The sequence below is a fragment of the Amycolatopsis rifamycinica genome (assembly GCF_000695625.1).
Lineage (GTDB): Bacteria > Actinomycetota > Actinomycetes > Mycobacteriales > Pseudonocardiaceae > Amycolatopsis > Amycolatopsis rifamycinica.
In genome coordinates, this window is the sequence record NZ_JMQI01000076.1 from 1 (window position 1) to 55,188 (window position 55,188).

General features: G+C 72.8%; 58 protein-coding genes (1 of these 58 only partly in view). 18 read left to right on the forward strand and 40 right to left on the reverse strand.

Annotated features, from left to right (window positions below; translation table 11 throughout):
• Positions 1-398: 398 nt before the first annotated feature.
• From DV20_RS36775 to DV20_RS36805, 7 genes are all read right to left on the reverse strand, one after another.
• A complete protein-coding gene (locus DV20_RS36775; RefSeq protein ID WP_043788003.1) occupies positions 399-608 on the reverse strand; it encodes a hypothetical protein in 210 nt (69 codons plus the stop codon).
• Between the two features lie 109 nt (positions 609-717).
• Positions 718-1,596, reverse strand: coding sequence for a non-homologous end joining protein Ku (gene ku, locus DV20_RS36780; RefSeq protein ID WP_043788005.1), 879 nt, complete (start codon positions 1,594-1,596; stop codon positions 718-720).
• A gap of 86 nt (positions 1,597-1,682) precedes the next feature.
• Positions 1,683-2,909 (reverse strand): styrene monooxygenase/indole monooxygenase family protein, encoded by a 1,227-nt coding sequence (locus DV20_RS36785; RefSeq protein WP_043788006.1) that lies wholly within the window; start codon positions 2,907-2,909, stop codon positions 1,683-1,685.
• Between the two features lie 19 nt (positions 2,910-2,928).
• Positions 2,929-3,555, reverse strand: coding sequence for a GTP-binding protein (locus DV20_RS36790; RefSeq protein WP_043788007.1), 627 nt, complete (start codon positions 3,553-3,555; stop codon positions 2,929-2,931).
• Positions 3,530-3,916 (reverse strand): DUF742 domain-containing protein, encoded by a 387-nt coding sequence (locus tag DV20_RS36795; RefSeq protein WP_152603805.1) that lies wholly within the window; start codon positions 3,914-3,916, stop codon positions 3,530-3,532. The genes DV20_RS36790 and DV20_RS36795 overlap by 26 nt, the downstream gene beginning before the upstream one ends.
• A gap of 22 nt (positions 3,917-3,938) precedes the next feature.
• On the reverse strand, positions 3,939-4,376 hold the full coding sequence (locus tag DV20_RS36800) for a roadblock/LC7 domain-containing protein (RefSeq protein ID WP_043788010.1): 438 nt from the start codon (positions 4,374-4,376) through the stop codon (positions 3,939-3,941).
• Entirely contained in the window at positions 4,373-5,632 is a 1,260-nt protein-coding gene (locus DV20_RS36805; RefSeq protein WP_043788013.1) for a sensor histidine kinase, read from the reverse strand. Before DV20_RS36805 ends, DV20_RS36800 begins: the two co-directional genes overlap by 4 nt.
• A 362-nt stretch (positions 5,633-5,994) precedes the next feature.
• On the opposite strand from DV20_RS36805, the gene DV20_RS36810 reads away from it, so the two are divergent.
• From DV20_RS36810 to DV20_RS36830, 5 genes are all read left to right on the forward strand, one after another.
• On the forward strand, positions 5,995-6,663 hold the full coding sequence (locus DV20_RS36810) for a TetR/AcrR family transcriptional regulator (protein WP_043788014.1): 669 nt from the start codon (positions 5,995-5,997) through the stop codon (positions 6,661-6,663).
• Entirely contained in the window at positions 6,657-8,390 is a 1,734-nt protein-coding gene (locus DV20_RS36815) for an ABC transporter ATP-binding protein (protein WP_043788016.1), read from the forward strand. Before DV20_RS36810 ends, DV20_RS36815 begins: the two co-directional genes overlap by 7 nt.
• Positions 8,387-10,399, forward strand: coding sequence for an ABC transporter ATP-binding protein (locus DV20_RS36820; RefSeq protein WP_043788018.1), 2,013 nt, complete (start codon positions 8,387-8,389; stop codon positions 10,397-10,399). The genes DV20_RS36815 and DV20_RS36820 overlap by 4 nt, the downstream gene beginning before the upstream one ends.
• 102 nt (positions 10,400-10,501) lie before the next feature.
• Positions 10,502-11,578, forward strand: a complete 1,077-nt coding sequence (locus DV20_RS36825; protein ID WP_043788019.1) for a DNA polymerase ligase N-terminal domain-containing protein — start codon at positions 10,502-10,504, stop codon at positions 11,576-11,578.
• Between the two features lie 142 nt (positions 11,579-11,720).
• Positions 11,721-13,187: an MFS transporter gene (locus DV20_RS36830; protein ID WP_043788020.1), complete on the forward strand. Its 1,467-nt coding sequence runs from the start codon at positions 11,721-11,723 to the stop codon at positions 13,185-13,187.
• Between the two features lie 67 nt (positions 13,188-13,254).
• On the opposite strand, the gene DV20_RS36835 is transcribed toward DV20_RS36830, so the two are convergent.
• From DV20_RS36835 to DV20_RS36850, 4 genes are all read right to left on the reverse strand, one after another.
• Positions 13,255-13,632: an SPW repeat protein gene (locus tag DV20_RS36835; RefSeq protein WP_043788021.1), complete on the reverse strand. Its 378-nt coding sequence runs from the start codon at positions 13,630-13,632 to the stop codon at positions 13,255-13,257.
• Between the two features lie 91 nt (positions 13,633-13,723).
• On the reverse strand, positions 13,724-14,233 hold the full coding sequence (locus DV20_RS36840) for a hypothetical protein (RefSeq protein WP_084093850.1): 510 nt from the start codon (positions 14,231-14,233) through the stop codon (positions 13,724-13,726).
• 103 nt (positions 14,234-14,336) lie between these two features.
• Complete coding sequence (locus tag DV20_RS36845) at positions 14,337-17,237, reverse strand: AfsR/SARP family transcriptional regulator (RefSeq protein WP_043788025.1); 2,901 nt, start codon at positions 17,235-17,237, stop codon at positions 14,337-14,339.
• A gap of 104 nt (positions 17,238-17,341) precedes the next feature.
• A complete protein-coding gene (locus tag DV20_RS36850) occupies positions 17,342-18,046 on the reverse strand; it encodes a DJ-1/PfpI family protein (RefSeq protein WP_043788026.1) in 705 nt (234 codons plus the stop codon).
• 98 nt (positions 18,047-18,144) lie between these two features.
• On the opposite strand from DV20_RS36850, the gene DV20_RS36855 reads away from it, so the two are divergent.
• Both DV20_RS36855 and DV20_RS43490 read left to right on the forward strand, forming a co-directional pair.
• The gene (locus DV20_RS36855) at positions 18,145-19,122 is read left to right on the forward strand and encodes a GlxA family transcriptional regulator (protein ID WP_043788027.1); all 978 of its coding nucleotides are present in this window, start codon (positions 18,145-18,147) and stop codon (positions 19,120-19,122) included.
• A gap of 441 nt (positions 19,123-19,563) precedes the next feature.
• The gene (locus tag DV20_RS43490; RefSeq protein WP_326938520.1) at positions 19,564-21,192 is read left to right on the forward strand and encodes a YibE/F family protein; all 1,629 of its coding nucleotides are present in this window, start codon (positions 19,564-19,566) and stop codon (positions 21,190-21,192) included.
• Here the strand turns inward: DV20_RS43490 and DV20_RS36865 are convergent.
• Complete coding sequence (locus tag DV20_RS36865; protein ID WP_043788030.1) at positions 21,179-21,808, reverse strand: hypothetical protein; 630 nt, start codon at positions 21,806-21,808, stop codon at positions 21,179-21,181. The genes DV20_RS43490 and DV20_RS36865 overlap by 14 nt on opposite strands.
• Entirely contained in the window at positions 21,805-22,377 is a 573-nt protein-coding gene (locus DV20_RS36870; protein ID WP_043788031.1) for an MBL fold metallo-hydrolase, read from the reverse strand. Before DV20_RS36870 ends, DV20_RS36865 begins: the two co-directional genes overlap by 4 nt.
• A gap of 148 nt (positions 22,378-22,525) precedes the next feature.
• Here DV20_RS36870 and DV20_RS36875 point away from each other — a divergent pair, with 148 nt between their 5' ends.
• From DV20_RS36875 to DV20_RS36885, 3 genes are all read left to right on the forward strand, one after another.
• Positions 22,526-23,398, forward strand: a complete 873-nt coding sequence (locus DV20_RS36875) for a peptidylprolyl isomerase (protein WP_043788032.1) — start codon at positions 22,526-22,528, stop codon at positions 23,396-23,398.
• A 151-nt stretch (positions 23,399-23,549) separates the two neighbouring features.
• The gene (locus DV20_RS36880; protein ID WP_043788090.1) at positions 23,550-24,359 is read left to right on the forward strand and encodes a LysM peptidoglycan-binding domain-containing protein; all 810 of its coding nucleotides are present in this window, start codon (positions 23,550-23,552) and stop codon (positions 24,357-24,359) included.
• A 95-nt stretch (positions 24,360-24,454) separates the two neighbouring features.
• On the forward strand, positions 24,455-25,033 hold the full coding sequence (locus DV20_RS36885; RefSeq protein ID WP_043788033.1) for a cytidylate kinase family protein: 579 nt from the start codon (positions 24,455-24,457) through the stop codon (positions 25,031-25,033).
• On the opposite strand, the gene DV20_RS36890 is transcribed toward DV20_RS36885, so the two are convergent.
• Positions 25,020-25,799 (reverse strand): enoyl-CoA hydratase/isomerase family protein, encoded by a 780-nt coding sequence (locus DV20_RS36890; RefSeq protein WP_043788092.1) that lies wholly within the window; start codon positions 25,797-25,799, stop codon positions 25,020-25,022. The genes DV20_RS36885 and DV20_RS36890 overlap by 14 nt on opposite strands.
• 73 nt (positions 25,800-25,872) lie before the next feature.
• Here DV20_RS36890 and DV20_RS36895 point away from each other — a divergent pair, with 73 nt between their 5' ends.
• The gene (locus tag DV20_RS36895) at positions 25,873-26,748 is read left to right on the forward strand and encodes an alpha/beta fold hydrolase (protein ID WP_051736285.1); all 876 of its coding nucleotides are present in this window, start codon (positions 25,873-25,875) and stop codon (positions 26,746-26,748) included.
• 25 nt (positions 26,749-26,773) lie between these two features.
• Here the strand turns inward: DV20_RS36895 and DV20_RS36900 are convergent, their stop codons facing one another.
• Positions 26,774-27,796: a helix-turn-helix transcriptional regulator gene (locus DV20_RS36900; RefSeq protein ID WP_043788034.1), complete on the reverse strand. Its 1,023-nt coding sequence runs from the start codon at positions 27,794-27,796 to the stop codon at positions 26,774-26,776.
• An 88-nt stretch (positions 27,797-27,884) separates the two neighbouring features.
• Here DV20_RS36900 and DV20_RS36905 point away from each other — a divergent pair, with 88 nt between their 5' ends.
• The gene (locus DV20_RS36905; protein WP_043788036.1) at positions 27,885-28,298 is read left to right on the forward strand and encodes a cupin domain-containing protein; all 414 of its coding nucleotides are present in this window, start codon (positions 27,885-27,887) and stop codon (positions 28,296-28,298) included.
• Complete coding sequence (locus tag DV20_RS36910; RefSeq protein WP_043788037.1) at positions 28,295-28,696, forward strand: DUF1304 domain-containing protein; 402 nt, start codon at positions 28,295-28,297, stop codon at positions 28,694-28,696. The genes DV20_RS36905 and DV20_RS36910 overlap by 4 nt, the downstream gene beginning before the upstream one ends.
• On the opposite strand, the gene DV20_RS36915 is transcribed toward DV20_RS36910, so the two are convergent.
• Complete coding sequence (locus tag DV20_RS36915) at positions 28,693-29,115, reverse strand: MarR family winged helix-turn-helix transcriptional regulator (protein ID WP_043788038.1); 423 nt, start codon at positions 29,113-29,115, stop codon at positions 28,693-28,695. The genes DV20_RS36910 and DV20_RS36915 overlap by 4 nt on opposite strands.
• Positions 29,116-29,160: 45 nt before the next feature.
• On the opposite strand from DV20_RS36915, the gene DV20_RS36920 reads away from it, so the two are divergent.
• Positions 29,161-30,408: an amidohydrolase family protein gene (locus tag DV20_RS36920; protein WP_043788039.1), complete on the forward strand. Its 1,248-nt coding sequence runs from the start codon at positions 29,161-29,163 to the stop codon at positions 30,406-30,408.
• Here the strand turns inward: DV20_RS36920 and DV20_RS36925 are convergent.
• The 8 genes from DV20_RS36925 to ruvC all read right to left on the reverse strand — a co-directional run bounded on the left by DV20_RS36925 (position 30,405) and on the right by ruvC (position 39,506).
• Positions 30,405-32,759, reverse strand: a complete 2,355-nt coding sequence (locus tag DV20_RS36925) for a RelA/SpoT family protein (RefSeq protein WP_043788040.1) — start codon at positions 32,757-32,759, stop codon at positions 30,405-30,407. The genes DV20_RS36920 and DV20_RS36925 overlap by 4 nt on opposite strands.
• A gap of 178 nt (positions 32,760-32,937) precedes the next feature.
• Entirely contained in the window at positions 32,938-33,456 is a 519-nt protein-coding gene (locus DV20_RS36930; RefSeq protein ID WP_043788042.1) for an adenine phosphoribosyltransferase, read from the reverse strand.
• A gap of 1 nt (position 33,457) precedes the next feature.
• Entirely contained in the window at positions 33,458-34,684 is a 1,227-nt protein-coding gene (gene secF / locus DV20_RS36935) for a protein translocase subunit SecF (RefSeq protein ID WP_043788043.1), read from the reverse strand.
• 1 nt (position 34,685) lies between these two features.
• Entirely contained in the window at positions 34,686-36,491 is a 1,806-nt protein-coding gene (secD, locus tag DV20_RS36940) for a protein translocase subunit SecD (RefSeq protein WP_043788044.1), read from the reverse strand.
• A 218-nt stretch (positions 36,492-36,709) separates the two neighbouring features.
• Positions 36,710-37,117: a preprotein translocase subunit YajC gene (gene yajC / locus DV20_RS36945; RefSeq protein ID WP_043788045.1), complete on the reverse strand. Its 408-nt coding sequence runs from the start codon at positions 37,115-37,117 to the stop codon at positions 36,710-36,712.
• A gap of 135 nt (positions 37,118-37,252) precedes the next feature.
• Entirely contained in the window at positions 37,253-38,320 is a 1,068-nt protein-coding gene (gene ruvB / locus DV20_RS36950; protein ID WP_043788047.1) for a Holliday junction branch migration DNA helicase RuvB, read from the reverse strand.
• Between the two features lie 8 nt (positions 38,321-38,328).
• Positions 38,329-38,925 (reverse strand): Holliday junction branch migration protein RuvA, encoded by a 597-nt coding sequence (gene ruvA, locus DV20_RS36955; RefSeq protein WP_043788049.1) that lies wholly within the window; start codon positions 38,923-38,925, stop codon positions 38,329-38,331.
• Positions 38,922-39,506 carry a crossover junction endodeoxyribonuclease RuvC gene (ruvC, locus tag DV20_RS36960; RefSeq protein WP_003077321.1) on the reverse strand — a complete coding sequence of 195 codons (585 nt, stop codon included), beginning with the start codon at positions 39,504-39,506 and terminating at the stop codon, positions 38,922-38,924. Before ruvC ends, ruvA begins: the two co-directional genes overlap by 4 nt.
• A gap of 74 nt (positions 39,507-39,580) precedes the next feature.
• Between ruvC and DV20_RS36965 the strand changes: the two genes are divergently transcribed.
• Positions 39,581-40,033, forward strand: a complete 453-nt coding sequence (locus DV20_RS36965) for a cupin domain-containing protein (RefSeq protein ID WP_043788050.1) — start codon at positions 39,581-39,583, stop codon at positions 40,031-40,033.
• On the opposite strand, the gene DV20_RS36970 is transcribed toward DV20_RS36965, so the two are convergent.
• The 5 genes from DV20_RS36970 to DV20_RS36990 form a co-directional block, all read right to left on the reverse strand.
• A complete protein-coding gene (locus DV20_RS36970; RefSeq protein WP_051736286.1) occupies positions 40,030-40,581 on the reverse strand; it encodes a DUF4262 domain-containing protein in 552 nt (183 codons plus the stop codon). The two genes, DV20_RS36965 and DV20_RS36970, sit on opposite strands and share 4 nt — an antisense overlap.
• Positions 40,582-40,667: 86 nt before the next feature.
• Entirely contained in the window at positions 40,668-41,423 is a 756-nt protein-coding gene (locus tag DV20_RS36975) for a YebC/PmpR family DNA-binding transcriptional regulator (protein WP_043788051.1), read from the reverse strand.
• Between the two features lie 41 nt (positions 41,424-41,464).
• Positions 41,465-42,082: a pyridoxal 5'-phosphate synthase glutaminase subunit PdxT gene (gene pdxT, locus DV20_RS36980; protein WP_043788052.1), complete on the reverse strand. Its 618-nt coding sequence runs from the start codon at positions 42,080-42,082 to the stop codon at positions 41,465-41,467.
• A gap of 247 nt (positions 42,083-42,329) precedes the next feature.
• Positions 42,330-42,650: an AzlD domain-containing protein gene (locus DV20_RS36985; RefSeq protein ID WP_043788053.1), complete on the reverse strand. Its 321-nt coding sequence runs from the start codon at positions 42,648-42,650 to the stop codon at positions 42,330-42,332.
• Positions 42,650-43,342 (reverse strand): AzlC family ABC transporter permease, encoded by a 693-nt coding sequence (locus DV20_RS36990; protein ID WP_043788055.1) that lies wholly within the window; start codon positions 43,340-43,342, stop codon positions 42,650-42,652. Before DV20_RS36990 ends, DV20_RS36985 begins: the two co-directional genes overlap by 1 nt.
• A gap of 68 nt (positions 43,343-43,410) precedes the next feature.
• On the opposite strand from DV20_RS36990, the gene DV20_RS36995 reads away from it, so the two are divergent.
• Positions 43,411-43,974: a helix-turn-helix domain-containing protein gene (locus DV20_RS36995; protein WP_043788056.1), complete on the forward strand. Its 564-nt coding sequence runs from the start codon at positions 43,411-43,413 to the stop codon at positions 43,972-43,974.
• Here the strand turns inward: DV20_RS36995 and DV20_RS37000 are convergent.
• Complete coding sequence (locus DV20_RS37000; protein ID WP_043788057.1) at positions 43,971-44,906, reverse strand: helix-turn-helix domain-containing protein; 936 nt, start codon at positions 44,904-44,906, stop codon at positions 43,971-43,973. The two genes, DV20_RS36995 and DV20_RS37000, sit on opposite strands and share 4 nt — an antisense overlap.
• Before the next feature lie 70 nt (positions 44,907-44,976).
• Here DV20_RS37000 and DV20_RS37005 point away from each other — a divergent pair, with 70 nt between their 5' ends.
• Positions 44,977-45,312, forward strand: coding sequence for a cupin domain-containing protein (locus DV20_RS37005; protein ID WP_043788058.1), 336 nt, complete (start codon positions 44,977-44,979; stop codon positions 45,310-45,312).
• A 4-nt stretch (positions 45,313-45,316) separates the two neighbouring features.
• Here DV20_RS37005 and pdxS read toward each other — a convergent pair whose 3' ends face one another.
• From pdxS to DV20_RS37020, 3 genes are all read right to left on the reverse strand, one after another.
• Entirely contained in the window at positions 45,317-46,240 is a 924-nt protein-coding gene (gene pdxS / locus DV20_RS37010) for a pyridoxal 5'-phosphate synthase lyase subunit PdxS (protein WP_200876576.1), read from the reverse strand.
• 87 nt (positions 46,241-46,327) lie between these two features.
• Positions 46,328-47,311, reverse strand: a complete 984-nt coding sequence (locus tag DV20_RS37015; protein WP_043788065.1) for a DUF5937 family protein — start codon at positions 47,309-47,311, stop codon at positions 46,328-46,330.
• 33 nt (positions 47,312-47,344) lie between these two features.
• Positions 47,345-48,787, reverse strand: coding sequence for an FAD-binding oxidoreductase (locus DV20_RS37020; RefSeq protein ID WP_043788066.1), 1,443 nt, complete (start codon positions 48,785-48,787; stop codon positions 47,345-47,347).
• A 133-nt stretch (positions 48,788-48,920) separates the two neighbouring features.
• Here DV20_RS37020 and DV20_RS37025 point away from each other — a divergent pair, with 133 nt between their 5' ends.
• Positions 48,921-51,029 carry an elongation factor G-like protein EF-G2 gene (locus tag DV20_RS37025; RefSeq protein WP_043788067.1) on the forward strand — a complete coding sequence of 703 codons (2,109 nt, stop codon included), beginning with the start codon at positions 48,921-48,923 and terminating at the stop codon, positions 51,027-51,029.
• A gap of 60 nt (positions 51,030-51,089) precedes the next feature.
• Here the strand turns inward: DV20_RS37025 and DV20_RS37030 are convergent, their stop codons facing one another.
• The 7 genes in view from DV20_RS37030 to pgsA are tightly spaced (at most 33 nt apart) and all read right to left on the reverse strand, a layout consistent with a single transcriptional unit that may run on beyond the window.
• Positions 51,090-51,593 carry an XdhC family protein gene (locus tag DV20_RS37030; RefSeq protein WP_043788068.1) on the reverse strand — a complete coding sequence of 168 codons (504 nt, stop codon included), beginning with the start codon at positions 51,591-51,593 and terminating at the stop codon, positions 51,090-51,092.
• A gap of 13 nt (positions 51,594-51,606) precedes the next feature.
• Entirely contained in the window at positions 51,607-51,876 is a 270-nt protein-coding gene (locus tag DV20_RS37035; protein WP_235191104.1) for a hypothetical protein, read from the reverse strand.
• 33 nt (positions 51,877-51,909) lie between these two features.
• Positions 51,910-52,164 carry a hypothetical protein gene (locus DV20_RS37040; RefSeq protein WP_043788070.1) on the reverse strand — a complete coding sequence of 85 codons (255 nt, stop codon included), beginning with the start codon at positions 52,162-52,164 and terminating at the stop codon, positions 51,910-51,912.
• A 1-nt stretch (position 52,165) separates the two neighbouring features.
• Positions 52,166-52,648 (reverse strand): hypothetical protein, encoded by a 483-nt coding sequence (locus tag DV20_RS37045; RefSeq protein WP_043788071.1) that lies wholly within the window; start codon positions 52,646-52,648, stop codon positions 52,166-52,168.
• The gene (locus DV20_RS37050; RefSeq protein ID WP_043788095.1) at positions 52,645-53,790 is read right to left on the reverse strand and encodes a glycosyltransferase family 4 protein; all 1,146 of its coding nucleotides are present in this window, start codon (positions 53,788-53,790) and stop codon (positions 52,645-52,647) included. The genes DV20_RS37045 and DV20_RS37050 overlap by 4 nt, the downstream gene beginning before the upstream one ends.
• Before the next feature lie 18 nt (positions 53,791-53,808).
• Positions 53,809-54,726 (reverse strand): phosphatidylinositol mannoside acyltransferase, encoded by a 918-nt coding sequence (locus DV20_RS37055; protein ID WP_043788072.1) that lies wholly within the window; start codon positions 54,724-54,726, stop codon positions 53,809-53,811.
• Positions 54,723-55,188, reverse strand: partial view of a phosphatidylinositol phosphate synthase gene (pgsA, locus tag DV20_RS37060; protein ID WP_043788073.1) — the 3' portion only. Its footprint extends 161 nt past the window's final position; only the last 466 of its 627 coding nucleotides appear in the window; its start codon lies beyond the right edge, outside the window — the gene reads right to left on this strand; it ends in the stop codon at positions 54,723-54,725. The genes DV20_RS37055 and pgsA overlap by 4 nt, the downstream gene beginning before the upstream one ends.

The window sequence follows — 55,188 nt, forward strand, 5'->3', positions numbered from 1 at the left end:
CGGCGCACCGGGCCGTGGCCTTTTCACGTCGGGCGTCATCACGGTGAAAAGGTAAACGCCGAGCAAATTCCGCCGCGAGCACAATTTGCGCGGCGGAACGTTTCCGGCGTCGCGTCGGTTAAAAACCTACTGACGACTTCCCCGGTTACGTCAATCGTGAGCGCGCGCACCGGCGGACACCCGCACCGCGCGGGCGTGGCCCGGAACGAAAAGGGTCCTCCGGCTCCGAGGGGGAGGGAGAGCCGAAGGACCCCGTTAGTCGTAGCACATCGCCCGGCGGCTGTACACAGCTGCATACACGATCGTGTGACGGCCTGGCCGGCTTCCCGCCGTCGCGAAGGCCTCCCCGGCGGCTCGCGGACCCGGCCGGGACGGCCCGCGCGATCCTGGCGGGAGGCTCAGGAAGCCTGGCGCACCAGGGGTTTGCGGGACGAGTCCGCACAGCCGCAGCCACCGCCGACACCCCGGCAGTCGACGATCAGCGCGTGCCGCACGCGGTCGCCGTCCGCACAGGCCGGTTCGGTGCACTCGGCGAATCCGCCTTCCGGGTGCACCACCAGCGTGCCGTGGCAGTGATCGATCCCGGCGTCACAAGAAGCACAGTCCATGACCGGCCGCCTTTCGCGCGTGTGGACGACGTGTCCCACGGTAGGACCGGGAAGCGCGCGGGCGCGGGACTGCGGCGGCGTGTCGGCACGACCACCCGTCCGAGGCGGCTCAGGCGGGCTTCGGCGCCCGCTTGCGGGCGGCCGGCTTCTTCTTCGCCGGCTTGGCGTCCTCTTCGGACGCCTCCGAAGACGCCTCCGAAGAGGACTGACGCGACTTCTTCGCGGCGTCCACACTGGCCTGCAGCGCCGCCATCAGGTCGACGACGTCGGCCTTGGCGGTGACGGCGGCGGGCTTGGTCGTCTCGTCGCCGGCGACCTTGGCCTCGATCATCTCTTCCAGGGCCTCGCGGTAGTGGTCCTTGTACTTCTCCGGCTCGAACACCGGCTCGGCCAGCGAGTCGATCAGCGACCCGGCCATGGTGAGCTCCTGCGGCCGGATCTGCGGCGGGTCGTCCCGCAGGAACGGGAAGTCGGGCTCGCGGACCTCGTCCGGCCACAGCATCGTCGTCATCACCAGCACGTCGGCGTGCACGCGCAGCACCGCCATGCTCTCGCGCTGCCGGACCGCGACCTTCGCGATGGCCACCTGGCTCGACTTGTGCAGCGCGTCCCGCAGCACGACGTACGGCTTCACCGCGTTCTTCTGCGGCTCCAGGTAGTACGTCCGGTCGTACTGGATCGGGTCGATCGACTCCAGCGGCACGAACTCCAGCACGTCGATCGTGCGCTGGGTGGACAGCGGCAGCTCGGCCATCTCGGCGTCGGTGATCACCACCATCTCGCCGTCCGGCAGCTCGTAGCCCTTGGCGATCTCGGCGTACGGCACTTCCTGGCCGTCGATCGTGCAGAACCGCTTGTACTGGATGCGGCCGCCGTCGGCCTCGTGCACCTGGCGCAGGGAGACGTTCTTGTTCTCGGTGGCCGCGTACATCTGGATCGGAATGCTGACCAGCCCGAAGGACACCGAGCCCTTCCACATCGCCCGCATGCCCACTACCTCCGAGGTCCGCCTTCACGCTACGTGACAACCGTAGCCCGAATCGTCCCCCGGCGACAGTCCGCCGCGGCGTCGATCTAGACCTCTGCCAGGTATTTCTCCCAAAGTGCCGGATCCATGAACCAGTGCTGGAAGTCCGCCGGGTCGGTGAATCCGTTGGCGAACCGCCGGGCGACCGCGGGGTTCTCCCCCGCCACCCCGAGGATCTGGAGCACGTGCGGAGGCGGCGGCAGGAGGAGCGCGTTGGTCCATTCGGTCACGTGCCGGGCGTACTCCCAGTAGCGCTCGAACGTCGCTTCCATCCACCCGGCGTCGAACGGCCCGTCGCCGCGCTCGACGATCGCGTCGAGGTAGGTCGCCGCGCAGTGGCTGGCGTTGTTCGAACCCTGCCCGGTGATCGGGTCGTTCGCCACGACGACGTCGGCCATGCCCAGCACGATCGCCCCGCCCGGCAAGGTGCCGACCGGGTGGCGGACCACCGGCGTGTACCCGCCCGCCAGCGTCGCCTTCGCGTCGGTCAGCTCGGCGTCGCGGCAGCGCTCGTACTCCCACGGCACGAACCGCCGCATGAGGTCCAGCAGCCGCCGGAAGTGCTCGTCCGGGCCCGGGTGGTCGTCGAAGCAGTCCAGCGGCCCGCCGGGCACGCCTTCGAAGAAGAGGATGTCGCAGTTCCCGCTCAGCGTGTACGCCGGGATCATGAACAGCTCGCCGACGCCGGGGACGATGTTGAACCGGACCCCCATCTTGTCCGGGTGCTCCGGCCGGCGGCCCACCCCGTGGGCGTAGGCGAGCGACAGCGCGCGCATCGGCTGGGTGTACGGCGAGCGCTCGGGCACCCGGTCGAACAGCTGGACCAGCTCGCCCTTGCCCGCCGAGATGACCACCAGGTCGTAGAGCCGGGCCAGCGCGTCCAGTTCGGACGTCATCACGCCGTGGATGACGAGCTTGCCGCCCCGGTCCTCGAACAGCTCGAGCCAGCCGGCCATCTTCACCCGCTGGTCCACCGACTGGGCGGGGTGGTCCAGCTCGGCGAACCAGTCGAGCGCGCGGCCGCCGTCCGGCGCGGCCACCGAGACACCGAGGCCCTCGACGTTGACCGTCTCGGCCTCCCACAGGTTGATCCCGAGGTCGCGCTCGTGTTGCAGCGCGTCGTGGAACATGCACTGCGTCGACATCACCCGCCCGGACCGGATCTCCTCCGGCGTCCGCGCGGACATCACGGTGACGTCGTAGTCCTTCGCCAGCAGCCCGAGGGCCAGCTGCAGGCCGGACTGCCCGGCGCCCACGACCAGGACCTTGCGCATGGAGCTCCTCTTCCGGGGTTCAGGCGTGCGGGGCGCTGCCGGCGAGCTCGCGGCCCGCCGGGCCGGAGAGCACGGCCAGCGACAGCGTGTGGCCGACCAGTTCGGTCAGGGTGGCGATCGTCGACGCGCGGTCGCGGGCGTCGCAGGTGACCAGCGGGACGCTCGGGTCGAGCGCGAGAGCGTCCCGCACCTCTTCGAGGTCGTGCACCGGCATGCCTTCGAACTGGTTGACCGCGACGATGAACGGCAGCTCGGAGTCGTTCTCGAAGTAGTTGATCGCCGCGAACGACTCGTCGATCCGGCTCGTGTCGACCAGCACGACCGCGCCGAGCGCGCCGCGGCTGAGGTCGTCCCACAGGAACCAGAACCGCGCCTGCCCCGGCGTGCCGAACAGGTACAGCAGCAGGTCCGGGCGCAGCGTGATCCGCCCGAAGTCCATCGCCACCGTGGTGGTCGACTTGTTGCCCGGCGGCAGGTCGTCGACGCCTTCCCCGGCTTCGGTCATCCACGCTTCGTTGCTCATCGGCGGCACCTCCGACACCGCACCGACGAAGGTGGTCTTGCCGACACCGAAGCCCCCGGCGACGACGATCTTCGCGGAGATCGTCAGCAGATCGCCCTCAGGCGGGGAGCCGCTTGAGCCCATCAAGGATCCTCTCGAGCACGTTGGTGTCGTGGTGGTAGGCGTGCGCGGTGGGGTGGACGAACACCGCACCCTGGGAGGCGAGGTCGCCGAGCAGCACCCGCACGACGCCCAGCGGCAGGTCCAGCCCGACCGACAGCTCGGCCACCGAGCAGCGCACCCGGGCGCGTTCGTAGAGCGAGCGCGACTCGGGCATCAGCGTGTCGCTCAGCGCCGGGTCGTACTGCGGCACCGAGATCAGCGTCTCCACCAGCAGCTGGTGCCGCGTGCCGGTGCGGCCGCCGGTCAGCGCGTACGCGCGGATCCGGCGGTGCCGGCGCGGCAGGGTGGTGTCCGGCGGGTTGTCCGAAGGGGACACTGGCATCACATCCTGGTCGGGCACGGCATCACATCCGGGGCCGGCGCGCGGTCAGCACCTGCCGCAGCTCCGCGCGCACCTCGGGGGTGAGCGCGTGGCCGGCGTTGGTGATGAACTGGGTCATCTCGTAGGCGACCACCTTCATGTCCGCCTCGCCCGAGGTCAGCACCGCGAGCCCGGCGCCGGACCCGATGCCCATGAACAGGAAGTAGCCGTGGGTGAGCCGGATGATGATCTGCTCGCAGGCGCCCTTGCCGAACAGCGCCGCGCTGTTGCCGGCCAGCGAGAGCAGGCCGCTGGCGATCGCGGCGAGCTGTTCGGCCTCGGCCTCGCCGACCGAGTCCGAGGCGGTGAGCGGGAAGCCGTCCACGCTCATGATCAGCGCGTGGCTGACGCCGTGGACCTTGCGCACGAAGTCGTCGAGCAGCCAGGCGAAGTTCGCCGTGGCCGGTTGGGGGGCGGTCACCGGGTGGTTCCTCCGGGCGTGTCGTCCTGCCGGGTGCGGTTCTCCGCGCGCGCCGCCTGCTCGCCGTCGGCGAACGCGCCGAGGTCGGCGAGCAGCCGCTCGTGCCCGGCGGGGTCACCGGCCGGCGCGGACGGCGGGGGTGGTGGCGGTTCCGGTGCGGCCCCGCGGATGCTGCCGGGCACGCGGCGCGGCAGGCCGTTCGCCGTGGTCCCGCCGACGGTCCCGGCGACCGGGCGCGGCCGCGGGCTGGGCTTGCGCGGTGCCACCGGCTCCGGCGCCGTCTCCCGGGAGAAGGTGCCCGCCCGGCGGCGCGGCAGCCCGCCGACGGTGGCCGGCTCGCGGCCGGCGCCGGGCTTGACCGGTTCCACGGTGACGGTCCGCGTGCCCGACCAGGCGTGCTCGGCGAGCTCGGTGACGACGCCGGTGGGCAGCAGCACGGTGGCCACCGTGCCGTGCGGGCTGCGCCGGTCGAGCCGCACGGTCACGCCGTGCCGGGCGGCCAGGCGGGCGACCACGGCGAGCCCCATGTGCCGCGCCGAGGCGTCGTCGAGGTCGCCGCCCGCGGCCAGCCGTGCGTTGAGGTCCCCGATGCGGTCGGCGGGGATGCCGATGCCCTCGTCCTCGATCCGGACGAGGACGCTGCCCTGCTCGGTCAGGTGCGCGCTGACGTGCACCGGCGAGCTGGGCGAGGACTGGTTGGCGGCGTTGTCGAACAGCTCCGCCAGCACCCGGCCCAGGTCTTCGGCGGCGAACCCGACGATGCCGAGGTTGACCACGCGGCCGATGGTGATCCGGGCGTAGTGGTTGATCGACGACATCGCCTCGCGCATCAGGTCGAGCACCGACGTCGCGCGGGCGGCGTCGTCGGCGGTGTCCTGCCCGGCCAGCACGCGCAGGTTCTCGGCGTTGCGCCGCAGCCGCGTGGCGAGGTGGTCGAGCTGGTAGAGCTCGGCGAGGCGGTGGTGGTCCTCCTCCCCCGCCTCCAGCTCTTCCAGCCGCGCGAGGAGCTGGTCGAGGAGGTTGAGGTCACGCAGGGCGACGCTGGCGCAGATCTCGGCCAGCACGCCTTCGCCGGACGGCGCCGAGGGCTCCGGCTCGGCCGGCTCCGGCCGGGCCTGCTCCACGAACGCCGGGCCGGCCGCGGGCTCGTACCCGGGGTGCTTCGGCGGCGCGGTGAGGAACTGCGCGGCGGCGACGCGGGAGCGGTCCAGCAGGACGCGTGATCGATCCAGGAGTTCCCGGGCCCGGCTCGCCATGTGGTCCCACTTCTTCCTTGATCGGTTCGAAAACGACGGTGCTGCGAAACGACTGTGCCGCCGGACCCCGGCGGCGATGCGGGACATGCAAGCAGAAAGGTTCGTGGGATGTCCACACGCGGTCTTCGCACGATCGCGGTCCGTGATCACGATTTCGGAGCGTCGCTGCTGGTGAGCGCAGTGGATTAGGCCATTCGGTTCAATTTTGCAAATTGCGGGTCGCAACACTGCGCACACGGCCCCCGAACCCGCAGCTGAGGCGGGCCCTGAGCGCGAACGCCCTGGTCGTGCCCGATTTGTCGTAAACTTGCGTGCCACGCAATTTTTTGCGTGGCACGCAAGTTTTTCGCTACACTCTGCGCATGCCGCCGCAAGAACCACCGAAGCTGACGCTGCGCGAGCGGAAGAAGCGCGAAGCCCGCCGAGCCCTCGCCCAGGCCGCGTTGCGGCTGACGCTGGAGCGGGGGCTGGAGAACGTCCGGGTGGAGGACATCGCCCACGAAGTGGGTGTCTCCCCCCGCACGTTCAACAACTACTTTTCCAGCAAGGAGCAGGCGGTCTGTTCGGTGGTCGCCGACCGGCACGAGGGGATGCGCGAGGCCCTGCTCGCCCGGCCGGCGGGCGAGCCGCTCTGGGAGTCCGTCAAGCAGGCGGTCCTCGAGCAATATTCGCGTGATGGCGAGCCGGATCGCGCGTATGTTGCGCGTATCCGGGAGCTGATGGGCCAGCTCATGCTGCGTGGCGAGTTCCTGAACGCCCACGCGGCGGTCGAGCGGGTCCTTGCCGAAACGATCGCGAACCGGGTGGGCGGTGTGGACCACCTGCTGTGCCGGCTGATGGCCTCCTCGGTGGAAAGCGCCGTCCGCGTCGCCTTCGTCAACTGGTTCACCGAAGGCGAACCGCTCCTGCCGACCCTGGAGCGGCTGCTGGACGAGCTGGCCGCCGGGATGCCGACCCTGACCGGCGGCGGCACCGCACCGGAACCGAACCCGAACACCACCACCACTCCACTGGGGGAATCGTTGTGCTAGTCAAGCTCCTGCGCAGCCACCTGCGCCCGTACCGGGGCACCCTGTGGGTGATCGTCGCGCTCCAGCTGGTGCAGACGATCGCCATGCTCTACCTGCCGACGCTGAACGCCGACATCGTCGACAACGGCCTGATCAAGGGCGACATGCCCTACATCCTGCGGGTCGGCGCGATGATGCTCGCCGTCACGCTGGCCCAGATCGCCGGCTCGATCGGCGCGGTGTACTTCGGCGCGCGCACGGCGATGGCGATCGGCCGGGACATCCGCGCCGGGGTCTTCCACCGGGTGCAGGACTTCTCGGCCCGCGAGGTCGGCCAGTTCGGCACGCCGTCGCTGATCACCCGTACCACCAACGACGTCCAGCAGGTCCAGATGCTGGTGCTGATGACGCTCACGCTGATGGTGTCCGCGCCGATCATGTGCGTCGGCGGCATCATCCTGGCGCTGAACCTCGACGTCCCGCTGTCGTCGCTGCTGCTGGTCATCGTGCCCGTGCTCGCCGTCTCGGTCGGCCTGATCATCGCCAAGATGCGTCCGGCGTTCCGGCTGATGCAGGAGCGCATCGACCGGATCAACCAGATCCTGCGCGAGCAGATCATGGGCATCCGGGTCATCCGCGCGTTCGTCCGCGATTCCCGCGAGCGGCAGCGCTTCGACGTCGCGAACGACGAACTGCTCACCGTGTCGCTGCGGGTCGGGCGGCTCATGGCGCTGATGTTCCCGATCGTGATGCTGGTGATGAACGCCTCCAGCGTCGCGGTGCTGTGGTTCGGCGGGCAGCGGATCGACTCCGGCAGCATGCAGATCGGCGCGATGACGGCGTTCCTGTCCTACCTGCTGCAGATCCTGATGGCCGTCATGATGGCCACGTTCATGTTCATGATGGTGCCGCGCGCGGAAGTCAGCGCCGAGCGGATCAGCGAGGTGCTCGACACCCCGTCGAGCGTCCGGCCGCCGGTGTCGCCGATCCGCCCGGGCGCGGTGCACGGGCACCTGGAGCTCTCCGGCGTGGAGTTCCGGTACCCGGGCGCGGAAAAGCCGGTGCTGTGCGACATTTCGCTGGTCGGGCGGCCGGGTGAGACCACCGCGGTGATCGGGTCGACCGGAACCGGCAAGACCACGCTGCTCAACCTGATCCCCCGGCTGATGGACGCCACCGCCGGCACGGTGAAGGTCGACGGTGTCGACGTGCGCGACCTCGACCCGGACGTGCTCGCCCGCGCGGTCGGGCTGGTGCCGCAGAAGCCGTACCTGTTCGCCGGCACGGTGGCGAGCAACCTGCGCTACGGCAACCCGGACGCGACCGACGAAGAACTCTGGCACGCGCTGGAAGTGGCGCAGGGCAAGGACTTCGTCGAAGCGATGGCCGAGGGGCTCGACGCCCCGATCGCCCAGGGCGGCACGAACGTCTCGGGCGGGCAGCGGCAGCGGCTCGCGATCGCCCGGATGCTGGTGCACAAACCGGAGATCTACCTGTTCGACGACTCGTTCTCGGCGCTCGACTACGCGACGGACGCGGCCCTGCGCCGCGCGCTGGTGTCGGAGACGAAGGACGCGACGGTGGTCATCGTCGCGCAGCGGGTCAGCACCATCCGGAACGCCGACCGGATCATCGTCCTCGACGAGGGCCGCGTCGTCGGCACCGGCACCCACCACGAACTCATGGACGGCAACGAAACCTACCGGGAGATCGTGCTGTCCCAGCTCACCGAACAGGAGGCGGCGTGAGTACCACGGAATCGCCCGAAGCCGCCGTGACCGAAGCCGGGGAACGGCCGACCGCGCAGCGGCACAAGAACACCGGCGCCGCGGCCGCCGGACCGGCGGCCCGGTGGATGAGCGGCGGCGCACCGGCGGAGAAGGCACTCGACTTCAAGGGATCCCTCAAGCGGCTGCTGCGGCTGCTGCGCCCGCAGCGGGCGGCCCTGATCGGCGTCCTCGTGCTCGGCGCGGCCAGCGTCGCGCTGACCGTGATCGGGCCGAAGATCCTCGGCCAGGCCACCGACGCCATCCTCGCCGGCGTGCTCGGCAAGCAGGTGCCGCCGGGGGTCACCAAGGAGCAGGTCGTCGCCGGCCTGCGGGCCCGCGGCAACGGCACCCTGGCCGACATCTACAGCCGGGTCGACCTGGTGCCCGGCGTCGGGATCGACTTCGACAAGGTCGGCCAGATCCTGCTGACCGTGCTGGCCCTGTTCGTCATCTCGTCGTTCTTCGGGCTCATCCAGGCCCGGCTGACGACGACCCTGGTGCAGCAGGCGGTGTACCGGCTGCGCCAGGAGATCGAGGAGAAGTTCGCGCGGCTGCCGCTGAAGTACTTCGACCGCCAGCCGCGCGGCGAGGTGCTTTCCCGGGTCACCAACGACATCGACAACCTGGCGCAGTCGCTGCAGCAGACGCTGTCGCAGATCGTCTCGTCGCTGCTGACGGTGGTCGGCGTGCTGATCATGATGTTCCTGATCTCGCCGCTGCTGGCGCTGATCGCGCTGCTCACGGTGCCGCTGTCGGCGGTCGTGGCGGCGAAGGTCGGGAAGCGGGCGCAGCCGAACTTCATCAAGCAGTGGTCGACGACCGGCAAGCTCAACGCCCACGTCGAGGAGATGTACACCGGGCACTCGCTGGTCAAGGTGTTCGGCCGCCGCGAGGAGTCCGCGGCGATCTTCGACAAGCAGAACGAAACGCTCTACCAGGCGAGCTTCAAGGCGCAGTTCATCTCCGGGATGATCCAGCCGGCGATGATGTTCATCGGCAACCTGAGCTACGTGCTGGTGGCGGTGATCGGCGCGCTGCGCGTCGCGTCGGGCAACCTCACGCTCGGCGAGGTGCAGGCGTTCATCCAGTACTCGCGCCAGTTCAGCCAGCCGGTGACGCAGATCGCCAGCATGGCGAACCTGCTGCAGTCCGGGGTCGCTTCGGCCGAGCGGGTGTTCGCGCTGCTCGACGCCGAAGAGCAGGCACCGGAGCCGGCGAACCCGCAGCGGCCGTCGCCGGTGCGCGGGCGCGTGGAGTTCCAGGACGTCTCGTTCCGCTACCTGCCGGACAAGCCGCTGATCGAGAACCTCTCGCTGACCGTCGAACCCGGGCAGACGGTGGCGATCGTCGGCCCGACCGGCGCGGGCAAGACGACGCTGGTCAACCTGCTCATGCGGTTCTACGAGCTGGACGGCGGGCGGATCACGCTCGACGGCGTCGACATCGCGAAGATGAACCGGGAGGAGCTGCGCGACCAGACCGGCATGGTGCTGCAGGACGCGTGGCTGTTCGGCGGCACGATCGCGGAGAACATCGCCTACGGCGCGGACGACCCGAGCCGCGAGGAGATCGTCGAGGCGGCGCAGGCGACGTACGTGGACCGCTTCGTGCGGACGTTGCCGGACGGCTACGACACGGTCCTCGACGACGAGGGCGGCACGGTCAGCGCGGGCGAGAAGCAGCTGATCACGGTGGCGCGGGCGTTCCTGGCCAAGCCGGTCATCCTCATCCTGGACGAGGCGACCAGCTCGGTCGACACCCGCACCGAGGTGCTCATCCAGCGGGCGATGAACTCGCTGCGCAGCGGCCGCACCAGCTTCGTCATCGCGCACCGCCTCTCCACGATCCGCGACGCGGACGTCATCCTGGTGATGGAGCAGGGCCGCATCGTCGAGCAGGGCGATCACGAAACGCTGCTGCACAGCGGTGGTGCGTACGCCCGGCTGTACGCGGCGCAGTTCGCCGAAGCGATGGCGGAGACGGACTGACCCGTCCCGGACTCCCGTCTTGCGCACGACGGGAGTCCGGGCCGCCCGGCCGGGGCGGTAACCTGGTGGCTCACCGAGCGAAGTGGGGGTGCCGGTTCCGCGATGGCCGACCGACTCGACGAGTACCGGCGCAAGCGGCATCGCTCCCGCACACCCGAACCGTGGCCGGAAGGCCCGCCGGCACCGGGGAACGACGACCTCTTCGTCATCCAGGAACACCACGCCACCCGGCTGCACTGGGACTTCCGGCTGGAGCGCGACGGCGTGCTGGTGTCCTGGGCGGTGCCCAAGGGCCTGCCGCTCTCCCCCGGTGTCACGCGCCTGGCGGTGCACACCGAAGACCACCCCGTGGAGTACCTCGACTTCGAGGGCGAGATCCCGGCCGGCGAGTACGGCGGCGGGTGGATGGCGATCTGGGACACCGGCCGCTACGAAACCCTCCACTGGAACGACCACAAGGTCGAGGTCGTCTTCCACGGCGGCCGGGCGAAGGGCAAGTACCTCTTCCTCAACCGGCACAACCCCGAGGACGAGGGCGACTGGACGCTGCGCCGCCTCGACCCGGCCGACGACGGGCACGAGGACGCCCCCGAGTTCCTCGAGCCGATGGCCGCGGTCCCGGGCGAGCTGCCGCCGGCCGCCGGGGACGAAGACTGGGCCTACGAGTTCGACTGGGGCGGCGCCCGCACGATGCTCTGCGTGTCCGGCGGCCGCGTCAACGCGCACGACGACACCGGCGCCGACGTCACCGGGCGCTGGCCGGAGCTGCACAAGCTCGGCGAAACCCTCGGTTCGACCGAGGTCCTGCTGGACGGCGAGATGGTCGTGGTCCGCGACGGCCGCCCGGACCCGGCGGGCCTGCTCCAGCGCGGCCGCGCGGACGGCAACGACGCCAAGCGGATGGCCAAGCACTGCCCGGCGTTCTTCTTCGCCTACGACCTGCTGCACTACGAAGGCCGCGCGACGCTGGACCTGCCCTACCTCGAACGCCGGGACATGCTCGCCGACCTCGGTCTCTCCGGCGGCAACTGGCAGGTCCCGCGCTTCTTCCACGGCGGTGGCGAAGCCGTGCTGGCCGCGGCGCGGGAACACGGCCTCGGCGGCATCTACGCGAAACGCGCGGACAGCGAGTACCGCCCCGGCAAGGCCGACGGCGACTGGCTCAAGATCCCGACGTGAGCTGACGAAGCCGGAGCGAAACCGCACACGGGAAGAAATCACCGTGCAATCCGGAAGACGGAAGCGGGCCTGTCCCTCCGTACGGTCGACGCAGACCTACCGACCGCGGAGAAACACCCGGTTCCGCCCGAAGGAGAGAGCAGTGAACGTCGCCCAAGCAGTACCCGCATCGGTGGCGGCGGGTCTCGACCCGCGCCGCTGGAAAGCCCTCATTCTGCTCTGCACGGCCAACTTCATGGTGATCCTCGACGCGCAGATCGTCATCATGGGCCTGCCGTCGATCTCGGCGGACCTCAAGCTGTCGCCGGTCGCGGCGCAGTGGGCCCTCTCGGCCAACCTGCTGACCTTCGGCGGGTTGCTGCTGCTCGGCGGCCGCGCGGCCGACCTGCTCGGCAGGCGGAAGGTGTTCATCGCCGGCACCGCGTTGTTCCTGCTGGTGTCCCTGCTGTCCGGGTTCGCCTGGAACGCCGAGGTCCTGCTGGTGGCCCGTGCCCTGCACGGGGTGTCGGCCGCGTTGATGGCGCCGACCGCGTTGTCCATCCTGACCAACACCTTCCCCGAAGGCCGGGAGCGCAACAAGGCGTTCGCCACGTGGTCCGGGATCGCCTCCATCGGCGCGACCGTCGGCCTGCTGCTCGGCGGCACGCTCATCGACTGGCTGGGCTGGCAGTCGATCTTCTTCGTCAACGTCCCGGTCGCGCTGCTCATGCTGGTGCTGAGCCCGGTGCTGCTGCGCGAGAGCAAGGACGCGGGCAAGCAGCGGACGTTCGACCTCGCCGGCGCGGTCGCCAGCACCGCCGCGCTGGGCCTGCTCGTCTACATCCTCGTCGAGGCGCCCACCAAGGGCTGGGTCAGCTTCCACACCCTCGGCCTCGGCGTGGTGTTCCTCGTGCTGGTCGCGCTCACGCTGGTGATCGAGAAGCGCTCGGCGGCTCCGCTGGTGCCGCTGCGGCTGTTCCGGTCGCCCGCGCTGGTCGGCGGCAACGTCGTGACGGCGATCGTCGCGGCGCTCGCGTTCGGCATGTCCGTGGCGATCTCCCAGTTCTCGCTGGGCGTCCTGCACTACACCGCGCTCGAGTTCGGCCTCAGCCAGTCGGCGATGCCGATCGCGGCCGTGGCCGGCGCGTACCTCGCGCAGGCCGTGCTCAACCGCATCGGCATCCGCGCCGTCGCGGTCACCGGTGTGGTGCTGCTCGGCGCCGGGTGCTTCCTGCTGACCGGGATCTCGCCGACCGGCACCTACTGGGCCGACGTCTTCCCGGGCCTGGTCCTGTTCGGCCTCGGTCTCGGTGGCGGCCCGGTCGCGCTGGCGGCGGCGGCCCTCAACGGCATCGCCAAGCGCGACGCGGGCATCGCGTCCGGCTTCAACACCGCGGCGTTCCAGGTCGGCGGCGCGATCGGCGTCGCGATCGTCTCGACGATCATCGCCTCGCACATGGCGCAGGCGGCGACCAACCCGGCGGCGGTCATGGACGGCTTCACGCAGGGCTTCGTGGCGTGCGTGATCTTCGCGGCCGTCGGCCTGGTGCTGTCCGTGGCGCTGCTGCGCACGCGCGGTGGCCGTCAGCTGCAGGCGGTCCCGGAGCAGCGGACGCCTTCGGCGCACTGATCCACGGCGCGAAGACGGTCTTCCCGGTTCCGGCCGGGGAGACCGTCTTTTCACGTCCGGGCGGTGCTCAGCGCTCGCGGCGGAGGGCCACGACGCCGGCGACGACGACCAGCAGACCGGCCACGACGTTGCCGACGAACGCACCCGCCGACGGCGGGGTCTCCCCCGCGTGCCGCAGCAACCACGGCGAGACGGCCGCCCAGGCGCCGAGAACCGGCACCACCCAGCCGATCAGGGCCGACCGCCGGGTGGCCGCGCGGGTGATCGCCAGCGCGATCAGGACCAGGCCGACGAGGGTGTCGCTCAGTGCCAGGACGCCCGCGCCGCCGAAGCCGGTGAGCCACGGGGCCAGCACCAGGTAGAGCCCGGCGAGCAGGACCAGTCCGGCGGCCACGCCGATCACCGCCGTGCGGGTGCGGACGGCCGGGGTGCTGTGGGATGTCATCTCCTCACCTCCACCCGCAGAGGTACCCGTTCGTCGCACCCGGTAACCGGGGCCCGCCCGCCGCCCTCGGTGCCGGCGGGCCCCGGTCCGGTCAGCAACCGCAGGTGTAGTACGTGATGTCCCAGTGGTTGCCCTCGTCGCAGTAGAGGTTGCCGGAGGCCGCCTTCCACTGCGGGTAGCCGTCGCCGCGCAGGCCGGCGTAGCCGAAGCTGTTCTTGACGTAGGCGTCGATGCAGCTGTTGTGCGAGATGTCCACCTTGTAGCCGTTCCAATGGCTGTAGGTGCCGGACGCGTGCCCGGTCTCGGTACCGCCGGTGATGTTGATGGCGCAGCCGCTCGCGCGCTTCAGCGTGATCACGCCGCTGACGGTGCTCTGGTTGATCTGCTCGTACGACGTGCACGTCGAGTTGTAGCGGTCGGTGCAGCCCCCGCTCGACGAGTGCGTCACACCGGCCGCCGACAGCTGCGACGCGGCCTGCGCCTGGGTGAGCTTGGTGACCTCGACGGTCGCCGACGCGGTGCCGATGGTGGCGAAGACCGCCGTCGCGGCGGACGCGGCCAGCCCCAGTGCCACCCGCGCCAGCATCCGTTGTCCCGGCATGGGTTTCTTTCCTCTCCTGCGACGATCCGGACGCCGGTGAGCCAAATCGGGGCGGCCATAACTTCGCCAAACTCCCGGCGCCGGGCACCGCGCCGGAGCGTCGTCAGGTCCTGATCTTCGTCAAGACTTCACGAGTCCGGTCGCGGTCGGGGTACGCGCCGGTGACGGCGGTGAGTTCGCGCAGCGCCCGCAGCTCCCACAGCGGGAACCCGAGGTCCCGGAACAGCCCGGCCGAGGTGCGCAGCAGCCGCGCCGCCTCGGCGCCGGCGCCGTCCTCCGCCTGCGTCCGCCCCAGGCTGAGCAGCGCGTACCCGGCGCCGCGGCGGTCGCGCAGCTCCCGGAAGACCTCCAGGGCGAGCCGCAGGTGCCGCCGCGCGCCCGCCGGGTCGCCCGCGCGCCGGCGGGCCTCGGCGAGGCTGCGGTGGGTGTAGGCGGCCGCGTGCCGGTGCCCGATCTGCTCGAACAGCGCCAGCGACCGCGTCAGGAACCGTTGTCCGCCGTCGACGTCCCCGGCGTCGGTGTGCAGGTCGCCGAGGCTGCGCAGGACGTGCGCCTCCCAGTGCCGCTCGCCGGTGCGAACGGCCCCGCCGAGCGCACCGGTGAGCAGGTCGGCTGCCAGGTCCTGGCCACCGTGCCGACGCAGGACGTCGGCGTAGCGCTTGGCGGCCTGGTCGTGCCCGCGGCCGTCGTCGCAGTCCCTGGCCAGCAGCATGCTCGCCTCGAAGCTCTCGACCGCGCGCCGCACGTCGCCGACGTCCTCGGCCAGCGAGCCCAGCTGCGCCGCCGCGGCCGCCTGCCCGCGGCGGTCCCCGCACTCCCGCAGCAGCTCCAGTGCCTCCCGCAGCTCGGCCTCGGCGGTCCGCGGATCACCGCCGTCGAGGTGGACGTCGGCGAGCGCGGCCAGCACCGCGCCGGTGCCCCGGGGGTCGTTCAGAGCGCGGTAACGCTGTTCGGCCATGCCGAAGCAGGCCTGCGCGCGGTGCCGGTGACCGTGCTGCCAGTGCACCACGCCGAGGTTGTGGAGCTTCTCGGCCTCCGCGCGCGGGTCACGCCGCCGTCGGGCCGCGGCGAGCCCGAGCACCGACACGGCGTGGGCGGCGTGGCCGAGCCACGGGGTGCCCGCCAGCGCGGTGCAGGCGTCGGCGAGCCGTTCGGTCAGCTCGTGCCAGCCGTGCGCGCCCGCCAGCCGGGCCGCGGCGGTGAGGTGGCCGGTCTCCTCGGCCGCCCAGGCCCCCGGACGGCCTCGCGCGTGTCCGGCGTGCACCAGCGCGGCCTCGCACGCCCGGCGCAGCGCGGCCTCGTCGGTGTCCGCCGGGTGTTCGGCCAGCACCAGCCGCACGAACGGGGGCACCGTCCACCGGCCGTCCCCCGCCGGGTCCAGCAGGTGCGTGGCGGCCAGGCCCTCGAGGCGGGCACGGGCTTCGGCGAGGGGCCGGTCGAGCAGCGCCGCGGCGCACCGGTCCGGGACGGCGGCGCCGAACGCGGCGAGCAGCCGCAGCAGTGTCACCTCGGCGGCGGACCGCTCGCGCAGCGCCGACGTCACCGCGGCGCGGACGCCCAGATCGCCGGCGGTCAGCTCGTCGAGCCGGCGGCGGTCGTCGGCGAGCCGCGCGGCGAGGTCGCCGACGCGCTGGTTCGGCCGCGTCGCGAGCTTGACGCCGGCGATCCGGACGGCGAGGGCGAACCCGGCGCAGTGGCCGAGAAGCCGGTGCGCCGCTTCGGGTTCCGTTCGCAGCCGGGACTCCCCCGCGATCGCCGCCAGCAGCGCCCATGCGTCCTCTGTGGACAGTGACGGCACCGGGACCGCCCGTGCCCCGCACAGGCCCGGCAGCTCCCGGCGCGTGGTCACGAGCGTGGCGCAGCCGGGCCCGCTCGGCAGCAGGGCACGCACCTGGGCCTCCGAAGCGGCGTCCTCGAACAGCACGAGCAGCCGCCGGTCGGCGGTGTAGCCGCGCCAGAGCCCGGCCAGCCCGGCGCGGTCGGCCAGTTCGGCGGGGGTCGCGCCGAGCCGGCGCAGGAAGCCCGTCAGCACGGCCGCCGGCTCGGCCGGTGTCCCGTCCGGGGCGCGCAGCGCGGCGGTCAGCTGGCCGTCGGGGAACCGGCGCCGGGCCCGCCACGCGGCCTGGACCGCCAGCGCGGATTTGCCGGCACCGGCGGCGCCGTGCAGCACGACCGGGGCCGGGCTCCGCAGCGCGCGGGCGACGACGGCGAGCTCGGCCGCCCGGCCGGTGAAGTCGGGCACGGCCGGCGGGAGCTGCGCGGGCGGCCCCGGCGTCGTCCATTCGGTGCCGGCTATCCGGCGGTACACCGCGACCAGGTCGGCGCCCGGCCACACCCCGGCTTCGTCCCACAGCGCCCGCCGCGTCCGGCGGAGCACCTCGAGGGCCGATTCGCGGCGGCCCACCGCGCCGAGCGCGGCGGCCAGCCGGGCGGCGAACCGCTCGTCGGCGGGCCGCGCCGCGACCACCGGGCCGAGCCGCTCGACGACGGACCGGCCGTCGCCGTCGGCGAGTTCCAGCTCGACCAGCTGCAGCAGCGCGGCCGACCGCCGGTCCTCCAGCCACAGCTTGTGCGCTTCCAGCAGCGGGCCGCCCGCGACGTCGGCGAAGGCGTCGCCCCGCCAGCACGCCAGTGCCCGTTCGAGCGCGCGGCGGCGCTGCGCGCGGTCGTCGGCGCCCGCGGCGAGCAGGGTCACGAAGTCGTCCGCGTCCAGCTCCCCCGGCTCGACGGTCAGGGCGTACCCGCGTGGGCCGGACCGCAGCCGCTGCCCGGCCTCGGCGGCGCCCAGGCCGGGCGAAAGCGTCTTGCGCAGCTTCGACACGGTGACCTGCACGATCGCCGCGGCGCTCGGCGGCGCGCCGTCCGGCCACAGTTCGTCGACCAGGGTGTCGCGGCCGACGAACCGGCCGGCGCGGGCGAGCAGGACGGCGAGCAGCCGCCGCGGCTGGGCCGCCGACGGCAGCGGGACGGAGGCCGTCAACGGGCCGAGGACCTGGAACCGCACGGCTACCCACCCCACCCGGGAAATCACCTGATCGAGCGAGCTGAATCTAACCGCGCGGCGCAGCCGGGGAACCCCGCTCACCCGGATGGCCGACGACGTTCGCCTCAGGCGTGGGCGAGCAGCTTCGCCAGCAGTTCCGGGTGCCGCGCCAGTCCTTCGCGCAGTGTGTGCTCCCGCAGCGGCTTCAGGTCGCCGTACGGCTGGTTCGCCCAGTCCAGCGCGCCCTGCGGGGGCTCGGGGTCGTACTCGATGGCGAACTGGATGGTCGTCGCGACCTGCCGTCCGGCCAGCCGTTCCACCAGGTGCAGGGCCAGGTCGATGCCCGCCGAGACGCCGGCGGCGGTGATCACCGGGCCGTCCTCGACCCAGCGCCGGGCGACCGGGGTCGCGCCGAGCGCGGTCAGCAGGTCGCGGAACATCCAGTGCGTCGTCGCCTGCCTGCCCTCCAGGAGCCCGGCCGCGCCCAGGACGAGCGAGCCGGTGCAGACCGACGTCACCAGCTCGGCGCCCGCGGCCGCAGTGCGCAACCAGGCGAGGAGGCGCTCGTCCGCCATCGCGTGCAACGTCGGCACGGTGCCGCCGGGTACCAGCACCGCGAAGGGCGACGGCACTTCGTCGAACGTGTGGCTCGGGGCGATTCGCAACGGCGTGTCGGTGCCGACGGTGTCCCGGGTGGCACCGACCACGACGGTCCGGTAGCCGGGGTTCGCCTGGGCCAGCCCGCTCAGCACCTGCAGCGGGCCCACCAGGTCCAGCGGCGTCAGGCCGGGGTACACGACGAAGGCGATGGTCTTCTGCGCATCGGTCATGCCGTTCACCGTGGCGTCCGGGCGGTCCCCGGGCGGCGCGGATGTCCGGATTCCTGCGAACCACGTCCGAGCGCCGGTCGGGCTGCTAGCGTTCGATCATGCCAGGCTCACCCAGACGGGTCGCGATCGTCGGTTACGCCGACGCCGAGCTGCTGGACATCGCCTGCCCCGCCGATGTGTTCGACGCCGCCAACCGGCTCGGCGCGCGCCCGCCGTACGAGCTGCAGCTGGCCTCGGTCGACGGCCACGGCATCCGCACCGGCTCCGGGTTGACGCTGCAGCCGCACCTGCGGCTCGACCAGGTCGCCGGCGACCTGGACACGCTGGTCGTCGCGGGCGGCTGGGGCAGCACGGCCGCGGCGGCCGACGAGCGCGTCCTGGCCCACGTCCGGCGGCTCGCCCGCACCAGCCGCCGCGTCGCGTCGGTGTGCACGGGCGCGGAGGTGCTCGCGGCGGCGGGACTGCTCAACGGCCGCCGCGCGACGACGCACTGGCGCTACGCGGCCCGCCTGGCCCGGGACTACCCGTCGGTGACGGTGGACCCGGTCCCGCTGTACGTCCGCCACGGCAACGTCTACACGGCGGCGGGCGTGACCAGCGGCCTCGACCTGACACTTTCGCTGGTGGAGGCGGACCACGGCCCGTCACTGGCCCGCGAGGCGGCCCGCGCGCTGGTGACGTACCTGCAGCGGCCGGGCAACCAGGCCCAGGTGAGCCTGTTCCTCACCGGGCCGCCGCCGGAGCACCGGGAGGTCCGCGACCTCACGGCCTACATCGCCGAGCACCTCGACGCCGACCTCGGCACCCCGGCCCTGGCGGCCCGCGCGGGGATCAGCACCCGCCAGCTGACCCGGTTGTTCGACGCCCACCTGGGCACCACCCCGGGCCGCTACGTCCGCACGATCCGCACGGAACACGCGGCCCGCCTGCTGTCGGGCACCGACCTCCCGCTGGCCACGATCGCCCGCCGCTGCGGCTTCGGCTCGACGGAAACGTTGCGCCAGGCCTTCCTCGACCACTTCGACACCCCGCCGTCGGCCTACCGCCGCGTCCACGTCCGCCAGGCCTACGGCTGATACCCCTCCCCGCACGCGTGATGCCCCGCTGATCACGCGTGAAGCCCGCTCGATCACGCGAGAAGCCCGCTGGGTCACGCGAGTCCGGCGCATCGGGACGAACCGGGCCGTCGGCGGCCCCTCGCACGGGGTGCGGATTCCCGCTGTCAGGATGTGCGGGTGGACCGCCCCGACCTGGACGACGACGCGACCGGCCCGATTCGCCGGATCACGGACGAGGTGTCCCCTTCCCCGGCCCGCGGCACGTCCGGAACGCCGGGAACGCCCCGGAAGCCCGCCCGCCGCACGCCGCCGGAGGACGCCCGCCGGGCGGCCGATCCCGCGCGCCGCCGGACCGGCAGCGGGCCGCAGCGGGCCGCCCACAGCGGATCGCTGCCGCTCCCGGCCGAGAACGGCCGCCCGGAGGCCCGGCGCCGCCGCGGCGACACCGGGCCGCAGCCGATCCCCGGCGGCGAGCAGCCGGGCAGCCCGCGCCGCGGCGACACGGGACCACAACGCGCCGCAGCGGACGGCGACCGCCCCGCCGCTCGCCGCGGCGACACGGGACCACAGCGGGCCGCGGCCGAAAATGACCGCTCAGCCACCCGCCGCGGGGAAACCGGGCCACAACAGCTCCCGGCCGACAGCGACCGCCCAGCGCGCCGCGGCGACACCGGACCACAGCAGCTCCCGGCCGACACCGACCGCCCAGCGCGCCGCGGCGACACCGGACCACAGCAGCTCCCGGCCGACACCGACCGCCCAGCGCGTCCCGGCGACACCGGGCCACAACGGGTTCCCGCCGAAACCGGCGCCAGGCCCCGCCGCAAGGTCCCCGAAAGCGCGGAAGCGCCCACCGGGCACGGCCACGGCCATGGCCACGGGCACGGCCCCGCCGCCCCGGCGTCCAAGCGCGTGCGGCTGCTCCTGATCTGGCTGCTCGCCCCGCTCGCGCTCGCCACCGTCGTCGGCATGGTCGTCCTCTACCCCTGGGGCAAGGCCGCCCCGACCAGCGTCATCCCGCAGGGCACGCCGGTGCACGCCGACATCCGGGCCACCGCCAGTGGTCCCTGCCTCGCCCAGGGCCAGGTGCAGGTCGGCGACCAGGCCGACCCGAACGCGAAACCCTGCCTGACCGTCGATCTCACCATGACCGACGGGCCCGCCTCCGGGAAACCGCTGCGGCTGACCGTGCCCATCGAGCCCAGCACCCCGCGCTTCACCACCGGGGACGCCGTCGTCCTCGCCTACAACAACGGCAACCCGAACGATCCGGCCAGTTTCCAGCTCGTCGACTTCCAGCGCGGCACGCCGCTGCTCGTGCTGGCCGCCCTCTTCGCCGTCGCCGTGCTCGTGCTCGGGCGGTGGCAGGGCATCGCCGCGCTCGTCGCGCTCGGGCTCTCCTTCGTCGTCATCGCGCTGTTCATCCTCCCCGCCATCCTCGCCGGCGAAAATCCCCTGGTGGTGGCCATCGCCGGCGCCGGCGCGATCATGTTCATCGCCCTCTACCTGACGCACGGGCTCTCCGCGAGGACGTCGGCGGCCGTGCTCGGCACGCTCGTCAGCCTCGCCCTCATCGGCGTCCTGTCCGCGATCTTCTCCGCCGCCGCCTCGCTGACCGGGCTCGACGACAGCACCTCGACGCTCATCGGCTCCCTCGGCCACGGCATCGACGCGCGCGGGCTGCTGCTCGCCGGCGTCGTCATCGGCGCCCTCGGCGTGCTCGACGACGTCACCGTCACCCAGACCAGCGCGGTCTGGGAACTGCGCCGCGCCAACCCGGACCTGACCTGGCGGGAGCTGTACCGCTCCGGCCTGCGGATCGGCCGCGACCACGTCGGCTCGGCCGTCAACACCCTCGTGATGGCCTACGCCGGGGCCGCGCTGCCGGTACTGCTGTACTCGTCGATCTCCGGCGTCGGGCTCGGCGCGCTGCTCGGCAGCGAGGACATCGCGCAGGAAATCATCCGGACGCTCGCCGGCAGCGTCGGCATCGTCGCGGCCGTCCCCGTGACAACCGTCCTGGCCGCGCTCATCGCCTCCCGCGAGCCGGCCGCCCACCTCGTCACGGGGAAACTCAGTCCAGCGTAGCCACGAACCGGCTGACCGCTTCCATCGTGAAGCGCTGCACGTACTTGCCCGACGGGGCCACCGACGCCAGCCGGTAGAGCGGGCGCTCGGCCACGCCGCCCCCGCGGGCCTCGGCCTTCAGCTCGGCGATCAGCAGCTCGCCGAACACGAGGCCGTTCGCCTCGGTGTTGTTCATCAGCGCGTTCGCGAGCTTCCGCAGCGGCAGGATGCCCAGCTCGCGCCCCCCGGTCCCGGAGAACACCGCGAGGTCCACCTTCGCCACCTTGCCCCGCTGGCCGGCGTTGACCAGCAGGCTCACCGTGCGGCTGCCCCGGACGTCGCCGACGACGAGGTCGAGGCGGGTCGCGGCCGTCAGGTCGACCCGGCGCAGCCCCCACGTGCGCACGAGCAGCGTCGAGCCCTCCAGCCAGACGCGGCGCCGGATGCTCACCGCCATCACGTACAGCAGCGGCAGGGCGATCACCAGCGCGACGACCAGGCCGGTCACCGTGCCGCCGATCAGGCCGGCGATCCCGCCGAACGCCGCCGCGACGATGACCACGCCGATCAGGCCCGAGATCCCGCGGCGACGGCGTCCGCGCGGGTCCTCCTCGAACAGCGCGATGCGCTCGGTCACCGTCCCGCTCCCGTCCCGGCGAGGAACGGGTTGCCCGCGCGTTCCCGGCCGATCGTCGTCGCCGGGCCGTGGCCCGGCAGCACCACCGTGTCGTCCGGGAACGCCGCCAGCACGTCCCGCACCGCCTCCGCCACGTCCCCGCGGCCGACCGAGCCGGCGAACAGCGTGTCGCCGGTCAGCGCGAGCCGGCCGCCCTCGGGCGTCGCCAGGCCCAGCACCACCGATCCCGGGGTGTGCCCCGGCACGTGCCGGACTTCGACGTCCAGGCCCGCGTACGCGCCGGAGGTCAGGGGCACGCTGTCGCCGTCGTACAGCCGGGTGTCGCCCGGGTGCAGGTGCAGCGGGACGCCGTGCTCGGCCGACAGAGCGGCCGCCGAGGCGACGTGGTCGGGGTGCCCGTGGGTGGCCAGCAGCGCGGCCGGCACCAGCCGGTGCTCGGCGAGCGCGGCGGCCAGCGGCGCGGCCGCCTCCTGCCCCGGATCCACGACCACGCACGGCCCGCCGGCGGCCGCCGCCAGCAGGTAGCAGTTGGCCTGCAGCGGGCCGCTGCCGAACCCGACGACGAGCACCGAACGCCTCCCCGGACTTCCGCGCCGGATGGCGCCGATCACGATCGGGTTGAGACTAGCGGGCCCTGTACATGGTCCTCACAGGCTGTGCCCATACACTGCCGCTACCTCAGACGTGTGACACGAGCGGAAACCTGGAGGGTACGGGGTGGCGACCAACCAGCAGCGCCGCGAAGCTGCGAAGCGCAAACTCGAGCGGCAGCTCGAGCGCCGAATGGAGCAGCAGAAGCGACGCCGGATGATCGGGGCTGGAGTGGTCGGCGTGGCCGTCCTCGTCGTCGCCGGTGTCGTGGTGTGGATCGTGAGCGCGAACAGCGGCGACAGCACGGACACCGCGGCCTCGTCCTCGGCCGCCCCGCCGCCGACCGAGATCCAGATCCCGACGCAGCGCACCGCGCTGCCGAAGCGCGCGACGCCGCTGCCGAACCCGACGACGTGCGACTTCAAGGCGGACTCGACGGGCAAGGCGCCGAAGAAGGTGAACCCGCCGGACGGCAAGAACGTCCCGTCGACCGGCACGGTGAACGTGACGCTCAAGAGCACCGCGGGCGACATCCCGCTGACGCTCGACCGCGCGCTCGCCCCCTGCGCGGTGCAGAGCTTCATCAGCCTGGCCAAGCAGAACTTCTACAACGACACCATGTGCCACCGCCTCGGCACCGAGGGCCTGCAGATGCTGCAGTGCGGCGACCCGGCGGCCACCGGCGACCCGACCACCGACGGCCAGGGCGGCCCCGGCTACACGATGCCGGACGAGGCGTTCCCGGAGATCAAGTACGGCCGCGGCATCCTCGCCATGGCGAAGACGCAGGCCCCCAACTCGGGCGGCAGCCAGTTCTTCATGGTCTACGGCAGCGCCGACGGCCTCCCGGCGGACTACTCGGTGTTCGGCAGCATCACCGACGAGGGCCTGAAGGTGCTCGACGCGGTGGCGAAGGCCGGCATCGCCAACCCGAACCCGCAGGACGGCACCGGAGCGCCGACCAAGCAGGTGAAGTTCACCGGCGTCACCGTCCAGTAGCAACAGCCGCGAACAGCCCGGCCCCGACGTGATCCGGGGCCGGGCTGTTTCGCGCTCGCCGCGGGACAAGATCTGAACCGCGTCCGCACCCGCCCCGTGTAGGAGGGCGAGACCGGGGATCCGCCAGGGTCGCCGGGGAGAGGTGCCGACGATGGTCGAAAACCGGGTTCCCGCGGTCCGCCGCGTCCTCGGGCGGGCCGGTCAGGCCGGCTGCGCCGGTGCCCTCTTCGCCGTGCTCGCCGGCGGCCCCGCGCTCGCGCAGGCCGACCCGCCGCCGCCGGTCAAGTACTTCATCGTGCCGCACACCGACAACCCCGCGGACATCACGCTGTTCGAGATCGCCGAACGCGCGCTCGGCGACGGGCGCCGCTTCCCCGAAATCTTCCGGCTCAACCAGGGCCGGCCGCGGCCGGACGGCACGCCGTTCACCGATCCCGCCGCGGTCGAGCCCGGTCAGGTGCTCCAGCTGCCCGACGACGCCGCCGCGGAGCCGGGCGTGCGGTTCGGGCCGCTGCCGGCGAGCCCGCCCGCCACCCCGCCCGCTACCCCGCCCGCTCCGACCGACGAGACGTCCGGTCTCGGGGTCGGGCTGGCATCGGCCGTCAGCGGCACCGGCGGCCTGCTGACGGGCCTGCTCGCCGGGCTCTGGTGGCGACGCCGCCCGCAGCTGCTCCCGCCGTCGCCCTTCGCCCCGCCCGTGCCGGCGGAGGACGACTTCGGCTCCGGTTCGGTCAGCGGCACCCTGCCGCTGCCGATCGTCGTCCCCGAACCGCGTCCGGACGTCGTGTTCCGCCCGGAGCCGGTCACCACCGAGCTCGCGATCATCGTGCTCGACCGGGCCGACACCCTGATCGCCGCGGTCCGGCCGGGCTCGCGGTTCCCCTTCCGGATCGGCCCGGAGCCGGATTTCGCGGACTCCTCCACGGTGCTCGTGGTCGACGGCGAAGGCGACCGGTCCTGACGCCGCGGCGTGCGGGCCGGGTCACTCTGCGCTGAACGGATCAACCGGCGCCGGAACACTGGCCACCGGGCCGCCGGGCCCGCGATAGTCGTCTGATGACCTCGGATCCGTTCGGCACCGTCGGAAGGGCGCTGTGGATCGGCGGCGCACCGTGGACCGGGAAGTCCACCGTCGCGCGCCTGCTGGCCGAGCGGCACGGCCTGACGGCCTACCACCACGACGACCGGGCCCGCCCGGGTGCCGCGCCGCCCGCCGATCTCCCGGCCGCCGACCAGCTGACCGCGATGATGGCCGAGTTCGGCGCCGGGTTCCGCGGCGCCCTCGACGACCTGCGCGCCCTGGCGTCACCGCGGCCGGTCGTCGCCGAGGGCCGGGCACTGCGGCCGGAGCTCGTCGCCCCGATCCTGGACTCCCCCGGCCGCATGGTGGTGCTCGTGCCGACCGAGCTGTTCCGCCAGCACCAGCTCCGCCACCGGCCGGACGGGCTCGCCATCCCGGAGCAGCGCACCCGGCTGACGCGCGACCGGATGCTCGCCGCCCACGTCGTGCGGGCGGCGCGGGAGCTCGGCATCCGCGTCATCGAAATCGACGGCAGGCTCGACCCCGCCGGCGTCACCGACGTCGTCGCCGAGCACTTCCACGCCTACCTGGACTTCGAGGTCAGCGAAAGGTGAACCGCGGCGGGCGCCGCTCGAGGAACGCGGCGACGCCCTCCGCGTAATCCTCGCCGTGCAGGGCTTCCGAGCGGATCTCCTCGACTTCGGCGTCCGGGGTTTCCTGCCCGGCCACGATCTTCTCGATGATGCGGTTCATCCCGCGGACCGACGCCTGGGAGCGCGAGCACAGCGTCTCGGCGAACGCCAGCGTCGCGGTCTCGAGGTCGCCGGCCGGGAAGACGTCGTTGAGCAGGCCGATTTCCCGGGCGCGGGCGGCGGTGATCAGCTCGCCGGACAACAGGAAGTACTTGGCGTGCGCCGGGCCGACGAGCGAGACGAGCTGGCGCGTCGAGCCGAAGTGGTAGACGATGCCGAGCTTCGCCGGGGTGATGCCGAACCGCGCGTCCTCGGCGGCGAACCGGAAGTCGCAGGCGACCGAGATCTGGCAGCCGCCGCCGATGCAGTTGCCCTGGATCATCGCGACCGACGGCTTCCGCATCCCGGTGAGGGCGGCGACCGCGCCCTCGACGGCCTTGTCGTAGCTCGCCGCGCCTTCGGCCGTGGTGCGCAGCTCGCCGAACTCGCTGATGTCGGCGCCGGCGGAGAAGTGCCGGCCGGCGCCGGCGATCACCAGGACCTTCAGCGCCGGATCGGCTTCCACCTCGGCGACGACGTCCGGGATCGCCGCCCACATGCCGTAGGTGATGGCGTTCATCTTCTCCGGCCGGGTCAGCGTCAGGCGGGCGGCTTCGCCGTCGCGCGTCAGGTCGAATCCGTCGGTCATGACCGGCACCTTAGCTTCTCGCCCTCAGCGAAACCGGCGGTGTGTGACGCGGTCGTGTGGCTAGGTTGGGGCCATGGCGGCGATCGACGTGGGCGGGACGGCGTTCGGCTACGACGAAGCGGGAGAGGGGCCCGCGGTCGTGCTGCTGCACGCCGCACTGGGCGACCGCCGGATGTGGGACGCGCAGTTCACCGAGCTCGCCGCCACCCACCGGGTGATCCGCTACGACCGCCGCGGGTTCGGGGAAACCCGCGGCGAGGACGGCGAACACGCCCACTACGAGGACCTGCTGGCCCTGCTCGATGCCCGGGGGATCGAGCAGGCCGCGCTGGTCGGGGCGTCGATGGGCGGGGCGTGCGCGCTGGACGCCGCCCTCGCCGCGCCGGAGCGGATCACCCGCCTGGTGCTGCTCGGCTCGGGCCTGACCGGGCACACGTGGCCGGACCACATGCGGGCGGACTTCGCCCGGCTGGCCGCCGAGGCGGTCCCCGCCGACCGCCTCGCCCGCTACCAGGCCCGCCAAGGCGACGTCGACCCGGCGGACGTCCGCGCGATGGCGGAGGCCAACATCCGCTACCTGGTCGCGGGGCCGTCCCGGGACACCTCGGTCCTGCCGCCCGGGATGGCCGAGCGGGTCCGGCAGATGTGCGAGCAGGTGTACCGCCACGACTGGACCGCTCCACAGTGGACGGAGCGGATCCCGGACACCCGCCACCGGCTCGCGGAGATCACGACGCCGGCCTTGGTGGTGATCGGGACGGCGGACGCGCCGGGGCTGGTGGAATTGTCGGCGCACCTGGCGAAGTCGTTGCCGCGGGCGGATTTCGCCGAGCTGCCCGACACGGGGCACCTGCCGTCGATGGAACGGCCGGAGGAGGTCAACGCCCTGCTGCGGAAGTTCCTCCAGCCGAAGACCTTCCGCACCGTGGCGTCGCCGGCGCGCAGGTGATCTTCCCCGAGTTGTCGCCGCCGGCTCAGGACATCAGTTTCGCGGTCAGTTCCCCACGGCTGCGGACCCCGACCTTGCCGAACACCGACTTGAGGTGGTCCTGCACCGTGTGCGCCGAGATCGCCAGCCGGGCCGCGATGTCCGTTGTGGACAGTCCGGCCAGCACCTCGCGGCAGACGTCGCGCTCCCGGGCGGTGAGGCCGTAGGCGGCGAGCAGGACACCGAGCAGCTCGGCGCCCGAAGCGCGGTCGACGGTCACGACCGTTTCGCCGTCGTCCTCGCCCGCCACCAGCCGGGCGGCGTGCAGCACGATCCAGCCGCCGCGGGCGTCGCGGACGCGGGCGCGGAACGCCCCCGTCGCCGCCGCGCGGGCCCCGGTCACCACCGCGCGCAGCAGGACGGCGAACCGGCCCGGGGCGATCTCGTCGAGTTCGGCGCGCCACGCCGCGGCCGCCGCGGTGGCCGTCCGCTGCCTGCCGTCCGGGCCGACGACCACGATCGCCGTTTCGGCCCGCTCCGCCGGGCCTCGGGTGCGCGCGGCCACCCGCGTCGCCGAGGCCAGCGCCGGCGCGACCGACGTCAGGAACCCGACCTCGCGGTCGCTGAACTCGCCGTTGCGCACCAGGCCGGCCGCGCCCCACGACGTGCCGTCGACCCGGAACACGACGCGCAGCTCGTGGGTGAGCCCGAGCGGCCGCCAGACCTCGGCGAGCCGGCCGCTGCGCTCGGCGGTGCGGCGGGGCAGGTCGGACAGGCGCGCCACCGGCACCGGCCGCCGCGCCAGCTCGGCGAAGGTGTGGGGCTGGGCGCCGTCGTACTCGTACGTCGCCAGCAGCGGCTCGTACTCGCCCGGCACGCGGGCCCGGCCGCTGGTCATCGAGCTGATCACCGCGGTGTCCGGGTCCAGCGACGCCCAGCACGTCAGCTCGGCGGGCACCACGCGGTCGACCAGCTCGATGGCGGCCGCGTGCAGCTCGGCGACGCCGAGGCCCGCCGTGGCGAGCGCGGCGACGTCCCGCCGCACCGCCCGCGCCCGGCCGTCCCACATGGACGCAGTATGCGCCGCCCGTACCCGCGGCGGGTATCCCACTTTTCCGGGATGGTCCCCCGCCGCCCGCCTTCCTAGCGTCGGCGGCATGACCCACTTCAGCGCCCCGGGCGACGGCCCGGAACTCGATTCCCACGACGCGCGGATCACCGTCAAGGTCGGCGCGGAGCACACCGGCGGCGCCTACGAGGTGTTCGAGGTCGACGCGCCGCGCGGGCCGTCCGTGCCGCCGCACACCGAGCCCTGGGCAAAGAGCTTCTACGTGCTCCACGGGCGCATCACGGTGTACGTGGACGGCGAACTCCACGACCTCGGGCCCGGCGCGTCGATCAGCATCCCGGCGGGCGCGGTCAACACCTTCACGGTGCACACGCCGTCGGCGCAGTTCCTCGCGGTGTGCCTGACCGACGGGATGGGCCGGTTCTTCCGCGCCCTCGACCGGGCCACGCCGGACCGCATCCCGGAGATCGCCGGGCGCCACGGGATCGAGCTCGTGCCGTGAACGCCGTCGCGCAGGTCTTCGCCGGGGTGGCGGCGCTGGTGCACCTGCTGGCGTTCACCTGGGAGGTGGTGCTGTTCGAGCGGCCGGGCGTGCACGAGGGCATCTTCAAGATCCCGTCGGCGAACCTGCCGGCCACCCGGCTGTGGTCGTTCAACGTCGGGTTCTACAACCTGTTCCTCGCCGCCGGCCCGGTGCTCGGGCTGGTCCTGCTGCACACCGGCGACGCCGGCGCCGGGCGCTGGCTGGTGCTCTACGGCTGCGGGTTCATGCTGCTGGCCGGCGTCGCGCTCGGCGTCTCGGACCTGCTCGCCCTCAGCCGCCCCCGCGGCGCGGGCCGCGGCGGCGCGCTCGCCCAGGCGCTTCCCCCGCTGGGCGCGCTGATCGCGGCGCTGTTCTAGCCGGCTCCGAGCAGCTGCTCGCTCCAGGCCCGGATGGCCGCGGCCTGGTCGGGCGTGAGCCGGTCGAGGGCGAGCCGCCGGATGTTGGCGCCGTGGGCCCGCGTGGCCTTCTCCGCCGTGCGACGGCCTTCGCCGGTCAGCTCGATGCCGGTGCGCCGTCCGGTGGCGCCGTCTTCGATCCGCGCCACCAGGCCGCGGTTCTCCATCCGCGTCAGCAGGTGCGCGACGCGGCTCTTCTCCCAGTCGAGGGCGTCCGCGAGCTCGCCGACGCGCATCGGCCGGGTCAGCGTCATCAGCACGCTGAACTCGGCCTTCGAGATGCCGCAGTCGCGCTGCAGCCCGCGATCGAGCTCGCGGGCGAGCAGCCGCTGGGCGCGCATCCAGGTGTCCCAGAACGCCCACTCCGCCGGTTCCAACATGGGCGTAGCATACAGAGTTGACACGTCAACTCTTGGAGGACAGCGATGAAGACACTGCTGCGCGGCGGCATGGTGGTCAGCATGGATCCGGCGTTCGAGGACCTTCCCCGCGGTGACGTGCTCATCGAGGACGGCCGGATCGCCGCCGTCGGCGCCACGCTCGACGTCGATGCCGAAGTGGTCGACGCGACGGGGAAGATCGTGCTGCCCGGGTTCGTCGACACGCACCGGCACACCTGGCAGACGGCGTTCCGCGGCCTCGGCGCGGACTGGACGTTCGACCGGTACCGCGTCGCCGCCCACGGCACGCTCAAACCGCACTACCGGGCCGAAGACGTCTACCTGGGCAACCTCCTCGGCCGCCTCGAAGCCCTGAACTCCGGCGTCACCACCATGCTCGACTGGTTCCACTGCGCTTCCCACCCGGAGAACGCCGACGCCGCGATCGCCGGGCTGCACGACGCACCCGGCCACTCGATCTTCTGCTACGGCGCCGACGGGCCGGACATCGCGCCGGAGATCCGGCGGGTGCGGGCCATGCTGCCGGGCGAGGACATGGCGCTGGGCCTGCGCGGCCCGGTGATGTCCACGATGGACGAGACCGCCGCCGACGTCGCGCTGGCGCGGGAACTGGGCTTGCGGGTCAGCGTGCACGTCCACGGCACCGGTGGCTGGCCGCACGGCGACCGGCCGATCGCCGGGATGCGGGACCGCGGGCTGCTCGACGAGCGCACCACCGTCGTGCACGGCAACGACCTGTCCGACGACCAGCTCGTGATGCTGGCCGAGGCGGGCTGTTCGGTGTCGGTCAGCCCGGACGTCGAGCTGAAGATGGGCTTCGTGCCGCCGGTGACCGGCCGGGCGCTCGCCGCCGGCGTCCGCCCGACGCTGTCGGTCGACAACTGCCTGTCCGCCGGTGGTGACCTGTTCGGCGCCATGCGCACGGCGCTGGCCGCCGAGCGCGGCGGCGTCACGGCTCGCGACGTCCTCGAATTCGCCACGGTGGACGGCGCCCGGGCGTGCGGGCGCGACAGCGGCCGCCTGGCCGTCGGCCGCGACGCCGACCTGGTCCTGCTCGACGCCGAGGACCTCTCGGTCTTCCCCGTCGGCGACCCGGTCCGCACCATCGTCAGCGCCGGTCACCCCGGTCTGGTGGACAGCGTCTACGTCGCCGGGAAGGCGGTCAAACGGGACGGGCACCTGCTCGACGTCGACCTACGGTCGTTGCGTGCGCGGCTCCTGGAGTCGCGTGAGCGGATCGCCGCGGCCGCGGGCGTCTCCTGGACTTCCTAGGAAGCCGACGTCACGCGGTAGACGTCGTAGACGCCTTCCACGCCGCGAACCACCTTGAGGACGTGGCCGAGGTGCTTGGTGTCGCCCATCTCGAACGAGAAGCGGCTGACCGCCACCCGGTCGCGGGACGTGGTCACCGACGCCGACAGGATGTTGACCTTCTCGTCGGCCAGCACCTTGGTCACGTCCGACAGCAGCCGGTGCCGGTCGAGCGCCTCGACCTGGATCGCCACCAGGAACACCGAAGACGCCGACGGCGCCCACTCGACCTCGACCAGCCGCTCGGGCTGGGACTGCAGGTCGCCGGCGTTCGTGCAGTCGGTGCGGTGCACCGAAACGCCGCCGCCGCGGGTCACGAAACCGAGGATCTCGTCGCCCGGCACCGGGGTGCAGCAGCGGGCCAGCTTCGCCCAGACGTCGCTGGCGCCCTTGACCACCACGCCGACGTCGTTGGAGCCGCGGCGCCGGGTCACCGTGGACGGCGTCGCGCGCTCGGCGAGCTCCTCCTCCGCCGCGTCCACGCCGCCGATCAGGGCCACCAGCCGCTGCACGACGTGCTTGGCGCTCGTGTGCCCCTCGCCGACCGCCGCGTAGAGCGACGAGATGTCGGCGTGGCGCAGCTCGGTGGCCACCGCGCCCATGGACTCCGCGGAGACCAGCCGCTGGATCGGCAGGCCGACCTTGCGGATCTCCTTGGTGATGGCTTCCTTGCCGCCTTCGATCGCCTCGTCGCGGCGTTCCTTGGCGAACCACTGCCGGATCTTGGCGCGCGCCTTCGGCGAGCCGGCGAACTGCAGCCAGTCCCGCGACGGCCCGGCGTTCTCCGCCTTCGACGTGAAGATCTCGACGACTTCGCCGTTTTCCAGCTTGCGTTCGAGCGCGACCAGCCGTCCGTTGACGCGGGCGCCGATGCAGCGGTGCCCGACCTCGGTGTGCACGGCGTAGGCGAAGTCGACCGGCGTCGACTCCACCGGCAGCGTGATCACGTCGCCCTTCGGCGTGAACACGAAGATCTCGCGCGAGGCCAGCTCGTAGCGCAGCGACTCCAGGAAGTCACCCGGGTCCGCGGCTTCGCGCTGCCAGTCGAGGAGCTGGCGCATCCACGCCATCTCGTCGACGTCCATCGCGTTGCCGCTGTGGGTGCCCTTGGTCTCCTTGTACCGCCAGTGCGCGGCGATCCCGTACTCGGCGGTGCGGTGCATCTCGTAGGTGCGGATCTGCACCTCGAGGGGCTTGCCGTCGGGACCGATGACCGTCGTGTGCAGCGACTGGTAGACACCGAACCGCGGCTGCGCGATGTAGTCCTTGAACCGGCCGGGCACCGGCTGCCACAGGGCGTGGACGACACCCATCGCGGCGTAGCAGTCACGGACGTCTTCGACCAGGATCCGCACGCCGACCAGGTCGTGGATGTCGTCCAGGTCGCGGCCGCGGACGATCATCTTCTGGTGGATCGAGTAGTAGTGCTTCGGGCGGCCCTCGACCTTCGCGGTGATCCGCGACGAGACGAGGTTGCTGGTCAGGTCCGTGATGACCGACCGCAGGTAGATGTCGCGCGAGGGCGCGCGGTCGGCGACCAGGCGCACGATCTCGTCGTACTTCTTGGGTTGCAGGATCGCGAACGCGAGGTCTTCCAGCTCCCACTTGACCGTGGCCATGCCGAGCCGGTGGGCCAGCGGGGCGAGGACCTCGAGCGTCTCGCGGGCCTTGCGGGCCTGCTTCTCCGGCGGCAGGAACCGCATGGTCCGCATGTTGTGCAGCCGGTCGGCCAGCTTGATGACCAGCACCCGGGGGTCCTTGGCCATCGCGATGACCATCTTGCGGATGGTCTCGGCCTCGGCGGACGAGCCGAGCTGCACCTTGTCCAGCTTCGTGACGCCGTCGACCAGCTCGGCGACCTTCTCGCCGAAGTCGGCCTTCAGGCTCTCGACGGCGTAACCGGTGTCCTCGACCGTGTCGTGCAGCAGCGCCGCGACGAGCGTGGTGGTGTCCATGCCCAGCTCGGCGAGGATGGTGGCGACGGCGAGCGGGTGGGTGATGTAGGGGTCGCCGGACTTGCGCCGCTGGTTCCGGTGCAGCTCCTCGGCGACGTCGTAGGCGCGCTGGAGCAGCCCCAGATCGGCGTTGGGGTGCAGCTCACGGTGGATGACGGCCAGGGGTTCGAGGACCTGCTTGACCGGGGCGGCGCGCTGCGCGGTGATCCGCCGGGCGAGGCGCGCCCGGACCCGCCGGGTCGCGGACGGGTTCGGCGCCGCACCGTTCGGCTTCGGCGGCGCGGGCTGTGCCGCCGCCTGCCCGTTCTGCTGGGCGCCCTGCTTCGCGGGCACCGCGGCGTCGAGCTCCTGGCTCACCCGCACCTCCTGCTGCTCGTGCGGCCTTCGGACCACCAGGGTAGCCGCTACGCCTCGCAGCCCTGTCGGGTGCGCCCGTTCAGGGGGACGGGGGGCCGTCACCAGCGCCTCCGCCCTCGTGAGCGGCAAGGCCGGTGCTGACCCGCCTTACCCCTCACGACAAGCCGCGGCAGACCCCTCAGCAGGTGCGGAGGGCGTGGATCCTGCGGTCGCCCAGGACCTGGCGGCCGCCGAGGGCGGCCAGCTCCAGGACCACCGAAACGCTGTCGACCACCGCGCCCGCGTCTTCCAGGAGCTTGCCCGTGGCGGCGACCGTGCCGCCCGTGGCCAGGACGTCGTCGAGGACCGCGACGCGCTGGCCCGGCCGGACCACGCCGGCCGGGAGCTCCACCGTCGCCGTGCCGTACTCCAGTGCGTAGTCGACGCGGCCCGCCACCTGCGGCAACTTGCCCGGCTTGCGGATCAGCACCACGCCGAGGCCGCGGGCGTACCCGACGGCCGCGGCGAGGAGGAACCCGCGGGCCTCCACGCCGGCGAGCGCCTCGACCGAAGGATCGAGGGTGCCCGCCAGCGCGTCGGTCACCGCCTTGAACGCCCCCGCGTCCGCGAAGAGCGGGCTCAGGTCGCGGAACAGCACGCCGGGCTCGGGGAAGTCCGGCACCTCGGCGATCAGGCCGAGGGCGTCGTCGAGCTCCACGTCAGCGCTTCCGCTTGCCCGCGGGCTTGCCGGCCGGGCGCTGCTTCTGGATCCGGGCGGGAACGCTGGCCGCGGCCGCGTACGCCCGCTCCTTGCGCAGTTCCTTCGCCAGGGTGTCGTCGTCCGAGGCGTCGAAGTCCTCGCCCGCGGCCTTGCGCTCCTGGCTGGCCCGGCGCTGGCGGACGCGCTCGGCCTGCTGCTGGTACTTCGGGTCGCGCATCTTGAAGTCGACCAGCAGCGGCGTCGCCAGTGCCACCGACGACAGGACGCCGACGAGGGTACCGGTGAGCTGCACCAGCGCCAGGTCCTGCAGCGTGCCCGAGCCGAGCAGCACGTACCCGACGATCAGCAGGCCCAGGATGGGCAGCAGAGCGATGAACGCCGTGTTGAACGACCGCATCAGGGTCTGGTTCAGCGCGAGGTTCGCCGCCTCGGCGTACGTGCGGCGCGTCAGCCCGAGCAGGCCGCGCGTGTTCTCGCGGACCTTGTCGAACACCACCACCGTGTCGTACAGCGAGAACCCGAGGATGGTCAGCAGGCCGATCACGGTCGCCGGGGTCACCTCGAAGCCGACCAGGGAGTACACCCCCGCGGTGACCAGGATGTCGTGCAGCAGCGACACCAGCGCGGCCGCGGCCATCCGCAGGTCGAAGTAGACCGCCAGGAAGATGACCACCGCGACGAGGAACACGCCGAGCGCGATCAGCGCCTTCTGCGAGATCTCGCCGCCCCAGGACGCGCTCACCGCGCTGTCGCTGATGGCCTGGACGCCGGGCTGGCCGTTGCTGCCGATCGGGCCCAGGTCCTGGAACAGGGTCTGCTTGACCTTCGCGACGTCGGCCGCGTTCAGCGTGTCGGCGCGGATCTGGATCGTCGCCGCGTTGCCCGTGCCGACCTTCTGCGCCTCCGTGGCCGGCCGGCCGAGCGCCTTCTGGAACGACTCCTTCGCCTGCTCTTCGGTGATCACGCCGTGGATGCCGTTGGCCGGCATCTGGATCTGCGTGCCGCCCTCGAAGTCGATGCCGAGGTTGAAGCCGCGGATGATCATCGACAGGAGGCACACCAGCACCAGCGCGCCGAAGAAGGCGTACCAGCGCTTGCGCTTGCCGACGACGTCGAACGCGCCCGTGCCGACGTACAGCCGGTGGAAGAAGCTTTCCCTCCTGCCGGATTTCGCCGTCGCCTTGGCGTTGCCTTCGGCGTCCGTGCCCACTTCTTCGACCCCCATGTCAGGCCTCCTTCACGTTCGCGCGGCCGACCGTGGTCGACTTCTTACGCTGCGAACCCACTTGCTGCACGGCGCCGAGGCCCAGGTGCCTCGGATTGGACAGGAACGCGTTCTTGGACGTGGACACCATGGCCACCAGCGGGTGCGTCACCAGGTACACGACGACCAGGTCGAGCACGGTGGACATACCCAGGGTGAACGCGAAGCCCTGGACGTCGCCGACCGCGATGACGTACAGGATGGCCGCGGCCAGGAAGCTCACCGCGTCCGAGGCCAGGATGGTGCGCCGGGCGCGGACCCAGCCGCGCGGCACCGCGGACCGGAACGTCCGGCCCTCCCGGATCTCGTCTTTGAGCCGTTCGAAGTAGATGACGAACGAGTCCGCCGTGATGCCGATGGCGATGATCAGGCCGGCGATGCCCGCGAGGTCCAGCGTGTAGCCGATCCAGCGGCCGAGCAGCACCAGCACGGCGAACACCAGCGCGCCGGACAGGGCCAGCGACAGGATGGTCAGGACGCCGAGCAGCCGGTAGTAGAACAGGCAGTAGATGAAGACCACGAGCAGGCCGATGCCGCCGGCGATCAGGCCGGCCTCCAGCGACGCCAGGCCGAGCGTCGCCGACACCGTGGTCGCGTCCGAAGACGCGAACGACAGCGGCAGCGAGCCGTACTTGAGGATGTCCGACAGGTTCTTCGCGTCGGTCTGGCTGAACTTGCCGGTGATCTGGGTGTTGCCGTCGAGGATGGCCACCTGGATGTTCGGCGCGGACACGACGTGGGTGTCCAGCACGAAGGCGGCCTGCTGGCCGGTGTTCTTCGAGGTGAAGTCGGCCCAGGTCTTGGTGCCGGCGCTCTTGAAGCTGAGGTTCACCACCCACTGGCCGCGCTGCTGGTCGTAGCCCGAGGTCGAGTCGGCGATCTCGGTGCCCGGCAGGAACTCCGGCTCCAGCAGGTACTTGTAGGTGTCGTTGTCACCGCAGGCGACGAGCGGCAGCTTCGGGTCGTCGTTGCCCTCGAGGGGGTCCTTGGCGTTCGGCGCGCAGGTGAGCGCCGCCATCGCCTTCGAGACGAGCTCCTGGTTCGGCTGGCCGTCGGCGCCGATCAGCTGGGGGTTCTGCCGGAGGGCCTTCGCGGCCTGGATCTCCTGCGCGGTCTGCGCGTCGACCGAGCCGTCCGACGGCGCCGGCGCCGGGGTCGACGCGGGCGGCGGCGGGGTGCTGCTGCTCGGCGCGGCCGGCGTGGTGTTCTGCTGCGGCGCGGGCGCGGCCCCGCCGCCACCCCCGGCCGTCGGCGGCGCGCTCGAGGTGGCCGTCGGCTTCTGGGTGCCGGTCGGCGCGCCGGAGGTCGGCGCACCCGCGGTCGGCGCGCCCGAGGTCGGGGTGCCCGTGGCCGGCGGCGGGTTCGTCGGCTGCGGCGGCACCACCGGCTGGGTGGCGCTCGAGACGACCTTCCGGAAGCCCAGCTTCGCGGTCTTGCCCAGGTTCTTCGCCTGGTCGCCCTGCTCGCCGGGGACGGTGATGACGACGTTGTTGCCGTCGAGGAGGACCTCGGTGCCGCTGACGCCGATCCCGTTGACGCGCCGTTCGATGATCTGGCGCGCCTGGTTCAGGGACTCGCGGGTCGGCTGGCCGCCGTCGGGGGTGCGGGCGGTGAGCGTGACCCGGGTGCCGCCCTGCAGGTCGATGCCCAGTTTCGGGGTCGGCTTGTGGTTGCCGGTGAGGAACACCAGCGCGTACAAGACGATCACGATCAGGGCGAACAGGGCCAGATAGCGTCCCGGGCGGAGATGCCCGGCTGAAGCTGCCACAGTGCTTCGGTCTCCTCGGACGGGGTGGACCCCAACGTTGCGATGCCCGCCCGGAGGGTTACCGAGCGGGACTGTGTGCGATTCACTCCCGGGCGCGGGTATGACGGCGGACACGCACGCAGCACCGAGACACTACTCGGTGCTGCGTGAGCCCGGCGTTGCAGGCCACACCGACTTTCGTCGGGCTTTCGCCGCGCGCCCGGGAGGACCCGCGGGGGTTACTTCTTGCCGTGCTCCAGCGGCGGCGCCACCTGGGCGGTGGTCTGCGGCTCGTCCGCCGTGATGCCGGAGCTCGACTCGATGATCTTCGGCTCCTCGACGGTCTCCTCGACCTCGTCGGCGGCGTCCTCTTCGGTCTCGACGACGGGCTCGACCTTCTCGCGGACGGCCAGCCGCAGCCAGGTGGTGACCACACCGGGCGCGATCTCGATGTCGATCGTGGTGTCACCGGAGGCGTCGGCGACGGTGCCGTAAAGACCCGAGGTGGTCATCACGCGGTCACCGGGCGCCAGGCTGCTCTGCAGTTCCTGCTGCGCGGCCTGCTGCTTCTTCTGCTTCCGCGTGCTCATCACCAGCGGCACGGCGAGGACGAGCACGAGCAGCAGGGGCAGCAATAGCTGTTGCATGATTCTCCGTTCGACGGACTCCCGGGCCCAGCCGAAATGTCCGGTTTTTGGGTATGTGCTCCGGTCAAGTGTGCCAGGTACCAGCGCGGACGCCAGCACCCACCCGCCGGTACGGGCCGCGTGGCCGGTCCGAACTCAGTCCTGTTCGAACAGCGACGGCCCGCCCTGGTCCGGGCGCCCCGGGAGGTCCGCGGGCGGCACCATGCCGAGGTGTTCCCACGCGGTCGCGGTCGCGACGCGGCCACGCGGGGTGCGGGCGAGCATACCGGCGCGCACCAGGTAGGGCTCGCAGACCTCTTCCACGGTGGTCGCCTCCTCCCCCACGGCCACCGCCAGCGTCGAGATGCCGACCGGCCCGCCGCCGAACGACCTGGTCAGCGCGGTCAGCACGGCCCGGTCGAGGCGGTCGAGCCCCAGCTCGTCGACGTCGTAGACGGCCAGCGCGGCGCGGGCGACGTCCCGGGTCACCTTGCCGTCGGCGCGGACTTCGGCGTAGTCGCGGACGCGCCGCAGCAGCCGGTTCGCGATCCGGGGCGTGCCGCGCGAGCGGCGGGCGATCTCGGCGCAGCCGTCGCGGTCGATCGGGATGTCGAGGATGGTCGCGGCCCGGCGGACGACCAGTTCCAGCTCGGTGTCGGTGTAGAACTCCATCTGGCCGGTGAAGCCGAAGCGGTCACGCAGCGGGCCGGTCAGCGAGCCGGACCGGGTGGTCGCCCCGACCAGCGTGAACGGGGCGATTTCGAGGGGGATGCTGGTGGCGCCGGGGCCCTTGCCGACGACGACGTCGACCCGGAAGTCCTCCATCGCCAGGTAGAGCATCTCCTCGGCGGGCCGGGCGATGCGGTGGATCTCGTCGATGAACAGGACGTCGCCGGGCGCGAGGTTGGACAGCATCGCGGCGAGGTCGCCGGCCCGTTCCAGGGCCGGGCCGGAGGTGATCCGGATGGCCGCGCCCAGCTCGGCGGCGACGATCATCGCCATCGACGTCTTGCCCAGCCCGGGCGGGCCGGACAGCAGGACGTGGTCGGGCGGCACGCCGCGGCGGCGCGCGCTCTCCAGCACCAGCTCCAGCTGTTCGCGCACCCGCGGCTGGCCGACGAACTCGTCGAGCTTGCGGGGCCGCAGCGTGCCCTCGACGTTCTCCTCGCCGGTCTGGGCCCACGCCGAGAGGGCTTCGTCTTCCTCCACGGCTTCATACTCCACGGCCGCGCCTACCGCTTCCGGCCGAGGGTGGCCAGTGCGGCGCGCAGCACGCTGGCCGTGGTGTGGCCGTCGCCGTCGGCGAGGACCTTGTCCACGGCCTGTTCGGCCTGCTTGGCCGGGAAGCCGAGCCCGGCGAGGGCCTCGACGACCTCGGCGCGCAAGGCGCCGGGGGCGGTAACGGCCGGCGTGTCCCCGGAGCCGCCGAGCGCGGTGACCTTGTCGCGCAGTTCCAGGGTGAGCCGTTCGGCGCCCTTGCGGCCGATGCCGGGCACCGACGTCAGCACCGTGATGTTGCCTTCGACCAGCGCGGCGCGCAGCTTGTCGGGGTCGAGCACGGCGAGGGTGGCCAGCGCCAGGCGCGGCCCGATCCCGGACACCGTCTGCAGCAGCCCGAACAGCTCGCGCGCGTCGGCGTCGGCGAAGCCGAACAGCGTCAGCGAGTCCTCGCGCACGACCAGGGCGGTGTGCAGGCGGGCTTCTTCGCCGCGGCGCAGGGTGGCCAGGGTCGCCGGGGTGGCCTGCACGGCGAGGCCGACCCCGCCGACCTCGACCACGACGTGGTCGAGGCCGACGGTGAGGACTTCTCCGCGTACCGACGAGATCATCGTGCTGCTCCAGGGTTCTTGGCTTGTTTCGCCGCGGCGGCGAGGCGGGCCTTGTGCGTGCGGGCCATCTCGGCCGCGCGGGCTTCGGCTTCGGCGAGCCGGGCCCGCATCGGCTCCCGCCAGAGGTGGCAGATGGCCAGGGCGAGGGCGTCCGCGGCGTCGGCCGGGTGCGGGGCGACCTCGAGGTTGAGCAGCCGCATCACCATGGCCGTGACCTGCGCCTTGTCCGCGCGGCCGGACCCGCTGACGGCGGCCTTGACCTCACTCGGGGTGTGGAACACGACGGGCAGCCCCCGGCGCGCGGCGGCGAGCGCGACCACGCCGCCGGCCTGCGCGGTGCCCATCGCGGTCCGGACGTTGTGCTGAGCGAAGACCCGCTCGACCGCCACGGCGGCCGGCTTGTACCGGTCCATCCACCGCTCGACCTCGTCGGAGATGCCGAGCAGGCGGTGGGCCAGGTCGGCGTCCGCCGGCGTCCGCACGACGTCGACGGCGACGCAGCGGACGGCCCGGCCCTTGCCGCCGTCGACCACCCCCAGGCCGCACCTGGTCAGACCGGGGTCGACCCCGAGCACGCGCACCCGCATTTCCTCCCGCCGCGAACACCAGTTCGAGCTTGCAGGCTACTGGGCCCGGCTGCGGCAGGATGGGTGACATGCCGGAGCCATCGGATTTCGTCACTCACCTGGGGCTGGAGCCGCTGCCCGTCGAAGGCGGGCGGTGGGCGCAGAGCTGGCGGGCGGAGGCCGGCTCGGCGATCTACTACCTGCTCGTCGCGCCGGAGTTCTCCGCCCCGCACCGCCTGGACCGGGTCGAGGTCTACGCCCACCACGCGGGCGCGCCGGCGGCGATGCTGCTGCTGCACCCGGACGGCTCGGTCGAGCGGCCGGTGCTGGGGACCGACGTCGCCGCCGGGCAGCGCCCGCAGGTCGTGGTGCCCGCCGGGACGTGGCAGGCCACCGTCACGCAGGGCGGGTGGAGCCTGCTGGGCACGGTCGTCGTGCCGCCCTACACCGACGGCTGCGTGGAGTTCGCCGCCCCTGCGGACCTGGCGCTGCGGTATCCCGAAGCGGCCGCCGACCTGCGGAAGTTCCGGGAACCGGGCTAGGGGCCGTCGACGCCGGGGGTCCAGCTTTCCGGGTCGCCGCTTTCGGTCAGCACCGGCTGCCACCGCGCGAACCCCTCGGGCGCGTCGGGGTGCCAGGGGAACTTGCCCTCCGGCGTCGCGACGATCAGCTGCAGGGCCGGGAAGTCGCCGTCCGGGTAGATCAGGAACGCCGTGCCGAAGTACTCGGGGTAGTGCCCCTTGTTGACGCGTTCGAGGACCACCGGGACGCCCTCGAAGAAGTCCTCGTAGCGCTTGCCGACCTCGAAGATCTCGCCGTTGGCGGCGCGGTCGACGTACGCGTCGAGCAGCACCTGCCCCATGTGGTCGGGCAGGCCGACCACGACGGCTTCCGGCACGTTGTGCAGCGCCCACGCGCAGGCGGTGAAGGAGTAGCCGGCGCCCTCGTCGTCGGCGGCGACGGTGATGACGGCGTTGCCGCGTTCCTTCGCCTGCCCCTCGATCCATTCGATGAGGCGCAGTTCGTCCGCGGACAGTTCGGCGGTGATGTCGGCGGCAGCGGCGGGGGTCGTCGAGGTCACGGCGCACATTGTGCCCGACTCCCCCGCCTCAGCCCAGTGCCCGGGCCGGAAAGTTTCCGGCCCGGGCACCAAAGCGTTGCGGCGCAAGGGAAAACTCAGCCGACTTCGGCGAGCACCTCGTCGGAGACGTCGAAGTTCGCGTAGACGTTCTGGACGTCGTCACAATCCTCGAGGGCGTCGATCAGCTTGAAGACCTTCTTCGCGCCGTCGGCGTCGAGCGGGACGCTCACCGAGGGCAGGAACGTCAGGTCGGCCGACTCGTATTCGAAGCCGGCGTCCTGCAGTGCCTTGCGGACCGGGACCAGGTCGGTCGCCTCGGACACGATTTCGAAGTTCTCGCCGAGGTCGTTGACCTCCTCGGCGCCCGCGTCGAGCACGGCCATGAGGACGTCGTCCTCCGCCGCGTCGCCCTTGGGCATGAGCACGACGCCCTTGCGGTTGAACAGGTAGGCCACCGAGCCCGGGTCGGCGAGCGAGCCGCCGTTGCGGGTCAAAGCGGTGCGGACCTCCGACGCGGCGCGGTTGCGGTTGTCGGTGAGGCACTCGATCAGGACGGCGACACCGTTCGGGCCGTAGCCTTCGTAGGTGATGGTCTGCCAGTCGGCGCCACCGGCCTCTTCGCCGGCGCCGCGCTTGCGGGCGCGCTCGATGTTGTCCTGCGGGACCGAGTTCTTCTTCGCCTTCTGGATGGCGTCGTAGAGCGTGGGGTTGCCATCCGGGTCGCCACCACCGGTGCCCGTGCGGGCGGCCACCTCGATGTTCTTGATCAACCGCGCGAAGAGCTTGCCGCGCTTCGCGTCGAGGTTGGCCTTCTTGTGCTTCGTGGTGGCCCACTTGGAGTGGCCGCTCATCTCTCCTCCATCTGTTCCGTACCCCGGCCGGGCACCGCGTCTCAGGCAGCCTTTCGCACGAGGTCGACGAACAGCCGGTGCACCCGCACGTCGGGCGTCAGTTCCGGGTGGAACGCGGTCGCCAGCACCGCCCCTTGCCGGACCGCGACGATCCTAGCGGTGTCCTCCGCCACGCCGGGCACGCCGCTGACCGTGGCCAGCACCTCGACGCCGTCACCGGCCTTCTCGACCCAGGGAGCGCGGATGAACACGGCGCGGACGTCCCCCTCGACACCGGCGAAGTCCAGGTCGGCCTCGAAGGAGTCGACCTGCCTGCCGAAGGCGTTCCGCCGCACGACGACGTCGAGCCCGCCGAGCTGCTGCTGGTCGGGCCGCCCGTCGAGGGTCTGCCGCGCCAGCAGGATCATCCCGGCACAGGACCCGAAGGCGGGCAGCCCGCCGGCGATCCGCGCCCGCAGGGGTTCCAGCAGTTCGAAGCTCTCGAGCAGCCGCGACATGGTGGTCGACTCGCCGCCGGGCAGCACGAGACCGTCCACTTCGGACAACTCAGCGGCGCGGCGGACCGGCTTGGCCCGCGCACCCGCCTCGGCCAGCATGGCGACGTGCTCCCGCACGGCGCCCTGCATGGCGAGCACACCGATGAGTGGTTCCGACGACACCCGACCTCCCGAAAGACCTTCCCACCAGCCTAGACGCACCGGCCCCAGCCCTGACCGGCAGGTCAGACCCACCCCGGAACGGGCCTCACCCGTGTCCCGAAAGGCATCACGCGTGATCAAGCGGGCATCACCCGTGTCCCGGGAGGCATCACCCCGATGCCCGCCGGATCACGCGTGCTGCCCCTCCCATCACGCGTGCTGCCCCTCGGATCACGCGTGATGCCTGTTTCCGCACGTCAGGCGGTGCTCAGGGGACGCCGGCCAGCCTCAGCAGCGCCGCTGTCGCCGCGGCGGCCACCACCACCAGCACGAACGGGGCCTTCCGCCACGCCAGTACCCCCGCCACCAGGACCCCGGCCGGACGGGCGATGCCCGCGAAGCCGTGTCCCTCGGTCAGCGCGCTGACCGCGACCAGGGCCGCCAGCAGCACGACCGCCGCCAGCGCCATCAGCCGTTCCGCTTTCGGCGACAGCTTCATCCGCCTGCGCAGCACCGGCCCGGCGAACCGGAAGGCGAAGGTGCCCCCGGCCAGCACGGCCGTCGCGATCAGCAGCTCGGTCCCGTCCATCAGCGCGCCTCCTGCGGTTCGGGTTCCTTCGCCGTGACGCCCACCAGGACCCCGGCCAGCGCGAGCAGCACGGGCAGGCCGGCCGGCAGGAACGGCGTCGCGGCCAGGGCGGCCACCACCCCGGCCAGCACCGGCCAGCGCGCCGCCTTGTCGCGCAGCGACGGCAGCACCAGCGCCAGCAGCACCGCCGGGAACGCGGCGTCGAGACCGAAGACGTCGGTGTCGGTGATCGCCGTTCCGGCGAACGCCCCGGCCAGCACCCCGGCGTTCCAGAAGACGAAGATGCCGAGCCCGCAGGCCCAGTAGGCGCCGCGGCGGCGCGGGGCCTCGTCCTGGGCCATCGCGAAGGCCACCGTCTCGTCGCTCATCAGGTGGCTGCCCAGTAGCCGGGCGGGCCACCGCTTCCCCAGGACGTCACCGATCGCGAAGCCGAACGGCAGGTGCCGCGCGTTGGCCAGCAGCCCGGCCAGCACCGCCGCGAACGGGTTGCCGCCCGCGGCGACGATGCCGATGAACATGAACTGCGACGCCCCCGCGAAGACCAGCAGCGACATCAGCATCGGCAGCCACAGCGGAAAGCCGGAGCTCACCGCGATGGCGCCGTAGGAAACCCCCACGAGACAATCGGCGAGACAGACCAGGCCGATGTCACGGGCGAGGCCCCGATCGAGTGTTCGCCATATCGAACGCATGTGTTCTACAGTGAACGCACGGCCCCGTGTTCGTCAAGGCGAACGGAACGACCGATGGAGCGAACAGGATGTCTCAGGAAGCCACCGGGGCGCCGCTGGAGATCATCGCGGCCTCGCTGCGCCGCGAACGGACCCGGGCGGGCCTGTCCCTGACCGAGGTCGCGCGCCGCGCCGGCCTGGCCAAGTCGACGCTCTCGCAGCTCGAATCGGGCACCGGGAACCCGAGCGTCGAGACGCTGTGGGCCCTCGGCGTCGCTCTCGACGTACCCTTTTCCCGGCTCGTCGAACCCGAGCGGCCGAAGGTCCGGGTGGTCCGCGCGGGCAAGGGGCCGACCGTGTTCGCCGAACACTCCGACTACGCGTGCACGCTGCTGTCGGCCTGCCCGACCGGCGCCCGCCGCGACATCTACGTCGTCCGCGGCGAGCCCGGCACGCCCCGGCGCTCCGATCCGCACATGACCGGCGTGGTCGAGCACATCGTGCTGTGCGCGGGCCGCGCCCGGATCGGCGTCACGGACGACCCGCAGGAGCTCCTCCCGGGGGACTACATCTCCTACCCCGGCGACGTCCCGCACATCTTCGAAGCCCTCGAGCCGGGCACGTACGGCGTCGAGATCTCCGAATACAGCTAAGGCGCCCGGAACGCCCGCCGGTAGGCACCCGGCGTGGTGCCCACCCGCTCGCGGAAGCGGCGGCGCAGGTTGACCGCCGAGGTGAGGCCGACGCGGGCCGCGACGGCCTCCACCGGCAGGTCCGTCTCCTCCAGCAGCGCGCGCGCCGCGGCCACCCGGCGGGCCAGCAGCCAGGCGCCCGGGCTGGTGCCGAGCCGGTCGGCGAACCGCCGGGCCAGCGTGCGCGGGGAAACGTTCAGGTACGCGGCCAGCTCCCCCACCGACAGCGGGGTGCCGAGACGCTCGGCGGCCCACTCCAGCAGGCCGTCCAGTTCGTCGCCGTCCGCCTCGGGCGGCGCGTACTGCGCCTGTCCGCCTTCGCGGTGCGACGGCAGCACCATGTGCCGTGCGAGCAGGGTCGCGTACGCGGCTCCGTGGTCCTTCCGGACGAGGTGGAGGCACAGGTCGAAGCCCGCGCCCGCGCCGGCGCTCGTGGCGACGTCGCCGTGGTCGACGTACAGGACGTCCGGCTCGACGCGCACCTGGGGGAACTCCCGCCGCAGCTGCTCGGCCCGCGCCCAGTGGGTGGTGGCCGAGCGGCCGTCCAGCAGCCCGGTGCGGGCCAGCGCGAAGACCCCCGAGCAGATGGTGACGAGCCGCGCGCCGCGGGCGTGGACCGCCAGCAGTGCTTGCCGCACGCGGGCGGGCAGCGGCGCCTCCACCGGCGCCCAGCCCGGGATCAGCACGGTGTCCGCGGCCGCCAGCGCCTCCAGGCCGTGGGGCACGGCCATCGCGTACCCGGCCGTCGTCGGTACCGGGCCGGGCGTCTCCGCGCACACCTCGAACCCGTAGTGCCGCGGGATCCCGGCCCGCGGGGTGCCGAACACCTCGGCGGCGATGCCGAGCTCGAACGTCGACTGCACCGGCCGCACGAGGGCCACCACGCGATGCATGGCAGGAAAGTACCCCATGGTGTCTTTCCGGGCACTGACCCGCCGCGGCGCCGCCCGGCACGGTGGAGCCATGCACCCGGAGATCCTCGCCCAGGAGGGCTACACGTCCGTGTCCGTCGCCGACGCCCCGGTCCGGGAGCTGTTCCCCGGGGTCCGGCTTCGTCCACTGTGGACCGGAGAGAACGGTGCCCAGGCCTGCGTCCTGGAAATGGATCCGGGCGGTTCGTGGCCGCACCGGGACGTGCACGAGCCCGGGCCGGAGGAGGTCTACGTCGTCGCGGGCACCTTCGACGACGGCGCCCGCAGCTATCCGGCCGGAACGTTCCTGCACGCCCCGGCCGGCTCCTGGCACGTACCCGCCTCCGGCACCGGCTGCACGCTGTTCCTCTTCTACCCCGAGGGCTAGGAGGTCACCAGCCGCGCTCGGCGAGGCGGTGGGGCTCCGGCAGCTCCTCGACGTTGATGCCGACCATCGCCTCGCCCAGGCCGCGCGAGACCTTCGCCAGCACGTCCGGGTCGTCGTAGAACGTCGTCGCCTTGACGATCGCCTCGGCGCGCTGGGCGGGGTTGCCGGACTTGAAGATGCCCGAGCCGACGAACACGCCCTCGGCACCCAGCTGCATCATCATCGCCGCGTCGGCCGGGGTGGCGATGCCGCCCGCGGTGAACAGCACCACCGGCAGCTTGCCCGCCTCGGCGACCTCCTTCACCAGCTCGTACGGCGCCTGAAGCTCCTTCGCCGCGACGAACAGCTCGTCCTCGGGCAGGTTCTGCAGCCGCCGGATCTCCTGGCGGATCTTGCGCATGTGCGTGGTGGCGTTGGAGACGTCACCGGTGCCGGCCTCGCCCTTGGAGCGGATCATCGCCGCGCCCTCGGTGATCCGGCGCAGCGCTTCGCCCAGGTGGGTCGCGCCGCAGACGAAGGGCACGGTGAACGCCCACTTGTCGATGTGGTTGGCGTAGTCGGCCGGGGTGAGGACCTCGGACTCGTCGACGTAGTCCACGCCGAGGGACTGCAGGACCTGCGCCTCGACGAAGTGGCCGATGCGGGCCTTGGCCATCACGGGGATCGAGACGGCCTCGATGATGCCGTCGATCAGGTCGGGGTCGCTCATCCGGGCGACGCCGCCCTGGGCGCGGATGTCGGCGGGCACGCGCTCCAGCGCCATCACCGCGACCGCGCCGGCGTCTTCGGCGATCTTGGCCTGCTCGGCGGTGACCACGTCCATGATCACGCCGCCCTTGAGCATCTCGGCCATGCCGCGCTTCACCTTGGCGGTGCCGGTGACGGACTGGACGGTGCCGCTGGTGGGGGTGGGCTGCTGCTCGGACACGACGAGGCCTTTCGACACGGTTCGGGGGTGGACGATCCGAGCGTAGGTCGGCGGTGGACCCTTGAAGCAGGCCAGTACGCGGCTATCTCAGCAGTCCACTTCGCCGGTGCCCGCGACCAGGGCTTCCGCGAGCGAAGTGCGCGCGTAGAGCACGTGACGTCCGGCACGATGCCGCTTGACCAGGCCCGCGGCGTTCAGGATGCCGAGGTGCTGCGACACCGCGCCGGCGCTCAGCTCGGTCCGGCGGGCCAGCTCCGCGGTGGACGCCGGCGCGGCCAGCTCGGCCAGCAGCATCGCCCGGCCGCGGCCCACCACGGCGGCCAGCGCGCCGGGCGCGGTGGCCGTACCGGTCTCCCACAGCGTCGCGATCCCGCGCGGCGGGTAGCGCAGCACCGGCTGCCAGCGCGCGTCGGTCTTGGAGAACACCCGCGGCCAGACGAACGCCGAGGGCACCAGCACGAGGCCACGCCCGTCCAGCGGCACCGCGGCGTGCAGGTGCCGGTGCGCCACCGTGAGCGTGCCGCCCTCCCAGCGGACCAGCGGGGTGAGGTCGTTGAACAGCTCGGCGGCCCCGCCCTCGGCCAGCAGCCGGGACCGGTACAGCACGTCGGCTTCGAGCAGCGCGCGGATCCGTGGCCAGTCGGGGGCCAGCACGAGGTGCCAGTACCGCTCCATCAGCGTCGCGAGCCGGTCCAGGCCCGCCTCCGGCTCGCGGTGGAGGCGGGCCAGCGCCGGCGAGCGCGGCCCGGCCATCCCGTCCAGTTCGCGCCGGACCAGGCGGGCGGGCACGTCCCGCAGGTCGGCGAGCTCGTCGGCCAGGTCGGGCAGCGGCGTCGACGGCGTGCCGGCCAGGAACCCGGGCAGGTGCCGCAGCGGCACGAGCTCGCGCAGCAGCCCGATGTCGAGCCCGGCCTCCTCCAGCGCCGCGGTGGCGCGCTTGATCCACGGCAGGTGCAGGGCGTGCTGCCCCGGGGAGTTCAGGACGCGGACGCTCGCGACGATCTCCCAGGCCGGGGAGAACGCGAACCGGGTGTGCGCGAGGTCCTCTGTGGAGAATGCCAGGTCGAGCACCGTTGCCTCCTGCCCGCGGGAATCCGGCGCAGTCTAGGACTCTCCCATGTGGACGGTCGAGCGGGGCCCGGACAGCCCTTGCGGGAAGGCGAAAACCCCGTGCGGGTCGTACTTCCGGGCGATGGCGCGCAGCCGCGGCAGATTGACCCCGTAGTACGCCCGCGCCCAGTCCGGCATGTCCGGGTCGAGGTAGTTGACGTACCCGGTGGTGCCGAACTCCGGCCCCAGCCCGTCGCGCACGGCCGCCAGCGCGCGCCGGGCCTCGGCCTCGCCGCCGTCCTCGGGCGTGGCGCCGTGCAGGAACTGGAAGCTCGCCAGGGCGGACCGGTGGGGAAAGGCCGTCTCGCGGGCGCCGACGCGGGCGATCGCGCCGCCCGCGGAGTCGATGAGCGTCCCGACGCGCGGGGACCGGGTCAGCACCTCGACGACCGCGGCCGGGTCGTCGACGGGCCGCAGCAGCATGCGCGAGGTCCCGACGTACGCGGCCCGGGCCGCGGTCGCCCCAGGCCGGGCTTCGTGGTCGTCGAACGACCGCAGCGCGCTCAGGTGGTCCCGCGTTCGCGCCGCCCGTTCGGCGGGCGAGGTACCCACGCGGCGGACGAGGTCGTCGAGCAGGGGCTTCAGCCGGGCTTCGGGACCGAGGAACGTTCCGTTGGTTTCGGCGGTCGCCGCGCCGATGTTGACCCCCGACCACAGCTCGTCCGGCATCCCCGGCAGCCACTCCTGCCAGCCGGCCAGCAGCGCGGCCTGGGTGCCCGGCGGGAAGACGAGCTTGTAGGTGACGACGTCCGCGATGGGCACGGTCGAGAAGGTGAAGCCGGTGACGATCCCGAAGTTGCCACCACCCCCGCCGCGCAGCGCCCAGAACAGGTCCGGTTCCGCGGCCCTCGACACCGTGCGCACGTGGCCGTCGGCGGTGACGATCCGGGCCGCTTCCAGGTGGTCGCACGTCAGCCCGTGCTTCCGGTCGACCAAGCCGACGCCGCCGCCGAGGGCTAGCCCGGCGATGCCGACGGTCTCGCAGGAACCGGCCGGCAGGACCCGGCCGTGCGCGGCCAGCGTCGTCGCGATCGGCCCCAGCCGGGCACCCGCGCCGATCGCCGCGCGGCCGTCCGGACGCACGTCGACGCCGGAAAAGCGGCTCAGGTCCACCACGATCCCGCCGTCCACAGTGGAGTAGCCGGGATAGCTGTGCCCGCCGCTGCGCGCGGCGACCGGCAGCCCGTGCCGGGCGGCGAACCCGACCGCGGCCTGCACGTCCTCGACGCGCGCCGCGCCGACGACCGCGGCCGGCATCCGGTGGTCGTACATCGTGAAGAAGCCCTGCTTGGCCTCGGGGTAGCCCGGGTCGCCCGGCCGGAACAGCGGCCCCGCGAGCCGCTTCCGCAGCCGCTCCCAGTCGTCCCGCGGGGGCCGGCCCGCCAGGCCCGCCACCGGCACCGCCCCGGAAATGCGCAAAAAAGCCCGCCTGTCCATGCCGCTCCCCCTCGCACCGCGCCTCCCCCGGGGCATTCGGCTGGTCCCGGGGGCCTTGCCTTGCCGGGACCAGGGTAGCGGGTGTGTGATCGAGGACACATCCCGTACACCAGCCGTTCGCCGAGGAGTCGTCATGGCCGACAAACAAGCCAAGAACGCCGACGCCGGGGCCGCCGTCGCTGTGGACGACCCCGCCAAGGTCCGCAACGTCGTGCTCGTCGGGCCGGCCGGGTCCGGGAAGACCACCCTCGCCGAAGCCCTGCTCGCCGCGTCCGGCACGGTGCCGCGGGCGGGCTCGGTGGTCGACGGCACGACCGTGTGCGACCACGACCCGGCGGCGGTCCGCCAGCAGCGCTCGGTCGGCCTTTCGGTGGCGCCGGTGCTGCACCAGGGCCACAAGATCAACCTGATCGACACGCCCGGGTACGCGGACTTCGTCGGGGAGCTGCGGGCCGGGCTGCGGGCGGCCGACGCGGCGTTGTTCGTCGTCTCCGCCGCCGAGGGCGTCGACGCGGCGACGGTCGCGGTGTGGGAGGAGTGCGCCGCGGTCGGGATGCCGCGCGCGGTCGTCGTCTCCCGGCTCGACCACCACCGGGCCGACGCGATGGCCGAGATGGCCGCCTGCCAGGCCGCGTTCGGCGCCGGGGTGCTGCCGCTGTACCTGCCCGCGGGCGACGGCCTGGTCGGGCTGATCACCCAGCGGTACTTCGACTACTCGGGCGGCTACCCGCCGAAGGTCGGCGAACCCGCCGCGGCCGACCTCGAGCGGATGGCCGAGGCCCGCAACGAGCTGATCGAAGGCGTGATCGCCGAGAGCGAGGACGAGTCCCTGATGGACCGCTACCTCGCCGGCGAGGAGATCCCCGAGGCCACCCTCATCGCCGACCTCGAAACCGCCGTCGCGCGCGGGTCCTTCCACCCCGTCATCCCGGTGTGCTCGACCAGCGGCGTCGGCCTGGCCGAGGTGCTCGACGGCATCGTCCGCGCGTTCCCCTCCCCGCTGGAGCACCGGCCCCCCGAGGTCACCACGCCGGACGGCGGCGAGCACGCCGCCATCACCGCCGACCCCGCCGGCCCCCTCGCCGCGGAGGTCGTCCGGACGGCGGTGGACTCCTACGTCGGCCGGGTGTCACTCGTCCGGGTGTTTTCCGGGACGCTGCGGCCCGAACGGCCGGTGCACGTGTCCGGGCACGGCCTCGCCGAGCGCGGCCACGAAGACCACGACGCCGACGAGCGCGTCGCCCACCTGTATTCGCCGCTCGGTTCCGCCCTGCGGGAAGTGCCCTACTGCGTCGCGGGCGACCTCTGCGCGCTGACGAAGGTCGGCTCGGCGGAGACCGGCGACACCGTCTCCTCCCCCGACGACCCGCTGCTGATGGAGCCGTGGGCGATGCCGGAACCGCTGCTGCCGGTGGCGGTCGTCGCGAAGACCCGCAGCGACGAGGACACCCTGGCCCGCAACCTTTCCCGCCTGGTCGCCGGCGACCCGACCCTGCGGCTGGACCGCAACGCCGAGACCGGCCAGCTGGTGCTGTGGTGCATGGGCGAGGCCCACGCCGACGTCGTGCTGTCGAGGCTGCGCGCGGGCGGCGCCGACGTCGACACCGAGCCGGTGAAGATCAGCCTGCGCTCGACGTTCAGCAAGCCGGCCAAGGGCCACGGGCGGCACGTGAAGCAGTCCGGCGGGCACGGCCAGTTCGCCGTCTGCGACATCGAGGTCGAGCCGCTGCCGCGCGGCAGCGGCTTCCAGTTCGTGGACAAGGTCGTCGGCGGCGCGGTGCCGCACCAGTTCATCCCGAGCGTGGAGAAGGGCGTGCGCGCCCAGCTGGCGCGCGGCCTCGCCGACGGCCACCCGGTCGTCGACGTCAAGGTGACCCTGGTCGACGGCAAGGCCCACAGCGTGGATTCCTCGGACGCGGCGTTCCAGACGGCGGGTGCGCTGGCCCTGCGCGAGGCCGCGGCGAACGGCCACATCACGATGCTGGAACCCCTGGAGGAGGTGGCGATCCGGCTCCCGGACGAGCACCTCGGCACGGTGCTGGGCGACCTGTCCTCCCGCCGCGGCCGCGTCCTGGGCACCGAAGCCGGCGAAGGCGGCCGGACGGTGATCAAGGCGGAGGTCCCGGCCACCGAACTGGTCCGCTACCTCATCGACCTGCGTTCGATGACCTCGGGCACGGCCACGTTCACCCGCCGCCACGCGAGGTTCGAGCCCATGCCGGAAGGAATGGCCGTCCACTGAACCGCTCGTGAGTGGTAAGGCGGGTCAGAATCCTCCTTACCACTCACGACCGGGGTGGCGTCAGAAGTCGAAGCCGCCGGGGCGGTGGTTGCGGTCGGCGATCAGGCCGGCCAGGGTCGCGAGGGCGATTTCGGGCGGGGTGCGGGAGCCGATGTTCAGGCCCACCGGGCGGTGCACCCGGGCGATGTCGGACTCCGGCACGCCGAGGGCCTGCAGGGCGGCGACGTGCGGGCCCGGGTGACGCGGGTTGCCGAGCACGCCCACCCAGCGCGGCTTGCCCTCGAGTGCGGCCTTGAGGACTGTGCCCAGCTCGGGGCGGTGGTGGTCGGTGACGACCACGTCCGCGGACACGTCGAGCGACGGCAGCACGGTGTCCGCCTCGAACCCCTCGGGCACGTCCGTGACGCGCGCGGGGTCGGGCTCGAACAGCGCCACGTGGTAGCCGACCTCACGGGCGAACTTCAGCAGGGACCGGGACACCGGCGACGCGAACACCGCCACCAGGGTCCGCAGCCCGGGGTCGGCCGGGGCCGTGCCGTGCGCGACGTCGCAGGTCTCACTCATGCCGCCCAGTGTGTCAGCCGCCGGCCTGCTCGCCCACCGTCACGCGGAACTGCCACACGTCCGTCCGGCCCTTCACCAGCACCAGGTACCCGTCGCTCACCCGCAGCACGACCCGCTTCTGCGGCGACGACGGCCGCGGCGGCCGGTGCTGCTTGGCCAGCAGGTACGCCTCGTCGAACGCGGTGTCGCGGTCCGGGTAGCCCGCCGCGTCGGCGACTCCCCAGCCGCGGCCGTCCCCCGCGCCGCCCTGCTCTTCGATGACGACCCACCACATCGGACTCATGCCGCTTCCGACGCGGTCCGGGCGTCAACGGTTTCAGACCTCTTCGAGCACGCTCAGCCGGAAATGGAACGTCGACGTCCGGCCCTCGACGACCACCAGGTACCCGCCCGGGCCCCGCAGCACCTTCCGCGACTTCGGCGACCACGGGTAGGCGGGCTGGTACTCGCGGGCCAGCCGCAGCGCCTCGGCCTCGGCGGTCTCCCGGTCCGGCTGCGGGAACGTCTCCGACAGCGACCATTCCCGGCCGTCACCCATGCCGCGCTGCTCCTCGACGACCACCCACCACATGTCAGACCTCCGGCTCGGCGAACTCGAAGTACTCCGGCAACGGCGCGGTCCCCGCGAGGCGGAAGTACCGCACCTTCCGCCGCCGGCGCAGCCGCAGCGTGTCGCGGACGGCGTCGTTGTGGACGCGGCGGGCGATCACCACCCGGTGCTCGGCGTCGGTCAGCTCTTCGGCCAGCTCGGGCGGCAGGCCCGCCCGGTCGACGCGGCTCAGCTGCAGCGTCAGGTCACCCTCTTCGGCCTCGCGGTCCGCGCGCAGCGCCGCTTCGGCACGTTCGGCCGACGTCCGCAGCTCAGTGTCGCCCAGCACCGCCGCCACGGCGCGGGCCACCACCGCCCGGCGGGCCAGGGCGGCGTCGAGCGCGGCCCAGCCGGCGTCCGTGCGGACGTGCAGCCGGTCGAGCCGGTTCGCCGTCGCCACCAGGAAGAGCCCACCCAGCAGCACCACCAGGGCGAGCAGCGGGAGCAGCCAGCCGAGCACGCTCACCGGGCGAGCTCCCGCTCGGGCGCCGCGACCCGCCGCGGGTCGGCGGCGACGGCCGTCTCGTAGACGCGCAGCACCTGCGTGGCCACCACCGACCAGTCGTACATCGTCACGCGCTCCCCCGCCGCCGCGGCCAGTGACGCCCGGCGCGCCGGGTCGCCGAGCAGCTCGCGCAGCCCGTCCGCGAGCGCGGCCGGGTCCCCGGTCTCGACGAGCAGGCCGGCACGGCCGTCGTCGAGCACCCGCCGGAACGAGTCGAGGCCGCTGGCCAGCACCGGGGTGCCGGCCGCCATCGCCTCGGTGAGGATCATCCCGAAGCTCTCGCCGCCGGTGTTGGGCGCGCAGTAGACGTCGACGCTGCGCAGCGCCTGGGCCTTCACGTGGTCGTCGGCCTGGCCCAGCAGCTCCAGGTGCGGGGCCAGGTCCGGCCCGGCGTCGCGGCGCAGCTGGTCTTCGTCGCCGCGGCCGACCACGACCAGCCGCAGGTCCTCGAACTCCGGGAGGATCAGCCGCAGCGCCTCCAGCAGCACACCCATGCCCTTGCGCGGCTCGCCGAAGCGGCCGACGAACCCGACCGTGCCCCCGGCCCGCGGGTAGCCGGACAGCGGCAGCGCCGAGGAGAAGAACCCGACGTCGACGCCGTTCGGGATCTCCACGGCGTCACCGCCCGCGTGCTCGACCTGGACGCGTCGGGCCAGCGCCGACACCGCGATCCGCGCGGTGATCTTCTCCAGCAGCGGCCGCAGCACCGGCTGGAACGCCGACAGCGTGCGCGAGCGCGTCGTCGCGGTGTGGAACGTCGCCACGATCGGGCCGTCCGCGATGAGCAGCGCCAGCAGCGACAGGCTCGGCGCGGCCGGTTCGTGCAGGTGCAGGACGTCGAAGTCGCCTTCGCGGATCCAGCGCCGCACCCGCGCGTAGGACACCGGGCCGAACTGCAGCCGGGCGACCGAGCCGTTGTACGGGATCCCGAGCGCCTTGCCGGCCGAGTGCACGAACTCCGGCAGCTCCGCGTCCTCGTCCGCGGGCGCCAGCACCGAGACCTGGTGCCCGCGCGCGAGCAGCGCCTTCGTCAGGTCGATCACGTGTCCCTGGACCCCGCCGGGCACGTCGAAGGAGTAGGGGCACACGATCCCGACCCGCATCGGCCGCGTGGCCACCGCTCAGCTCGCTTCTTCGAGGCTTGCCTGCTCGGCGGCCTCGAGGTCGGCGGGCCAGAACTTCTGCACCATGTGCCAGTCGGCCGGGTGCGCGGCGATGTCGCCGGCGAAGATGTCCGCCAGTGCCTGGGTGGCGGCCGGGACCTCGGCCCGCGCGGTGACCCGGATGCGCGGGTGCAGCCGGATCTGCCAGCCGTCCTCGGTGAACCAGCAGCCGGCCGGGATCAGCGCGGCGCCGGTCGTCGCCGCCAGCCGCGCCGGGCCGCCGGGCAGCCGGGCCGGCTCGCCGAAGAACTTCACCGGGATGCCGCTGGTGGTCAGGTCGCGGTCGCCGACCAGGCAGACGGCCTTGTTCTCGCGCAGCCGCTTCAGCAGCACGCGCATCGCCGAGCTGTCGCCGGTGAGCGGCACGATCTCGAAGCCGAGCGACTCCCGGTACTCGACGAACCGGCGGTAGAGCGACTCGGGCTTCAGCCGTTCGGCCACGGTCGTGAAGCCGCCGAGGTAGTCGGCCAGCCAGACGCCGGCGACGTCCCAGTTGCCGCTGTGCGGCAGGGCCATCACCGCGCCGTTGCCCTCGGCCAGTGCCGCGTCGAGGTTCTCCACGCCGGTGATCGACGCCGCGACCTTGGCGCTGACCTCCTTGTGGTCCATCGACGGCAGCCGGAACGTCTCGTGCCAGTAGCGGGCGTACGAGCGCATCGCGCGGCGCGTCAGCTCGTCGAGCTCGACGGGGTCGGCCTGCGGCACGACGCGGGCGAGGTTCGCGCGCAGCTGACGCACGCCCCCGCCGTCCCGGCGGACGGCGAGGTCGGCGCCGAGCGAGAAGACCGTCCCGCCGAACCCGGCGGGCAGCCAGCCGGCGAGCTTCCACCCGGCCGCGTAGCCGAAGGCGCTCAGCCGCTCGCTCAGCGTGCTCATGCCCGCTGCTCCCCCGCGGCGGCTTCGCGGGCCGCCTTCGCCACGGCGGCGAAGCGCTGCAGCAGCGTGACGACCGATCCGGCGGCGAGCAGCCAGAGCGTCACGTCCACGGTGTACGGGATGCCGAAGCCGTGCAGGCCGGTGCCGACCAGCGCGATGATCAGCCGCTCCGCGCGCTCGACGAGCCCGCCGTCGACCGGCAGGCCGGAGGCGTCCGCGCGAGCCTTGACGTAGGAGATCACCTGGGCGAGCACCAGGCACAGCAGGGCCGCGGCGGCGGCCGGGTGGTTGTCGTCGACGACGAAGCACCACCAGGCGATGGCCGCGAACAGGGCACCGTCGACCAGGCGGTCGCAGGTCGCGTCGAGCACCGCGCCGAACGGGGTGCCGTAGCCGCGGGCCCGGGCCATCGCGCCGTCGAGGATGTCGAGCATCGCGAAGCCCCACACCGTGAAGGTGCCC

Bases quoted from the DNA above. Each gene is read 5' to 3' on its own strand.
- DV20_RS36775 (WP_043788003.1), bottom strand. From the start codon at position 608: ATGGACTGTGCTTCTTGTGACGCCGGGATCGATCACTGCCACGGCACG.
- ku (WP_043788005.1), bottom strand. From the start codon at position 1,596: ATGCGGGCGATGTGGAAGGGCTCGGTGTCCTTCGGGCTGGTCAGCATT.
- DV20_RS36785 (WP_043788006.1), bottom strand. From the start codon at position 2,909: ATGCGCAAGGTCCTGGTCGTGGGCGCCGGGCAGTCCGGCCTGCAGCTG.
- DV20_RS36790 (WP_043788007.1), bottom strand. From the start codon at position 3,555: ATGGGCTCAAGCGGCTCCCCGCCTGAGGGCGATCTGCTGACGATCTCC.
- DV20_RS36795 (WP_152603805.1), bottom strand. From the start codon at position 3,916: ATGCCAGTGTCCCCTTCGGACAACCCGCCGGACACCACCCTGCCGCGC.
- DV20_RS36805 (WP_043788013.1), bottom strand. From the start codon at position 5,632: ATGGCGAGCCGGGCCCGGGAACTCCTGGATCGATCACGCGTCCTGCTG.
- DV20_RS36810 (WP_043788014.1), top strand. From the start codon at position 5,995: ATGCCGCCGCAAGAACCACCGAAGCTGACGCTGCGCGAGCGGAAGAAG.
- DV20_RS36825 (WP_043788019.1), top strand. From the start codon at position 10,502: ATGGCCGACCGACTCGACGAGTACCGGCGCAAGCGGCATCGCTCCCGC.
- DV20_RS36835 (WP_043788021.1), bottom strand. From the start codon at position 13,632: ATGACATCCCACAGCACCCCGGCCGTCCGCACCCGCACGGCGGTGATC.
- DV20_RS36840 (WP_084093850.1), bottom strand. From the start codon at position 14,233: ATGCCGGGACAACGGATGCTGGCGCGGGTGGCACTGGGGCTGGCCGCG.
- DV20_RS36850 (WP_043788026.1), bottom strand. From the start codon at position 18,046: ATGACCGATGCGCAGAAGACCATCGCCTTCGTCGTGTACCCCGGCCTG.
- DV20_RS36855 (WP_043788027.1), top strand. From the start codon at position 18,145: ATGCCAGGCTCACCCAGACGGGTCGCGATCGTCGGTTACGCCGACGCC.
- DV20_RS36880 (WP_043788090.1), top strand. From the start codon at position 23,550: ATGGTCGAAAACCGGGTTCCCGCGGTCCGCCGCGTCCTCGGGCGGGCC.
- DV20_RS36885 (WP_043788033.1), top strand. From the start codon at position 24,455: ATGACCTCGGATCCGTTCGGCACCGTCGGAAGGGCGCTGTGGATCGGC.
- DV20_RS36890 (WP_043788092.1), bottom strand. From the start codon at position 25,799: ATGACCGACGGATTCGACCTGACGCGCGACGGCGAAGCCGCCCGCCTG.
- DV20_RS36895 (WP_051736285.1), top strand. From the start codon at position 25,873: ATGGCGGCGATCGACGTGGGCGGGACGGCGTTCGGCTACGACGAAGCG.
- DV20_RS36900 (WP_043788034.1), bottom strand. From the start codon at position 27,796: ATGTGGGACGGCCGGGCGCGGGCGGTGCGGCGGGACGTCGCCGCGCTC.
- DV20_RS36905 (WP_043788036.1), top strand. From the start codon at position 27,885: ATGACCCACTTCAGCGCCCCGGGCGACGGCCCGGAACTCGATTCCCAC.
- DV20_RS36915 (WP_043788038.1), bottom strand. From the start codon at position 29,115: ATGTTGGAACCGGCGGAGTGGGCGTTCTGGGACACCTGGATGCGCGCC.
- DV20_RS36920 (WP_043788039.1), top strand. From the start codon at position 29,161: ATGAAGACACTGCTGCGCGGCGGCATGGTGGTCAGCATGGATCCGGCG.
- secF (WP_043788043.1), bottom strand. From the start codon at position 34,684: ATGGGGGTCGAAGAAGTGGGCACGGACGCCGAAGGCAACGCCAAGGCG.
- yajC (WP_043788045.1), bottom strand. From the start codon at position 37,117: ATGCAACAGCTATTGCTGCCCCTGCTGCTCGTGCTCGTCCTCGCCGTG.
- ruvA (WP_043788049.1), bottom strand. From the start codon at position 38,925: ATGATCTCGTCGGTACGCGGAGAAGTCCTCACCGTCGGCCTCGACCAC.
- DV20_RS36965 (WP_043788050.1), top strand. From the start codon at position 39,581: ATGCCGGAGCCATCGGATTTCGTCACTCACCTGGGGCTGGAGCCGCTG.
- DV20_RS36970 (WP_051736286.1), bottom strand. From the start codon at position 40,581: ATGTGCGCCGTGACCTCGACGACCCCCGCCGCTGCCGCCGACATCACC.
- DV20_RS36975 (WP_043788051.1), bottom strand. From the start codon at position 41,423: ATGAGCGGCCACTCCAAGTGGGCCACCACGAAGCACAAGAAGGCCAAC.
- DV20_RS36985 (WP_043788053.1), bottom strand. From the start codon at position 42,650: ATGGACGGGACCGAGCTGCTGATCGCGACGGCCGTGCTGGCCGGGGGC.
- DV20_RS36990 (WP_043788055.1), bottom strand. From the start codon at position 43,342: ATGCGTTCGATATGGCGAACACTCGATCGGGGCCTCGCCCGTGACATC.
- DV20_RS36995 (WP_043788056.1), top strand. From the start codon at position 43,411: ATGTCTCAGGAAGCCACCGGGGCGCCGCTGGAGATCATCGCGGCCTCG.
- DV20_RS37000 (WP_043788057.1), bottom strand. From the start codon at position 44,906: ATGCATCGCGTGGTGGCCCTCGTGCGGCCGGTGCAGTCGACGTTCGAG.
- DV20_RS37005 (WP_043788058.1), top strand. From the start codon at position 44,977: ATGCACCCGGAGATCCTCGCCCAGGAGGGCTACACGTCCGTGTCCGTC.
- DV20_RS37020 (WP_043788066.1), bottom strand. From the start codon at position 48,787: ATGGACAGGCGGGCTTTTTTGCGCATTTCCGGGGCGGTGCCGGTGGCG.
- DV20_RS37025 (WP_043788067.1), top strand. From the start codon at position 48,921: ATGGCCGACAAACAAGCCAAGAACGCCGACGCCGGGGCCGCCGTCGCT.
- DV20_RS37030 (WP_043788068.1), bottom strand. From the start codon at position 51,593: ATGAGTGAGACCTGCGACGTCGCGCACGGCACGGCCCCGGCCGACCCC.
- DV20_RS37035 (WP_235191104.1), bottom strand. From the start codon at position 51,876: ATGAGTCCGATGTGGTGGGTCGTCATCGAAGAGCAGGGCGGCGCGGGG.
- DV20_RS37040 (WP_043788070.1), bottom strand. From the start codon at position 52,164: ATGTGGTGGGTGGTCGTCGAGGAGCAGCGCGGCATGGGTGACGGCCGG.
- DV20_RS37050 (WP_043788095.1), bottom strand. From the start codon at position 53,790: ATGCGGGTCGGGATCGTGTGCCCCTACTCCTTCGACGTGCCCGGCGGG.
- DV20_RS37055 (WP_043788072.1), bottom strand. From the start codon at position 54,726: ATGAGCACGCTGAGCGAGCGGCTGAGCGCCTTCGGCTACGCGGCCGGG.